Source organism: Neobacillus sp. SM06, from assembly GCF_050496765.1.
In the GTDB taxonomy this organism is placed as follows: Bacteria; Bacillota; Bacilli; order Bacillales; family Cytobacillaceae; genus JAEVLT01.
On record NZ_JBNWEO010000016.1, the window covers coordinates 1 to 49081 of the forward strand.

Genomic DNA, 49081 nt, shown 5'->3' on the forward strand with positions numbered 1-49081 from the left:
CATATATCTTTTGCATAAAATTCTTTCACCATCATTTTATAAGCATCTGTTAATTTGTTTTCTTTAGAGGTTAAATAATATTTTTCAAGAGCAACACGAAACAGTCTCTTTGTTTTTTCATCTACATTGACACCTGTCGTCGCAAATTTTGGGGGTCTACCTCTCTTTTTTGCTCCAGCAGCTCTTTCCTTTCCTCTAGCGCCTGAGTTTTGATAATCTGGCAGGAGGGCATTGATTGTTTTTCCTCTTTGCCAGTACTTACATAAATATTTTCTTATAGTAGGATAAGATACTCCATAAGCTTCCTTAGCTTTTTTTATATAAACGGTTCTTATATGTTTTTCATAAATATCAGGCTCGTCCAGAACCATTTCTTTTATGATTTGCCATGCTTGATCACGAGAATCAATATGTTTCTGCGTGTATTTCTCAATGGTATTAACGATAAAGGGGTCATCTTTTAATTTAATAAGATTCCCCATAACGATCTCTTCTCTCATTTCTGAAATCATCTGTTTAATAGGAAGGGCCTTCTCATTATTTAATTCAATGATAAAAGCTATTGTATTATCATCATCTATCCACAAGATACGGAACAACTTATTTTGTATAACATCCTGCAGAATTTCATTTATAAAAAAATTCAAGTAGCCCACCTCTTTTCTTCAAGGTTCAACGGTAATACCTCAATAGTTGATAGCTCAGCAGTTAATTCAAACTTTTTTGTCATTTCTAATTTGACTAACTTGTTCGCAATAACATGCCGATAAAGAGATAAAGCTGTTCCTTTTTCAAGATGATATTGTTCATCAAACTCTTTTAAATTATTTAAAATCGTGCCAGTTCTTGTGCTTAGTTTTTCTAACAAAATAGATACAAAGTTACTATCTGTAGTATCGGGGAGTTTATAAGAAGACCGCAGCCACTTTAAATTTTCAATTATTGTTTTAGGAAGATCTTTTTCTGTTACAATTGCCCAATCAACACCTTGATCTTCCCAATAAACCCGTTCAATTTCAAATTTTTCAATAACTCTAGTATCATTAAGCTCTTTTTCAGGTTTAATAGTTCTAGCAATATAATTAATTTTTGAATCATACCGTAGTGTAATAAGAAAGTCTGTAGTCATTACGATTGGGGTCTGTGTTGAAGAGTCTAGGGGATGCGTAATGTTCATATCTTCAGCTATTTTTGTGGTGATTTCCCTATTAATGGGAAACTGCTCTCGAATGTCAATTACACTATCCGACCAGTCAAGTAAACAAAAATAATTGTATTCAAGGTCAGATAAAAGGTGATGCTCACGCTTTGTTTTCCAGCCAATGTCGCGATGTGCACGACCATTGGACGGCACATCTTGGATCGTTAGCCAAGGCTTATAATTTCCTAATTCTCCTTGGCCACGACCTTCTTTATAATACCGGGCAATTTTCTTTTCGGTCCAACCAGTTTGGCGTTTAGACATTTTATCAACCTCCTTCTACATTAATAAAAGTGTAATAATATACCCAACTACTCCTGAAAGTACGGCTCCTAACAGAAATACTAAAAGATTATATCCCCAATTTCCCTTCATTAATTCATACAATCCTTGTGGGGTAAAACCGTATATTTCTCTTAAAGTAGTGTCGGTTTTCAGGTTATTTTCAATGATTCTTTCAACAATACTGTGGAGTATGTCTACTTTTCTTAACGTTGATTGATGAAGTTTTACAAACTCTTTATTTTCAAATGCCTCTGCCTCTGCAGCGCCACTGAGAAAATCTCTCTTGGTTATGTTATTTTTATCTATTAATTTTTCAAATCTTGGATGTTCCTTAATATAGTTTCCATATATATCAACCATTTTTCTAGCCAAGTCATACTTATTATTGTCATGAATAATAACTGGCGTCCCACCAAGAACACTATATCGGTGGTTAATAGCCTCAAATCCAAAATTTATATCTCTCATGTCAGTGAATCCATTTGTAGTTGATATGAGTTGAAACAAATTGATAAAATTCATCTAACATGGACTTTTCTAATTCATTATAGTGATCCTCTATGCTATTCAATTTACCCTGTTTCTCTGCCACCTTATGAATTGAAAAAGAAATTGTTTGTCCGGTATTGAAATACCTTACTGCAATAGAAGTAATTCGGGGCGTTCTTCCATCCTTAATATTATAAAAACTTTCGCAAGAGTAATGGATAATCAATAGATTAGAATTTCTTTCTACTAACTCGTTTAATTCCTTTAAAGCATCTTTTCTCTTTTTGATCCTGTATTTAGCATTGGCCACGCATTTATCACCTCCTTAAGCTTCATCACAACAAAAAACACACGTTCGATTACTTTAATTGTAATCGATAACGTGTGCTTTTTAAACAACTTTATTGTAAATTAAACGACTTTATTTGTAATTAAACAACTTTATGGTCACTCAACATCTCATACAAAAGAGTAGCACAGTTTTAAAGAATATACAGAAAAGCTATGAGGCAAAAAAGGTACTTCATTTTATAAAGAGGGGCTCAATTGCTCAAAATTATTATAAGCAATTGAGCCTTTACTCATTTACTACGGCCTTTAACTGAATAATGGGTCAGACACTTAGTGAGGTAAACTTAATTCATAATGATAAAATTGGAAATCCCAAATAATCAACTTTGCTGAATTTCTTGCATGTTCATTTTTAGAATTTACACTTGTTTAAAATAGAAAACTTCCGATTGAAAATCCCCGCCGCGTTTCGCATTGTTGCCATTGACACCATTAAACTCAGTTGGAAGCGGAAGACCTACTTGCATTAACTCATCACCATAGAACATTTGTTTAAGTCCGTTAACTTGATATACCTTTTCTTGGTCTAAGCCAACCAGCTTTAACGTTTGGTGCTTAGGAGAATTCGGTGTCGCCAACACCTTATACCAGCCAACGATTGCTTCAGATCGGTCATCACGAACCACCATCCAGGCAGCCTCGTTACCGGTAAATGGACTTACCAACCGGTAAAACTGGCCATCCCGGATCAGTTTTCGGTATTTCTTATAAAAAGCAACCTGTTCTTTTATCTCTTGCCGCTCTTCATCTGACAGTTTGAGCGGGTCTAACTCATAACCAAATGTGCCAAAGTATGCTGTATTGGCACGAGTGGCAAGGGGTGTCTTCCGTAATGTTTGATGGTTCGGAACCGCGGAAACATGCGAACCCATACTGTATAATGGATAGGCGAACGATGTCCCGTATTGAATTTTTAACCTTTCAACCGCATCGGTATCATCACTTGCCCACGCTTGCGGAGCATAGTACAGCATTCCCGGGTCAAAGCGTCCCCCGCCGCCTGCACACGATTCAAATAATACATCTGGGAATTCATTGGTCAATCGTTCATATAAGTGATAGACGCCTAAAATATAACGATGGAAAAATTCCCCTTGCTGGCATGCAGGTAGTTTGGCTGAAAAGGCTTCTGTTATATTCCGGTTCATATCCCATTTAATATAAGAGAGGCCTGTCTGCTTAATGATCGAAGACATTTTGCCATAAAGATATTCGACAATCTCCGGTCTTGAAAAATCCAGTACCAATTGATTGCGCCCTAATGTACTCGGCTGGTTTAACATCCCTACTGCCCAATCTGGATGCTCGCGAAATAAATCGCTATTTGGGCTAATCATTTCTGGTTCAAACCATAAACCAAATTTCATCCCGGTTGCCCTTACCTTTTCTGCTAAACTTTCTAAACCATTTGGCAGTTTACGTTGATCCACATGCCAATCACCAAGAGAAGATGTATCATCATTTCTTTTTCCAAACCATCCGTCATCAAGGACAAATAACTCAATTCCTAACTCACTTGCTGATTTAGCAATGTTTACGAGCTTTTCTTCATTAAAGTCAAAGTAAGTGGCTTCCCAATTGTTAATCAAAATGGGGCGTTCCACCTGCTTCCACCGCTCTGCAATTAAGTTTTCCCGGTACAATTGATGGAAAGCCTGACTCATTCCGTTCAGTCCTTGATCCGAATAAACCATCACAACTTCCGGTGTTTGAAACGATTCCTTCGGCGCTAAATTCCACTTAAATCCAAACGGATGAATCCCAATGGTAAGTCGTGCCATATCATAATGGTCCACTTCTACTTGCATGATAAAATTGCTGCTATACACGAAGTTGAAGCCATATACCTCGCCAGTATGCTCTGTCGCGGTTGGACGTTTTAACGCTAAAAAGGGATTATGATGATGGGAACTTGCTCCACGTATACTGGAAATGGATTGGATACCCATTTCCAGTACTCTTTCTTTTACATGCCGTTCTCTTGCCCAAGTGCCTGCCAGATGCGTAAAAATAAATTCCTTATCCGGTAGATCAAGGGATGCTGCCATCATTCTTTCAATGATCAAATTCTCTTCGCCATTATTTTTTACCTTTGCACTTCTTGTGATAACTGGCTTGTTTTTAAACAAAGTATAACTCAACTCTAGCTCGGCATTCAGAAAGTCATCCTTTAATACAACTCGAAGCGTTTTGGCTTCGTCTGGATCATTGGCATAAGTCGCCGGTAATCCCTCTAAAACCGGCTTACCTTCCAGCACACAACAGGAGTAGTATTGAAAAGCAGGAATATGGCTTTTATTCGGGTTTGATACACTTATGGCAGGTTCGCGAAAATCCGAACTTCCATATACCGGATATTCCTGTCGAACGGTTTCCAAACTAAATGCAGGATCATCCCGATATGGGTGACAGCTCGCTGCTGTTGGCACATCATATCGCTGAAAATGGGAGAAATCATCCCGGTGCTTTAGTGCCTTACCATAATAGAGATGGCCAAGTTGGCCATTTTTCATGACATGAAAAATATAACTGATTTGACCATTCGTTAAATGAAATTGTTTCTTTTCTTCATTAATATGGATCTGCATTCTCTTCACCTAACCTATCATTAACGTAAAAGGAAAGAGCCTGGGGCAATCAGACTCTTTCTTGGCTAATCAGAATTTATATCCATAAATTCTGAACGCACGACGGACAGGAAGTCCTAGTCAGGCGAGTGCCACAGGATGTGGCGTCAACGAGCGGGATAAATTCAACTACGCCTCTGTCTTCGTCCTTAGGGACTCGCCAGTCGGCGAGTTTTCATTTAAAAAACCTTTCTCTTATACTCTCTGAATCCGAAACGCAAATTCCATATTCTGATCCGCATGCAAAAGATGTTCATCGTGAACCGGCGCACCCCAACTGTCATCGCCGCCAACCCCCATCTGCCGGCCAGCAACGGTCACGACTGTATAATGAATCGGCGGAAGTTCAAAATGATGGGAAGCATGTTCCAGTTCAAACGCTGTATAAGGAGAAATCGTGCATTCCACCGGTTTCTCGCCTGAAGAAATTTTGATTCCTTGTCCTTTTTGGTTTGTTATCCTGACCGTACGGACGCCCGTATGGTTCCCCGATTCCTGCGGCATGACATAGCCTGCTACTTGATCGGCAACTGTATTTTTAAAGATTCCAAGCCGGGCACCGCAAGCACGATCCGAGTAGTTTTCCTCCGGCCCCAAAGCATACCATTCCAATTGGTCATAATCAGCCGAAAGCTTAAAGGATAGGGCAAAGATGGGCATCTGCGGCAAGTTTTCCGCTCCGTGATAGCCGGATCGAACTTGAATGCTACCATCAGGATAAACCGTATAGCTTACTTTGACCTCCATTTCCCGATGAATCGAAAAATGGTAAGTAAATAGGACCGTAAGATCGTTCTTGCCTTCATTTACCTCAACCCCAACGCATTTACGTGCAAGGCTGGCTGCGTACCATAAACCGGAGTGAAAGTTCTGGCCAAAACCGCGGTCATTATCGGTCGTTGCCCGCCAAAACAACGGTACCGGCGGCAGGGCAATCATTTCCCTTCCGGCATAGTTGACCGAAACCAAACTGCCCACTTGTTTTGAAAAAAGGATTGAAAAATCTCGGCCGTGAACACCAATATTGACATCTCCCTGTACCACTCGCAATTTTCCACTATAAGACGGCAGCTCCACCTTTTGGCCCTCCGCAAAGACAAATTGCCCAAAGGCAACCTCATGGCCGGCCTCTGCCCAACTAGACCTTTTCTTTACCTTAAAAGCAGTTTGAATGCAGTATTCACCTGGTTGGTTAAATACGCCTACTGGCCAAGTGAATTCTAGTCTATGCTCACTTTGTGGTTCAACCCTGATCTCAAGTTGATGGCGATAAAGCTCCTTGCCTTCAAGAAACAAAGCATACTCAAAGTTGCAGCCAGCCGTATTGCTGAAAAGATTTTCATTTACAATCGTTACGCCGTCTTTATCTGGTACAAGTTTGATAGTTTGGTATAAGAATTTTACTTCCTGCATTTTTGGTGAAAGCTTGCGGTCGGCGTAAACAATTCCATTTGTACAAAAGCCGTAATCTGTCGGACGGTCGCCAAAGTCCCCGCCGTAGGCCAAAAATTCTTTTCCGTAGCGGTCCTTTTTGATCATCGCTTGATCGATAAAATCCCAAATAAAGCCGCCTTGGTACATAGGGTATTTCTTTTCCAGATCCGTATATTTGTACATACCGCCAAGGGAATTCCCCATTGCATGCATATACTCGCAGCTGATATACGGCTTTTTCGGATCATCTGCTAAATAGTTTTCAATATCATGCGGTTTTGCATACATGCGGCTTTCCATATCACTTGTTTCTTTGTATTCAGGTGTGTGGAAAACGCCCTCATAGTGTACCAGTCTGCTTGGATCAACCGATTTGAAATAACGGGATACATTTAAGATTACTTCGCCGCCGTATGACTCATTGCCGCACGACCAAATTAAGATGGACGGATGATTTTTGTCCCGTTCAAACATTGAAATGGCTCTGTCCATAACAATATGCTGCCATTCATGTTTGTTTCCCGGAATAGTCCATGAAGGTTCAATAGCGCCCATTTTTTGCCATGATCCATGCGTTTCAAGGTTCATCTCGTCGATCACATAAATACCGTATTCATCACATAGCTCATACCAGTAGCTTTGATTTGGATAATGAGACGTGCGAACGGCGTTAATATTATGGCGTTTCATTGTCTGAATATCCCAAAGCATGTCTTCTTTGGTGATCGCACGGCCCTTTCGGCAGTTGAACTCATGCCGGTTTACTCCTTTAAAAACAATGCGCTTGCCGTTTAGGTGCATGATTTTATCCATCATCTCAAACCGTCGAAAACCGATCTTCTGGGGAACCACCTCTGCCAATTGATCATGCTCATCGTATACGTGGATATAAAGGCGATACAAATATGGCTTTTCAGCACTCCAGAGCTTTGGCTGATCCACATCCATCGAGAGCGTCCAATTGCCGCTGCTATCCCTTTCAGCCTGTTTTACTGCGATAAGATCACTAGTTGGATCCTCAAGCTCCACAACGATTTTGGATGCAGTGTTTGCCGCGAACAATAGCTGAAAATCTCCTTGAATGGTTCCCTTTGTAAAAGTGGAATCAAGCTCAGCTCGAATATGCAAATCATAAATATGTGCTTTCGGGACGGTGTAGAGGTATACATCTCGGAAAATTCCGGAGAAGCGCCAGAAGTCCTGATCCTCAAGCCAGCTGCCAGTACTTCGCTGGTATACCTCAACAGCCAGCTTATTTTCCCCCTTGGTAATAAATGGGGTCAATTCAAATTCAGCAGGGGTAAAGGAATCCTCGCTATAGCCGACAAATTCTCCATTCAACCATACATAAAATGCAGATTCGACTCCTTGAAAGGAGATATAGACCGGTTGATTTTCCATCTGCTCAGGCAATACAAAGTGTTTCACATAGCTTCCAACCGGATTATCATCCAGTGGAATTTCCGGCGGACGAATCTCATGGTGTCCATCCCAAGGATATTGGGTATTCACATACTGCGGCTGCCCATAACCTTGGAGCTGAATATGTCCAGGTACGGTGATGTTTCCCCAATAAGAGCAATCAAAATCACTTTGATAAAATTCCTCCGGACGATTGGCAGGGTTTACAGCATAATGGAATTTCCAATTTCCATTCAACTCATATCGCATTGCCATTGAACCAGCCTTCTTCGCCTCCGCCAACGTCTCATAATACGTATGATCTGAATGAGCCGGAAGCCGGTTAACCGCAAACACCTTTACATCCGATAACCAGCTAAGATCAGGATTTTTTGTCATGATCGTGCACAATCCTTTCTATATTCATTCACAACTATTTTACAGACCCCATCATTCCAGCAACAAAATGTTTCTGCATAATGAAAAAGATAAGGGCTGCTGGCAATGTTGCTACCACGCCTCTCTTTTTCATCACTGAAGGGCTCTATGAACACTTCTTATTGACCTCTCCCTCTCTTTTTCATCACTGAAGGGCTCTATGAACACTTCTTATTGACCTCTCCCTCTCTTTTTCATCACTGAAGGGCTCTATGAACACTTCTTTTTGACCTCTCCCTCTCTTTTTCATCACTGAAGGGCTCTATGAACGCTTCTTATTGACCTCTCCCTCTCTTTTTCATCACTGAAGGGCTCTATGAACACTTCTTTTTGACCTCTCCCTCTCTTTTTCATCACTGAAGGGCTCTATGAACACTTCTTATTGACCTCTCCCTCTCTTTTTCAACACTGAAGGGCTCTATGAACACTTCTTTTTGACCTCTCCCTCTCTTTTTCATCACTGAAGGGCTCTATGAACCTTTCTTATTGACCTCTCCGATTGCCGTCATAATAATTCCAAAATCAGTCTAATAACTAGATCCCAGATTTGAAATCAAAAGGGGAATCGTTTGATTTTCCGGGGATTGCAAAATAACGAGCGTCCATAGATAGTTAGCTACCGTTCCACGAAAATGCATTCGCATTTCCCTCTTGTTAAATTTTTCATGTCGTTTATTTCTATTTTACACAATTTTTTTGCAGTCTCATACCTTTTCCTAACTTCAACCCCAATTCCGATTTCAAATTTCGCTTATTTTTCTGTCCGCATTTTTCTGTTTGATATTTCTCCGTTTTATCGTATCCACCACGAGATAAAGGATTGGAATGAATTCGACAAAGTAGGCGAATGTTGCCCACGATATTTCAAAAAAGTCATTCAGTTCTGCTGTATTCTCGGACATTTGCAAAGACATTGTAATCATCACCATCGCCAACGAAAAGGTTAACGGACGGTAGTCTTTTAATTTAAACAACTGCGAAAAGATTATAACAGCCACATATAGTGCAATACTTACTTTCAAAAAAACGGTCGTTGACCAAATCGCAACCATTAATGGATCGAAGTTTTCAATAAAATCAGCGATATGAATATAGCGAATCATCTCAAGTGTCGGATAGGTCAAATGGCTTGCCAGATCAGGACCAAACAGAAAAAGGATGGAGACCACATTTACAACAAGCATCGTCGTCGAAATAGCCGAGGCCCACATAATTGATTTCAATGTTTTCTTATTTTCAGAAATCAATGGAAAGAAAAAGATCAGGAGAACGACTTCTCCAAACCATGGGGCAATCGAATAGACCCCTTTAAAGAAACCTGGAAGCTGGTGGTTTGTAACAAATGCCATCCACCGATCCCACTCAAACTCATTCCCGATAAAAAAGTTCTGCAGAAAAACGGCAACCAAAATGATAAAAAACAGGCCCTGCGCTGTTCGAAACAGAGTCTCGATTCCCAACCTGACCGTAATAGCAATCACAAACCCAAAAATGATTCCCACCGCAACACCAGGTGTTGTTGGCAGGTAGGTTTGCACCATAAAATCTTCGTATTCCCTTAAAATATACGCACCTAAATGCAAATAGAAAAAGAAGAGAACCATCATAAATGGGACATGTATCCAAATCGGTAAAATTTCTTTTCCATAATGAACCAAATATTCATACGGCCTTCGCTTTGCCAGTTTTAACGTAAAAAAGGCAAAAAGAACCCCACACAAAGCACCTATGTATAGAACGATCCACGCGTCATATCCGGTTTGCTTGACAAGCGGCCCGAAAGAAAACCCGACGGCAGTGGAAAAAAAGTAAAGGGTAAAAAACAACAAAAGTTGGTTTTGGGTAATCCTCTCTTGGTTCAACCTCTTCACCTACCCTAAAATTTTCTTCTGCAATGGCTGAAATAAGAATTGAATCAAGTCATTCGGGCTTGGAATATATCTAAACAGCAAAATCGAAAACAAACAGTAAAGCAACGACATTCCCATTATGGCAAAAACAATGACATATGTTCGTTTCTTGCGATTTTTTCTTTTTAACTCATTCCATTCGAAAAAAGCAATTATGAAAAAGGAGATCATTACTGTAACCATCACTTATTTTCCCTTTAGCCAAAAAGGATTTTTCTCACTTCCTGGTCTTTTAATATGTAGATGAACATGAATATTCAACCTTACTTTTTCCTTATAAATGGAGGCCCAATTCTTTTTGGCAACTTTCCATACTTTTGGTTGATACCATGATAAATAAGAACCCAGCTGAAACACATCTGCCTTTTTTCGTTGTGATACTCTAAAAGCTTCTGTTATTCTCCCCTTTATTTCCTTTTCCGCCTTTTTCTCCAGCAACCGAATCAGTCGAGGATCTGTTAAATTCATGTCGGAGTCAGATTCTAAAACATCATCTTCCGCATCAACTAAAATATCAAAGGAATACAGTTGGTTTTTGGATGGGCGGATTTTTGTGTTGGATTTTAATACCATTAAACTTATTGGTTTTTGATCAGTAGGTGAAGGCAAGGTGACTCCGGCATTTTCCATGCGATTTCTCAGCCAGAGAGCGCCGCGACCTTTCCTTTGATTCAGACGTCCTACCATTTTGAAACCTTTAAATAAGGCCATTCCCCCAGTTCCGACCCAAATCCCTTTTTTTCCTTTTTCACTAACCATTTTTTCCTTTCCGATCGTTAATAAACCTACGATCATATCGCCATTTTCTGTTTCAACGAAGTCCTTTACCGTGGTATTTAAAGTATTGTTCTTCTGTGTAAATTCACGAACCACCTCCGAAGGGAATCGTTCAAATACCGGGGTCAAATGGGCAATATTTTTTGCTTTCCCAGGAGCAACCAATATTGAAGTACGAATATTAAAGGTAGGATCACGGACGGTAAATTCAAGGATCGGCTCAATTCCCTGCTTGGCCATTTCTTTGCCAACTACGACTACCTTTGTATGCCCCCAACTAATTCTTCGGGGTAAATCGACCTGTATCCTACGATAAATCTCTGCCAAATTGTTCCCTGACTTTGTTACGGTTGTATATGGATTCCCAGATGGGCTCGATCCTCCTAAATTCATGGAGGTCAGGCGGTTTGGCAGTGGGAATGATAAGGTCAACTCCAATTTTCCGTCATCCGTTTTATCGACAAAAAAACCGGACACAAATAATCGGTCATTTATTTCCACCCGCGACCAACATCCTGATAAAAAAAAGGTATTTAGGATAACCAACCAGATTAAACTCTTTTTCAATCTTCATCATCCTCGCCGGCATTTCGATGACTTGTACTTTGATTTAACGTCCACCAAGGCGCCCGGATAAAAACATCTTTTAAATTTTGCACCCGTAGTGGCGCAGTTGGAGCCAGATAGGGCATCCCAAACGAACGCAAACTGACCATATGAATATAAATGAGCAGCATGCCGACCATCAGACCAAAGATCCCGAAAGATGCTGCCAGAAACATGACTGGAAAACGCAGGAAGCGAATCGTAAAAGCTAGATCATAATGCGGAATGATAAAATTGGCAATTCCGGTCAGGGAAACGATAATCACCATTGGGGCAGACACAATCCCTGCCTGAACAGCCGCCTGACCAATCACCAAAGCACCAAGAATGCTGATCGCCTGACCAATCGCTTTTGGCGTGCGAATTCCTGCCTCCCGCAATCCTTCAAACGCTATCTCCATCATAAATGCCTCGACAAAGGCCGGGAATGGTACATTATCCCGAGCCGCTGCTACGCTAATCAGCAAGCTCGTCGGGATCATTTCCGGATGAAAAGTCGTTACTGCAATATATACGGAGGGAAAAAGCAGCGATGTTAATAAAAAGGCCATACGAATCCAGCGGATCCAGCTTGCTGAAAAATAGCGCTGATAATAATCCTCCGCCGATTGCAGAAACATATAAAAATTAACTGGCATGATGATGGGGATTGGTGTTCCATCGACAAAAATAACAACTCTTCCTTGTAAAAGCGCTGCGGCGGCAACATCCGGCCGCTCTGTTTTTTCCGTTTGCGGAAAAGGAGAGAAGCGATGATCCTCAATACACTCTTCCAAATAACTGCTCCCTAAGATTCCATCCATCTGGATATGGCTTAATCGTTGTTTCACTTCATCAACTAGTTTCTGTTTACAAACTCCCTCGATATAACTTATGACTACTTTTGTTTGCGTGAATTTCCCAACCAGCAGCTGTTCCATTTTTAACGAAGGAGTTTTAATTCTCCTTCGTATTAATGTCAAGTTTGTTGAAATATCTTCAACAAACGAATCTCTCGGTCCCCTAATCACATTTTCATTCGCTGGTTCACTAACTGCCCGTTTTTCAAAACGTGTCAATGGAAACGAGAGCATTCTGCTTTCATCCTCGATAACGATCAGGACATTTCCGTCCAACACACTTTGAACAGCCTTGTTCATGTCGGTATGAACCGTGCTTGACATCGTACTCACTTGTTTCAAGTCAAGCAATTTATAGAAGAACTCCGCTTTTGACGAAGCAAATCCATCTGCCAAGATGGGTTTTAAAATCGTTTCATCAAATAAAGATTGATCGATCATTCCCTGAAGATATACAACCCCTAACCGAGCTCCATTTGCAGTGAGATGATGAAAATGCACATCAGAACATTGCTTCAACGAATTTCGCAGCCAACCCATTTGCTCTTGAAACTGAGCCCCTAAGCAAACGGGTTCAGTTGGACTCTTTCCCTCTGCTGGCTGTTGCCTTTTAAACCAGGAAAAAAGTGACATATGCATTCGCTCCAAAGGATTTTCCTTATTTTCCCCACTAGACATAATTCAATACAACTAAAAAAATCGGGCAAAAGCCGCCCGCCCCTTTTTAGTTTGGCGGATAAACGGAGGCTGTTGATTTCCGCTCCAGGCACTCGCTTTCCGAGGGGCGTTCGGTGAACCAGTAATGACCGGTTTGCCCTAAAAAATTGGTGAATTGGGCATTAGGGAAGCTAGTAATGACCGGTTTGCCCTAAAAAATTGGAGAATCGGGCATTAGGGAAGCTAGTAATGACCGGTTTGACCTGAAAAATTGGTGAATTGGGCATTAGGGAAGCCAGTAATGACCGGTTCACCCTAAAAAATTGGAGAATTGGGCATTAGGGAAGCTAGTAATGACCGGTGAACACTGAAATACAGGAGAAGCAGGCATTAGGGAAGCCAGTAATGACCGTTCACCCTAAAAAATTGGAGAATCGGGCATTAGGAAAGCTAGTAATGACCGGTTTACCCTAAAAAATTGGAGAATTGGGCATTAGAGAAGCTAGTAATGACCGGTTTGCCCTAAAAAATTGGTGAATTGGGCATTAGGGAAGCCAGTAATGACCTGTTTACCCTAAAAAATTGGTGAATTGGGCATTAGGGAAGCCAGTAATGACCTGTTTACCCTAAAAAATTGGAGAATTGGGCATTAGGGAAGCCAGTAATGACCTGTTTACCCTAAAAAATTGGAGAATTGGGCATTAGGAAAGCTAGTAATGACCGGTTTACCCTGAAAATATTCCTCATTTTTATTTGTATCTTTACGGCGATAAACGTCTCTATCAACCCGTTTTTCCCTTTTACTGGTCTGGATGATAAGTTAAGATATAAAGTAAAGTCTGGTATTATAAAGAAATCTTGCCGCTTGGCGAAGACAGAGGCATAGTTGCCCTTATGCGTTCAGAATTTATGGATATAAATTAGCTAAAAAAGCAGACGCCTCCTTTACTTTCTGGAGTTATCTGCTTTTTAGAGATGGTGATTAACCGGATGATCTTACTATTCTTCACTCTTCATAAGGCCGTGGATTTTTCCCGTTTTTATCATACAACGTGCCCTTATACATTAGGCCATTGCGAAACAAACCGTCAAATTCAACTTTGCCTGTTTTGCTATCGTACAGTTTGCCTTTCTCCCGCTGTCCATTTTGATCCAATGTACCTTCAAAAATTAATTTTCCATTCTGATATTGCTTGACTTCCTTTTGTTGGCAGCCTGTTAATAGAATCATCACGACCATTGCAATTGCGATCACTATTCTCATCACTCATCACAGCCTTTCTAAACGTTCAAACATCTGCTTTTATTCAGGTTGGTTTTTGGAGTCTTTATGGTACATTTCAGTCCATCTACTCGCTTCAGCTACTACTATTTTTCTATTTCAACTACCCAGTTTATAACAAATTCATTTTTTATTCCAGAATGAGCAACTTTAGATTTAAGATGATTTCTACTTTTTATCGGATCTATTTCGTTGCACGCTGGGGAGATCAGCAGAGGTATGTACTGAGGAAATATTGGACATTTTCAATCCAGTGTCCATAATGGTTTTGCTGCAAACCTATTAAGTCTATTAAGTGGGGTACAGCTGCTGGTAAATTCACGAAAACGGGTGCAGCCAGTCCATATATGAAGTTGATGAGAGCGCTGCGAAATCTTTCCGTATGTTCTGGTTCCGCCAGGATCTTCATATTCTAAAAAAGATCTCGCCGCCAATAATCGCTAAAATGATCAGAATATCAATGATGATAACGACTTTTACCCAAGTTTTCATACTAAAAACTCTCCTTAGTTTTCCGGCTTGCCACATGCGATTGTTACTATAAATTTATCATTCTCATTATAATCCATCAACCGTGACATGGGTATAGAAATTCGTTCTTGTAATGAAATACCATTTAAAAGCAAACTATCCGGATTTCTCATAAAATTTTAAAAGGCGTCGGGGAATTTACCCAACACCTTTTATCCTACGGCTTTTCACTTGAGTTTTGTTGCGTTCTTGTTTTGCCTTAAATGGAAACCTCCAGCTCAGAGACAAGCTCCAATATGGCCTTTTCTATCGCTTCCCCCGATAGATCGGAAACACGATTCACAACCTCACCATTTCGAATAGCAATGATCGCCGGCCCGCCCGAATGGCCTAACCTTCTTGCTAAGGTTGCTCCCTTGTATAAGTCAATATAGTCGACCTTTAATTTACCACTATACTTATTTTTCATTTCATCGACAATCGCCATCCAATTCCGACATTCCGGGATGGTTGGATCCCAACAATACACAATCCCAGGAAGCTCCTTCTGAAGCAACTCGTTTTCCACATATTCACTTTCTGCAATATAGCGTTCAGCGGCAAAGCCAGCAATGGCTCCATCACCAACGGACGTAGCAACTTGGCGCAACCATTTTTCACGCACATCGCCTGCAGCAAATATCCCTGGTACAGACGTTTCCATTCTTTCATTTGTTTGAATATATCCTTGTTGATTCAAAGCCAGAATTCCATTAAAAATATCCGTATTTGGAATATAGCCAATAAAGAGAAAGCAGCCATCGACTGAAACAGGTATCCTTTCCCCCGTTTTTATATTTTTTAGGATAACGGTTTGCAGAAAGTCTTCACCAACAAACTCATCCACAACCGTGTTCCAAATAAACTGCATTTTCGGATTGTTCATTGCCTGCTCTTGGGCAATTTTATTCGCATCCATTACCCCTTCATCATGGATCACGGACACCGTTACTTTTTTGGCAAATTTCGTTAGAAACATACCTTCTTCGATTGCGGCATCGCCGCTGCCCACAACGACAACTTCTTTATCGGCAAACCGGGCAGCATCACATGTCGCACAGAAAGAAATTCCTTTATCAAAGAGAAAATCCTGTTCACCCTTTGCGCCTGTGAGCCGAGGTTTGCCTCCTGTTGCGACAATGACAGCTTTCGCTTCATAATCAACCCTGAATGTCTGCACAATTTTACGATCTTCTTTGATCACAAGACCTTGGACATCAGTCAACTTAATTTTGACATTAAATTTTTTTGCCTGGAGTTCAAACTGCTTCATTAAATCCAAACCGGTGCTTCCTTCTGGAAAACCCGGATAATTTTCAATTTCATTTGTATAGGTTGCAAGGCCGCCAGTTAAAGACTTCTCAATCATAAGAGTCTTCAGCCTTGCCCGCCCGCAGTAAATTGCCGCTGTCATCCCTGCAGCACCGCCGCCAATGATGACGACATCATATTGTTCTCTTTTTTTCTCCATACCCAATCCCTCCCTATCGATTACATGATCCACTTCACTAAAATTTTGCTGCCAATCCAAGCCCCTATGAATATAAAGATGATGAAGACCCATCCATGCAAAGATAACGAAGCTGTCCCGCTAAACAGAGCGCCAATATTGCAGCCGAACGAAAGGCGAGCGCCATATCCCATTAACAGGCCGCCGGCAATGGCTGCCACTACCTGTTTCATGGATTTGATTTTCTTAATTTTAAATTGGGATGCTGCCAAAGCAGCGAAAAACGCCCCCACAATAATGCCAAGATCTGTTATCGATTCTGCATGAGAGAAAATAGTTTCATGCAAAAGGGCATCCATTTTGTTTCCCTGAAAAAATGCCCACGTTTCCGGATGGCCGCCAAATCCTTGAAATATCCATGCTCCCCAATACGCAAACGCGGTCGTAACGCCCCACGCTTTTCCTGTTGCCGAAAACATTAACATATTGATCAGGCCGAGCAATAGCCCCCCAAGCCAATAAGGCCAGGCATTTTTAAACAGCTTTTTATAAATTGGATGGCTTTGAATTTTCACGCTAACTCCTCCTTACGGAATAAGAGGTAAAATTAGTGAAGTATTTCACATAAATAGTTTCATTTTAGGTATTTAGCAATCAATGCAATACATAATTCGTGAAATACTTCACATTCATTCTCAAAAATTACTCAACTTTTTCAATATAAACTTCCCATTCACCATCATCGACTTCTTCTAGATCAACATTATGACCTTGCTTCCTGGCCCATTCCGGGACATTTTTCATCGCGCAGCTATGGTCGATTTCCACAATCAGCACATCTCCTGCAGCAAGTTCCTTGATTTTCTTTTCCGCTTTCAAAAGAGGTACTGGACAAGCTTCTCCCATACAATCTAAACGATATTCTGCCATTGTAAACTCCTCCTAAATCGTTTTATAAAGCTTTATTTTTTCGTCTATCATACCAATCGGCCAGCCAATAAAGAAATCCCAGTAATGCAAGTTGACCGAAGACTGCGGCCGGCCAGCCAATCACATTTGGAAGCCACACTGTTGGAGCGTTATGGATCATCGCCTTTTCCCACCAACCGAAATCATGTGCTGCCCAAACTGAGCCTCCAATAAAGGCGACAATCACGATCCACTGCTGCATAAAGCCTTCACCCATGCGCATTAATGTTCCGGATGCACAGCCGCCTGCAATGACCATTCCAATCCCAAACATCGCAGCCCCAATCGCTGTATGAAGTCCTACTGGGTTAATATTGCCGGGAATGACGGCCGGGTTTTTCAAAAAAGCGCTATATTGAACTGCTGCAAAACCCGCTGTGGCCACCGCTAAACCGATCAGAACCGCTCTTGTTAAAGAAGTGCTGCCGGTTAATACAGGATCGCGCAAGGATGCGGTAAAACAAAAGCGTGATTTCTGCAGGACAAAACCAAGAGCCGATCCAAATACCCACATTAACCCCAACTTTGGATTCTGCGCTCCTAAAACAATACCAGCAATGACAATGACAACAAGCACACTTGCTGCGTACGGAATCTGATTCTTTTTTATTTTAACAGGCCTTGTTCTGGCTTTCGGACTTACTGCAACCTCAGCCATAAAAATCCCCTCCAAAAATTGTGATAACTTTCACATATATACGCCCCCGGGTTTGCTACAATCTAATTATACAAAACAATACTCCTTTATAGTTATAAAACAAAAGCATGACCTTATAAAGTTTGTTTATACCCTGATTGGAGGTGGCTAATATGAATACGGAATCCTTGAAGGCATTTTATTTAACGGTGGCCAATAAAAGTATTTCTCAGACAGCAAAAGACCTTCATATGACGCAGCCGGCACTAAGCAAACAGATTCAGACACTCGAAAGTTCAATTGGCACAAAGCTGCTCCACCGCAGCAATAATGGCGTTTCCGCAACAGCTCATGGCCAGGTTGTCTATGAATATGCTAAAAATATTTTACAGCTCATCAATCAAATGGAGGAGAGCTTGCAGGAGATCAACGAAAATGCCTACTATCATCTCGTTGTTGGCGCTTGTCCTTCTATCGCTGAATACAGTCTCCCATGCAGCATTTATATGTTCAAAGAAAAATTCCCAAAAGCCCGCATTGAGCAAAAAGTGCTTAGCTCAAAAGAAATCTTAGAGGAAATTGCCAACCATACCGTCCATATCGGCTTTATCCAAGGAACGTACAAACACCCGGAAGTGATCATTCAAAATCTTTTTAATAGCAAACTTCACCTAGTTATGTCCGCCAACCATCGTTATGTTGGAACGAGCATGATCACTTGGGAAGAGTTGAAGCAATTGCCGCTTGTACTGCCGCAAAAAGAAACTTGTGCCCGAAATATGCTTGATCATCTATTGGAAAATCATCAAATTGGCACGGAAGATTTACAGGTTTCGATGGAATTAAATTCATTGGAGGCAATAAAGACACTTGTCTTATCGGGAAGAGGGATGGCCTTTCTTCCATACATGGTGATTAAAAAAGAATTGTATATGGGCAACTTGGTGTCCATTGAGGTAGAAACAGCAGACTTGCAATGGAATTTTTCTGTTGCTTTTTCAAAGGAAATGAGTGGACATTCAATTCGAGAGGATTTTTTGCATTTTATCACATCAACGAAAAGCGGTTTTTGCTAAGCTTCTTTACGAATATCAATTTCCCAAATACCATTCATTACTTCATTGGAGGATACTTTATACCCTTTTCGTCTAAATGTTTCCTTTAAATTCGTTTCTACACAGCTGTGATCGGTTACAACTGTTAAAATAGCCGGAGCAGACATTTTCTCCAAAGCCTTTTGTGCTTTTAAAATCGGAATTGGACACATTTCTCCCAGAAGATCCAATCGTTGACTACCCATTCGTAACACCCCTACAATTAAATTGACTTACATCCGATTCCCTTGCTATTTAAAATAAGGGGCACGGCAGCCCCTTTTTCTATTCGAATTTCCCCAGTTACTTACTTGTTTTTACGCTGTCTCTTTCGATTAATTGATAATCGACAAAAACATTTTTCTTACAAGCTTTGCCTTCCATCAAATTTTGAAGCAATAGTGCGGCCTGCCTGCCCATTTCAAAGAAGTTTTGCTGAATTGTTGTAATCGTAGGATGGGTGTACTCGGTTAGTAAAATTCCGTCAAAACCCGTGACCGAGACATCCTCCGGAATCGTTAGACCCGCTTCTTTGACCGCGTTCATGACACCGATTGCCATTAGATCACTAAAACATATGAAAGCAGCCGGTTTTTTTGTTTTAAGCAATTCTTTTGTTTGCTCATATGCTTCACTTTCCGAAAAATTGGCATGTAGGATTTGCACATCCGATAGCTCAATGCCGGATTCCTCCAAAGCCAGCTTTACTCCAGCAAGCCGCTCCGTATTCACCCATGTCTCCTTTTTGCCTGCAACAATGACAAGATCTTGATGGTTTCGTTTTAACAAATACTCGGTGATCTCTTTGCTTGCTGCAATATTGTCAGTTGAAACCACCCCGATCATGCCACTATCATTTTCCGGTTTCGCATCCAAAACCACACAAGGAATATTGGCATCGATCAATTCTTTAAAGTAGAGATCATCCATCCGGATCCCTACTAAAACAACGCCTCCAATATTGCGTTCCTTGCAAAATTGCGTATAACTTTTTTCCTTTTGTTTCATTGAATCTATTAAATAAATCGCCAATTCATATTGATTTTGCTCGACAGCCGCATAAACACCTTTAAACACTTGGAACGAGTTGTTATTATCTTTAATCCCGCTGTCAAAATAGCCAGAAGCAATCAAAGCGACTGTCTTTTGCTTTTTGGAAGACAAGTTTTTCGCAACGAGATTTGGTGAATAATCCAGTTCCTTTGCGACTTCAAATACCCGTTTTTTCGTTTTCTCGCTAATATCCGGATAGCCATTAAATGCCTTTGACACAACCCCGATAGAAACCCCGGCTTTTTTCGCCACATCTTTAATTGTAGCCAATTTGAACCCCTGCTTCCTAATTGAAACGTCCCGCAAAACCATTAATTTTGCTTGGTTGAAAACTCTTCCAATAATAGTGATAACACAAGCTGGTTTGTGTTTTCAAGAACTAAATCCGCCCCAGCCTGTTTCATTTTTTCAACTGTCCCAACACCAACTGCAAACATGCCTGCATCTTTGATGGCAGAAATGCCTGCAGTCGAATCTTCAATACCTATGCACTCACTCGGCCTTACCGCCAGCTTTTCCGCTGCTTTTAAAAAGATATCCGGGGCAGGCTTTCCATTTGCAACTTCTTCCGGATCGACCACTGTTTGAAAGTAAGATGTAATCTTCAGCGACTCCAAAATAGCCGGGGCATTCTTGCTTGCAGAAGCCAATCCAATGAGAATATCATTCTTTTTTAACTCTTCCAGAAATTCTTTTACCCCTGGAAAAATATCCTCTGGTTTCATTTGTGTTAGCAGCTGAACATATTTTTCATTTTTTGTGTTGGCCAGCGCCAGCTTTTCCGTTTCACTATATTGATCTGCAACTCCGCCATGCTCAAGAATTTTCTCCAAGCTTTCCATCCGGCTAATGCCCTTTAGCTCTTCATTAAATTCCCGATTGAAATCAATGCCAATACTGTTGGCTAAGTCCTTCCATGCCAAGTAGTGCCATTCTGCAGTATCTGTAATCACGCCATCCAAGTCAAAAATAACTGCTTTCATCCTGTTTAACCTCCCCGGCTCTTAAAAACTTATCTAACTTCGTTTTGTTCTCGATACTGAATGTGTGTTTCTTTGGCAAATGTATATTTTTTGCCAAAAACTTCGACTTCCACATCGTCTTGGCTTTCGGACGTGATTGATAACGTATGTGGATCCATTTGAACATGTAACGGGTCCCCTTGCCAATGAATCGTAAAGGTCAGCTCATTCCAATGTTTCGGCAAGCGCGGATTGATTCTTAGTTTTCCATCTACCATTCGAACGCCGCCAAATCCGAGAACAACAGATTGCCAGATTCCCCCGATGGATGCAGCATGTACACCGTGATCAGAAGAATGCATGGCAGGACCAAGGTCAATTTCTGCTGCTCTTCTGAAAAGGGAATAGGCCATATCTTCAATCCCTAAGTCATTTGCTAAAATTGCATGTGTCGACAAGCTTAAGGATGAATCATGCAAGGTTTTTGGCTCATAATAATGGAAGTTTGCCACTTTCACTTCGGGACGGAATTTGTTCTCCAACAGTAAGAATAAAATCATGATATCCGCTTGTTTCGAAACCTGAATTTCATTTACTTGCTCTAAATTATAATCAAGGAACATGGATCCCACTTTTGTTTGCTTCTTGTATTTTTCAAGGTCGATAATCTTTTTGCTTAAATACGTGTCATCTTGCGGAATGATCTGATCCGCTTCTCTTGGCTGTGGCAAATAAATCTGATTGATTTTCTTCGTCCATGCAGAATAGGAATTTTCCAGATCCAGCTTTGTTTCCAAATTTGCCAGCAATTCAGGGTGTTTTTCCTTTAATTCTTGGTAATATTGAATTGCCAGTTCGATATTGAAATGTGCCATATGGTTCGTAAAGGCATTATTGTTAACATGCTCTTTATACTCATCCGGTCCAACCACATCGTTAATATGATATTCTTGTTTTTCCTCATTCCACTCTAATCGGCTTGCCCAAAATCTTGCCGTATCAAAAATCATTTCATAACCGTATTGATCCATAAATTCCTGGTCATTTGTAATTTTGTAATACTGCCATACGGCATACGCAATATCGGAAGTAATATGCTGCTCAATAAAGCCGGACCAAATTTTTGTCTGCTCACCTGTGACAATATCCACTGCCCCCCAAACCGGTGTCACTTCACCGTCTGACGGCCAAGCCGCTTCCCAAGGATACATGGCTCCTTCATAACCGTTTTCTTTTGCTTTTTTGCGCGCCCCGACCAACCCATGATAACGGTATTCCAAGAGAGATTTGGCGATTTCTGGATTTGAATACGTAAAGAATGGCAGGATGAAAACTTCAGTATCCCAGAAAGAGTGTCCTTTGTATCCTTCACCGCTCAGTGCTTTTGCGCCAATTCCCATTCTGTTATCATGTGCCGGTGTCATAATCGTTAAATGGTAAAGGGAAAATCGTAGTGCAAGCATGTCGAAAGGATCTTCACTTTTAATCGTAAAATTGTATTGATCCCAAACTTTTGTTTGCCATGCTGCTTTGCTTTCTGCAAATGCCGCTTCGTAGCCTTTTTCAAATTCATGACGCAGATTGTCAAGAGAACGTTCGCGCAAGTTCGCCAACGTATAGTGATCGTTGTCCACTTCCTTGTCCCTGCTTGTATTGATTGTCGTTAGCTTTTCCATTGTTAACGTGTCATTCGGCTGAAGTTCTGCTTCGAATTGGAGCCATACTTTCCGCCGATCCATCACCATTAGTGGCTCTTTCTCCAATTCCTTCCCGTTCACCATTACTTTATGGACAGTGTTTAACACAATATCGATTTTGGATTCGGTTGTCGTTTGAATCAGCTGAATAAAGCGTTTGTCAAAGATTCTCCGCTCGCCTTCATGGAAATGCTGGGCACCTGAATTGGACATCTGGGCATTGATGCCAGAGTCAAACGAAATCACAACAGGGTGGGTTAAGGATTCCACTTCCATTTTCATCCCAATTAAATGAAGGTTTTCCAATGAAACAAATCGTCTAAAATGAAACCGCAATTCTTTTCCTTGAGGCGAGACCCAATCAAACGTCCGCGTTAATTCAGCGGTCTTTACATTCAATTGCTTTACATAATTTTTCGTTTCGCCGAATTCCAAACTGAACCGCTCCCCATCAATGCGAATGTTTAAGCGCGTTACATCGGCAATGTTTGGCAGTTCGCTTACTTCATCCTCGTCAAATTTATTGAACGTTCCTGCGACAAAGCAGTTCCTTACTTCTTGAAGATAAGGTTCCTCATTTACGGAGCGCAAACCCATATACCCATTTCCAAGGTACATAACGGCTTCGCTTTTTCCTAAAGTGTCAACTGAAAAACTGTCATCAGAAACAACCCAATTCTGATAATCACCTTTTCCTAATCGATAATTCATCATTGTCCATTGCTCCTTTAAAAATAAATAAGATCGAAAACGTTTTAGAGATTAAACACAAAATCAGCAAGGATTCGTCTGCTGATTTCACTTTTATTTTCTAGACGGATGAAACAATTACTTAATTCCGCTTGTCGAAATCCCTTTAACAAATTGCTTTTGGAAAATAAGAAAGATAATAATCATCGGCAATGTCAACATAATAACGCCGGCTAAGACACTGTTCCAATAGGCGTTGTACTGGCCATAGAAGGAATTCAACCCTACAGGCAGTGTATACATATCTGCACTGGTCGTTAATAAAACAGGCCATAGGAATGAGTTCCAGTTCCCTTGGAACGTAAAGATGATTTGGGTGGCAAGTAATGGTTTTGAAAGAGGCAGGAATATTTTAAAGAAAACACCCCATTTTCCCAATCCATCCATCTCCGCTGCTTCTTCTAGTTCCTTTGGAAGTCCCAGGAAAAATTGTCTTGCTAAGAAGATCATAAACGGGCTCATTAAAAACGGGATCGTTAATCCTTGATACGTATTGATCCATCCAAGTTTCGCCAGTAACATATAAATTGGAACGAGCAGGACTTGACCTGGGATCATCATAATTGCCAGAAAGACATAGAACAACACTCCACGCAACGGAAACTTAAACCGCGCGAAGGCATAGCCCGCTAGTGTATTAACAAAAAGATTGCCAATTGTCACAATCACAGCTACTAGTAAACTGTTGACTAACCAGCTGCCAAAAGGAAAGTTCGTCAGGATGTTTGTATAGCTTTGAAAGCTCAACTTATTCAGCGGTGTCCAAAAGTTAAAAACTTCATCTGTTGGCTTTAGTGATGTATAAATGGACCATATAAATGGAATCAACGTTAATAGTGAATAGAAGATTGCTACCACGTAGAGGGCAATACGATTCTTTTTCATTTTTCTTCCCCCTTACTTTTCTTCTCTGCCTAAGAAGTAGTTCTGAATCAGAGTTAAGATCAGGATAATACCGAACAGTACGAATGCCATGGCTGATGCATATCCCATTTGCATTGTCTTAAACCCTTTGTTAAAGATATCCAATACAACCGATAGTGTGGAGTTTAATGGTCCGCCATTACCACCGGAGATAACATATACTTGGTCAAACACCTGAAACGTCCCAATCATCGACATCACGACATTCAAGAAGGTCGTCCTGCGCAATAACGGAATCGTGACATACCAAAGCAATTTCCATCCGCGGGCACCATCCAGCTCAGCCGCTTCATATACTTCTTCCGAAATATCCTGCAAGCCAGCCAAATAGATAATCATAAACTGGCCGACACTCGACCATATGGCCATCAACATAATCGCCGGCAATGCAAACGACGGGCTATTGAAGTAGTTTGGGCCATGAATGCCGAAGTTCGCCAAGAATTTATTCAAAAGTCCGTCCGGCTGAAAAATAAACATAAAAATCACACTGACAGCTACTGTTGAAGTAACGGTTGGCAGATAATAGGCTACGCGGAAAAACGTTTTCCCCCGAATGTTATTCACAATCAAGGCCAAGAATAAGGCAATGGCTGTTTGAATCGGCACAACACCAAGTGTATAAAGGGAAGTATTCCATAGCGCCCGTAAAAATTCTTGATCCTTAAACAAATTTATATAGTTTGCTAAGCCAACGAATTTGGCATTTTGCGGATCTAAAAAGGAAAACTTGAAAAAGCTGATATAAAAAGCGTAGAAAATCGGACCGATCAAAAAGACCATTAAAGCGACAAGAGCCGGCAAAAGGAAAAGGTATCCGGTCATTGCTTGGTCAAACTTACTCCGTAAGAGACTTTGTTTTTTTCGTTTCATCCTCCGCTGTCCCTTCTGTACAAAATCAGGAACCAAATGCAAACTTTAAAGAGTTTGCATTTGGTATATTTCATCCCATTTTACTTATTTTGATTGCTCTTCAACGGTTTTTTGGGCTTGCGACAATACTTTTGATGGCTCAAGGCCTTGCAGTACGCCTTGTTCAGTTGCCTTATTAATAGCGTCTACGAAGTTTTGCCCATAGGTTCCAAATTGGTAAGGAACAGCTTCTTTTACACCGTTTACAAATGCTTTGTATTCTGGATTGCTGTTTAAAAACGCTTCTTGCTGGCTGATTCTCGCAGGAATTGCAAGACCGGATTCTGCTGTCATTTTCTGTGCTTCTTTACCAGTCAAGAAGAATAATAGTTTTGCAGCTGCATCAGGATTTTTCGTTGATTTTGCCATTGAGTAGCTGACTGTATAAGTCATGTTAACACTGTTACCATTTGCTGTCGGAAAATCAGCAATACCATAATTTAGATTCGGTGCAGATTCTTTCAAAAATGGAAGAACCCATGCCCCTTCTAGTGCCATGGCCACTTTTCCTTGTGAGAATGGAACGCCAGCCCAATCTCCTCCTAAATCTTTCGGAGGAACTAAATTTTTCGCTTTCATATTATCAATGAAGAATTTTAAACCGGCTTCATTTGCTTTATCATCCAACGTTACTTTATTTGCTTTAGCATCGTAATAGCTGCCGCCAAAGTCTTTCACAAGCGGATAGTAACGAGCAACGTCAATCGGCATGGATAGCGGTGCAATGCCTTTTGCTTTTAATAATTCTGCGTCCTTAATGAGCTCATCCCATGTTTTTGGCGGAGCCGTAATTCCAGCTTTGGCAAATAAGTCTTTATTGTATTCAAGTGCCATTGTATTGTAATCTTTTGGTAAACCGTATAACTTGCCTTTCCATTTGAAAGCGTCTATAGCAGCTGGAGCGAAGTCAGCTGTATCCACTTTTTCTTTTTTAATATAATCATCAAGCGGTGCTAATACACCCGAGTCTTCAAGTGCAGGCGCATACGCGGCATCTACGTAGAAGATATCGGGAGCCGTTTTAGATGCCAACATTGGCTGAAGCGCTTGCAAATAGCTGCCTGTAATGACTTGTTCTGTTACTTTAATATTTGGGTTTGCTTTTTCAAATGCTGCAATTTGATTATCGACTAATTTCTTTTCAGCAGGACTTGATGCCCACATACCCACTTTCAATGTCACTTTTCCGCCGCCGCTGCTTCCAGCATTATTGCCGCCGTTCGAGCTGCATCCGGCCAGTAGACCAGCACCCAAAACAACAGCGGAAGCGATTCCCAACCACTTTCTTTTCATATTCTTTCCTCTCCCTTTAAAATATATATTTTCCAAAACTGAAACGTTTTCGAAAAAACGTTTTCGTAAATCGCTTACATCAATAAATATATACCTCGATACTTGTATAGTCAACCAATATTTTTTGGACAAAATATGTCTTTTTTATGCTAGAAGACAGGAAAAAAGCGCCAATTACTAGAATCGACGCCCTCCAGCCTTTTTTGTGATCGTATGAAAAGGTCTATTTTAGAAAAAGATAGGCAAGTGCGATACCAACCCCAATAATCATAAACCACATATGCGCTCCTCCGTGCGAATGACCGGATCCATGATGGTTTGAATGACCGTGACAGCCATTCGAATGCTGGTTCGGGTGACTGTCTGAATGGTCATGATGATCTTTTTTCTTATGTCCCCCGTGATGGTCTCCATGACAACCCATATAGCTTCCTCCTTTTAATGATGGTGTCCGAAATGGGATTCTTCCTCGCTCACCGGCTGACTCGAAAATTTCTTTTTGGCATAAGGGATAAAAATCGGCATTGTGACGATTAAGCCAAGTAACAGGATCCACAATGCTCCGCCTATCCTGGCAACATTGTCATACTTGCTGCTTAATGTTAGAAGGATAAACAACACAGCAGCTCCGACTGATATTCCTCCATAGTAGAGGGCAGCGATTTTTGCCACTTTTGATTCCATTTGTCCGAACCTCCTTTTATTTTTCTACACCGCTTTTACAGGCACCTGTTCGTGCTCATGCTGCATTGGGTTTTTTGGTGTACCTTTTTGTTTCATCGAAGGGTTGAAACGTTTGAGCAACAGTGTATTTAATGTTACTGAAACAGAACTTACAGCCATGAACAATGCCGCTAATTCTGGGCTCACGACAAGTCCTGTAAATGGATACAAGAGACCTGCTGCAAGTGGAATCCCGATCGTATTGTAAATAAAGGCCCAGAATAGGTTTTCTTTTACCTTTCTCATTGTCCGTTTGCTGATTTCAATTGCGCCCACGACATCACGAATATCATCTTTAATTAGAATAATGTCACCCGTCTCTTTGGCAACGTCTGTACCACTGCCAATCGCAATCCCAACTTCTGCTTGTGCAAGTGCCGGAGCATCGTTTACGCCATCACCGACCATGGCTACCTTTAATCCTTGCGATTGCAGTTTGATGACTTCATTTGCTTTGTCTTGCGGAAGGACTTCTGCTAAAACAATGTCAATGCCGACTTGTTTGGCAATGGCATCGGCTGTCCGTCTGTTATCACCCGTAATCATCGCAACCCGGATGCCCATTTTTCTTAATTTGCTTACCGCTTCAATTGAATTTTCCTTTAGCGTATCGGCAACGGCAATGATACCGGCTGGCTTGCCATCAATCGCAATGAACATCGCGGTCTTTCCATCACCTTCCAACTTTTCTGCTTTCGGTAACAATCTTTCAAAAGCAACCGCTTCTTGCTTCATTAACCTTCTATTCCCTGCTAAAATTCGATGGCCTTCAAAATACGCAACGACACCATGCCCCGGGATCGAGTCAAAGGAATCGGCATCTTTAACGACCATCCCTTTCTCTTTAGCTCCATTCACAATGGCCTCACCAAGTGGATGTTCTGAGTTTTTCTCGGTGACTGCAGTAAAGAGTAATACTTGTTCTTCAGTAAATGGATGTAATGCGACCACATCGGTTAACGATGGTTTCCCTTTTGTTAAAGTACCCGTTTTATCAAAAACAATGGCTTGTAGTTTTGAGGAAGCTTCAATGGCTCCGGCTCCCTTAAAGAGAATTCCGTTTTCAGCACCTTTACCCGTTCCGGCCATCATCGCGCTTGGTGTGGCCAGCCCAACTGCACAAGGACAGGAAATAACGAGCACCGTTAAACTTAGAAGTAGCGAGAATCCAAAGACGCCGATACTTGTTAACGAATATGGCGATAGGATAAACCGTGAATCAGCTTGGAAAAAGGCGTCAAACCCGATAAAGAACCAGAAAATAAAGGCAAGAACAGCTAATAAGTGAACACCGAGAATAAAGTGCCCGGCCACCCAGTCCGCCATTTTTTGAATCGGTGCCTTCGATGCCTGTGCATCTTCCACAAGCTTGATAATTTGGGCTAAAGCTGAATCTTTTCCAACCTTTGTTGCTTCAAAGCGGAATGAACCTGTTTTGTTAATGGTTCCGCCAATAACAGCGTCGCCTGTACGTTTTTCGACCGGAATACTTTCACCTGTAATCATCGATTCATCAACAGCTGAATAACCGTCCTTAACCGTTCCATCAACAGGAACACTTTCACCCGGGCGAACAATAACGATATCACCAGGGATGACTTCATCAGCGGCAATTTCCATTTCCTTTCCGCCGCGAATAACACGTGCGACTTTTGCCTGTAAACTCATCAGCTTGCGGATCGCTTCAGATGTTTTCCCGCGCGTGAGTGCCTCTAGGTACCGTCCTAAAACGATAAAGGCAGTTAAAAGGGCTGCGGACTCGAAAAAGGTCGCTTCCGAACCACCAAATCCTGCATTCGGCGCGACAGTATTAATGACGGCAATTAAATAAGATGCACCGATTCCTGTTGCATACAACAGGTTCATATCTGTAACACCGCGTTTTAAGCCGCGGAAACTATTGGAGAAAAATTGCCAGCCTGGGCCAAGTACAACTGGTGTTGTTAATATCCATAAAAGATAGTTATTACCTAAAAATTCAGGTACAAATTTAGGAAGGATCCAATAATCTCGAAACTGGCCAAGCATAATAATGATTGCCAGCGGCCACGTCCAAAGCATAAATCTTCCCTGGCGCTTAATTTCGTGTTCCCTTGCTGCTTTCTCCTTGTCTAATTGATCTTTGCCTGTTAGTTTTTCGGAGGCTGTATAGCCTAACTGGCCGATCTCTTGCTTGATATCCTGTTTGGTCACACTTCCAGGATAAAATTCCACCTTAACAGACTCTGAAGCCAAGTTGACGACGACATTGGTCACTCCTGTCAATTGGCCAACGGCTTTTTCCACTTTTGACACACAAGATGCACATGTCATACCATGAACCGATAAATGGATCTCTTCCATCCCAACATTGTAGCCAACATCTTGAATCGCCTTAACCATATCAGGTACGGCTACTTTTCCTTCGTCAAATTCAACTTGTGCTTTCTCGGCAGCTAAATTGACCTTTGCGCCTTTCACCCCTTGCAGGTTAGACAGTGCTTTTTCAATGGTGCTGACGCAGGACGCACATGTCATACCTTCAACTGGGAGAACAATTAGTTTCATTCCCATATTGTGAACCTCCTTATTTTTTCCTCCTTAACAAAATGAAGTAGGTGGCTTATTTGAATTTCTATTTTTATCGTACTCAGGAAAGGTGAAACGAAAATGAGTTACATGTAAGAAATTCCTAAGAAATTCCAATATCGGTCTGTTTTTAATGAACAAAAGGCTCATTTCCTAGAGAAAAATAAAAATCCCTTCTGAGACAGTTGCCAGGATTTTCTCCTAAAAACTATCCAAAAGGGATGTTTGTTTTCTTTCTTTTCAGCTATTATTTTCGTTTATTCGAACGCCAAATGGAGAACAAAACAGATCCTCCAAAAAGAATGGAAATTACAAAGCCTCCAGTAAACAACCAGCTGAGATTATTGACTGTTCCGGTTGATCCAGGATGATAAATGAGCATTACCAAAGCCAAACTGATGATGATTGCACTTGTTAAAATGCTCAACGCGAGGCGATTAAACATTTTATTCAATTCACTGATGAGGGATTCCGGTTTTTTTACATTCATTTGCACTTCCAGCTGATCTTGCTTTGCTTTTCGCAGTATGTTCAGAACAAGACCTGGCGCTTCAGTCGATAATGCAAACAAATCAAGCGCTGCTTGCTTGACTTTCTTCTTCTGCTCTGTCCGAAAGTTTTGAAAGTAGAGACGCGGAGCATTGTTTGCCATAAATTCAAACAAGTTAAATTCCGGATCCAATCGTCGTCCAATCCCTTCACTCATCACGATTGTCTTGGCTAGCAAAGAGAAGTGGCCAGGAACACGAATTTTGTTTTTATAGATGATTTCCAGCAGTTTTCCCACTGCTTTAGCTAAATCGATTTCTGCAAGTGTATCATGAAGGTAACGGTCAATAAAGATTTTTAGATCCTTCTTCAGTAGATCAACATGTGCATGCTGATTTTCCGGATCAAGACTGAGAAGGACATCCGCAATCTTACTTTCATTTTTCTGCGCCAACCCTAAAAATAAGGAAACCATTTGCGAACGGCTCTCTTCGGTTAGTTCACCGACGAGGCCAAAGTCAATGAGCGCGAGGCTTCCATCCCTTTTAATAAAAAGATTGCCTGGATGCAAATCACCATGAAAAAAACCATCCTCAAAAATCATCTTCAACAAAATCTCTGCACAATTTCTTGCCAATTTCTTTACATCAATCGTTGTTTCCTTTATCGAAACGAGCTCATCCACACTATAGCCTTTCACTTCTTCCATTGTGATGATTCTTTTGGTCGTTAAATCCCAATAGACTTTTGGAATACAAAGTTTCTGATTCCCATGAAAATTACTGTCAAACCGCTCAATGTTTTTTCCTTCCTGTACGTAATCCAATTCTTTCATTAAGGCGGCCCCGAACTCTTGAACGAGGTCGGTAAAATTTACGATTTCTCCTAACCGAAGGCGGTTTTGTGCCAATTGTGCAAGATGTTGAATGATTTGCAAGTCCTCTATTACCGTGTCCTCGATCTCGGGCCGTTGGACTTTTACGATAACTTGTTCTCCATTGGTTAGAACGGCTCGATACACTTGACCAATGGATGCGGAAGCCAGTGGCGTTTCATCAAAACGCGAAAACAGCGAACGCCAATTCTCACCTAGTTCTTCTTTTATGCACTCTCTGATTTCATCAAATTCAAGAGGTGGGACAGATGCTTGCAATTTAGACAAATCTTCAATATACGATTGCGGCAATAAATCTGAACGCGTACTTAATATTTGTCCCATTTTTATAAATGTCGTCCCCAATTCCTCAAAGGCAGCCCGCAAATGCTGTGGTTCGGTATAGGGTGCTTCTTGAACACGATGGCCAAAGGAACCTTGATGAAATGGGAAAAGGCGATCCAACCCCAATTTAACAAGCAGAAAGCCAAAACCGTGTTTGATTAATATTTTCACAATCTCTCGATACCTTTTGGAGTAGAAATGCACTTTCCTCATGTTACAATCCTCCCATTTCAAGATTCCTTTACTACTTCCATTTTAATAAAAAAAGCCGTTGGGTGCAGCAAATCACCCAGCAGCTCATCGTTTTTCAGAACTTGCATTGCATTATTTATTCGATAGTTTGCAGATAGGGCGAAGCTTTACACCAATGATACTGCCGAACATAGCAGCAATCATCCATACCCAGCCGTGAAGGCTAAACGAAGCGACACCGCTGAAATACGCTCCAATGTTGCAGCCAAAGGCAATTCGTGCACCATACCCCATTAGAATGCCGCCAACAAGAAGGCTGACAACTGTTCTTACCGGGATCTTGCGCCAAAAGCGGTTTGGCTTCCCGCTAAGTCCGAGCGCCAACAAAGCCCCAAAAACAATTCCAATATCCAATACAGAAGTCACATCTTGGAAGATGCTATTGTTTAATGCTGCAGCATTCGCAGGCGTTTGCCAGTAACCCCAATCGGTTACTTGAATCCCAAGCGGCTGTGCAAATTTCGCTCCCCAAAGTGCGAATGCGGATGTGATTCCCCACGGTTTTCCGGTAATCAATAGAAGAAGCGCATTCCCAACAGCAAGCACAACACTGCCAAGAATCAATGGCCAAGGCCCTTTATAAATTGCCTTCCAACCCGCCGACCAATCAGGGCGAAGGGATTCGATATTGCCGTTGCGGCGTTTTTCAATATAAAGTGTCGCAATAAAGACAATGATCATAATCAATAAATTAAACAGGAATCCCCCCGTAACACCGAACGTTTGAATGAATGAGACAGGACCGATAGTAGGCGTCGCCATCCACCATGTGAAATGGGCACTTCCAATGACGGAACCGGCCACAAAACCGATTAGGGTCAGAAGGCCGCGAGAGTCACCGCCACCTAAGTGATAAAGTGTACCTGACGCGCAGCCATCTCCTAATTGCATGCCAATTCCAAATACAAAAGCGCCAAACAGAACGGACATGCCTACAGGAAATACATACCCAGTTGCTTGGTTCCCGAAACCACCCAACAGAATCGGAAGAAACAAAATGTTGGCCATTAAGAACAAAATCATCTGCGCCCGGATGCCCACACCACGCCCACCTGTCAAGAATACGCGAAAAGCACTTGTAAAACCATAGTGGGCATGGTACAAAGCCAACCCCAATACCCCGGCAATTAAATATAACGATGCTTGTTTATATGAAACGGTGCTGCCAAGAAAGAGAAATCCACTCGCAAAAACAGCCAGTGTGAAAACAGTAATCGGCCTGTTTACATTTCCTAAGCTTGGCTTGCGAATGGACGGTTTAAACTCTACTGCTGCATTTTGACTGCTCATTACAATCCTCCACCTTTTTCTATTTTTCTAGCTTTTTAAAAAGCATTATTTATATAACAGTATTCTAATCGGATTTCTTATGAATCTATATTAGCATCCCACTACAATGGAGGCAACTCTTTTTACTTCTTTTGAATGGGTATTTTTGGATATCATTTTGAATGAACGAGGGATTCGACGTACTTTGGATGGGATTCAACGCTTTTTGAGTAGAATTCGACGTACTTTGGATGGAATTCGACGCTTTTTGAGTAGGATTCGACGCACTTTGGATGGAATTCGACGCTTTTGGAGTAGAATTCGACGTCTTTGTCGAATTCCAATGCCGATACTCAACCTCCGCCACCATTCTTGTAGCGCAATCGATTTAGCGATAGTTGCAGACTGATGAATCGATCCTACGATTCATACATAAACAAACAAAATCTTTGACATACTGAAAAAAATAAGGTAAATTATCAAATTGGCGAACGTTTTTATTTTTTTGTTTTTAAATATTCGTATTTAGGGGTGTTTGGTTTGGAAAATGTATTTGATTATGAAGATATACAACTGATCCCTGCAAAATCAATCGTAAAAAGTCGTTCTGAATGTGATACATCTGTAACGTTTGGCGGACATACATTTAAATTGCCTGTTGTCCCGGCAAATATGCAGACCATTATTGACGAAAAAATCGCCGTATTTTTAGCGGAAAATGGATATTTTTACATCATGCACCGTTTTCAGCCGGAAAAGCGGCTAGCCTTTGTGAAAGAGATGAAAGCCCGCGGGTTAATCGCATCCATCAGCGTTGGGGTTAAAGAGGAAGAATATCGCTTCATTGAACAATTAGCGGAGGAACAGCTTTCACCTGAATATGTCACAATTGACATTGCACACGGCCACTCCAATGCCGTCATTGAGATGATTCAACACATTAAAAAGCATTTACCGCAAAGCTTTGTGATTGCCGGAAATGTCGGAACTCCAGAAGCTGTAAGGGAACTGGAAAACGCTGGTGCAGATGCGACAAAAGTAGGCATCGGCCCGGGAAAAGTATGTATTACGAAGATAAAGACCGGTTTTGGAACAGGCGGCTGGCAGCTGGCAGCACTGCGTTGGTGTGCCAAAGCTGCAAGCAAGCCGATCATTGCAGATGGAGGAATTCGTACCCACGGTGATATCGCGAAGTCAATTCGATTCGGAGCCTCGATGGTAATGATCGGATCCTTATTTGCCGGACATGAGGAATCACCAGGCGAAACAATCGAAAAAGACGGAAAGCTTTATAAGGAATATTTCGGATCAGCTTCAGAATTCCAAAAAGGGGAACGAAAAAATGTCGAAGGTAAAAAAATGTATGTGGAATACAAAGGTCCATTAATTGATACATTAATCGAAATGGAACAAGACCTTCAATCCTCGATATCGTATGCAGGAGGAAACAAACTGGCTGCAATCCGCAACGTCGACTATGTCATTGTGAAAAACTCCATTTTCAACGGCGATCGAATTTATTAAAAAAATGCAATCCTGCGAAAGAGAGCGGCAACCTGAATGGTGCCGCTCATTTTTGCTTACTTATGAATCGTGATTCTCGCGAACGAAAGTAAGCAAAAAACGTTAAAAAGAACCGGGCATTAGGAAAGCTACTAGTGACCGCTTTACCCTAAAAAATACGAGAGTCGGGCATTAGAAAAGCTACTAATGACCTTTCCACCCTTAAAAACACGAGAGTCGGGCATTAGAGAAGCTACTAATGACCGTTCCACCCTTAAAAACACGAGAACCGGGCATTAGAGAAGCTACTAATGACCTTTCCACCCTTAAAAACACGAGAACCGGGCATTAGAGAAGCTACTAATGACCGTTCCACCCTTAAAAACACGAGAATCGGGCATTAGAAAAGCTACTAATGACCGTTCCCCCCTTAAAAATACGAGAAGCGGGCATTTGGGAAGCCACTAGTGACCGCTTTACCCCGAAAAATAAGAGAAGCGGGCATGCATAGAGTCGTAAGAGGGAAAACAAAAAAGAGAAAAAGCAATGCCGGAATTTTTTAGCTAATCACCAAAATTTATATCCGTAAATTCTGACCGCATAAGGGCAACTACGCCTCTGTCTTAGCAAGAATGCCTTTTAGTAAAAAGGGGTTACTTTCATACTTGCTACCAAACATGCGATTCTTTGGTATAGTTAGATTAACGAAAAATTATCACGATGCTATTTAGAAAGAAAAGGGGTTATTGTATGCTGCAATGCCGTGAAGAAGTGCTGGATCTAACGAAACAACTTGTTACCATTGAAAGTATCGTTAATACAACTGGAGAAAAATGGATTGCCCAGTCTGTCTATAAGCTTATCTCCTCCTTCCGTTATTTTTCCCAAAACCCTGGCTGTCTAGCTTTGGAACAGACCGTAGATGATCCCAAGGAACGGTATAACGTACTTGCATTCGTAAAAGGAAAGAAAGGAAAAAGCAACCGAACGGTGATCTTAATGGGTCATCTGGACACCGTTGGGATCGATGACTTCAATCATTTAAAAGAGCTGGCCTGCTTACCGGAAGAACTAATGGAAGCGTTTAAGAAAGAAGAAGAGCTTCCCCCTTCGGTCAAAGAACACTTACATTCCGGGGACTGGTTATTTGGCCGTGGCGTCCTTGATATGAAAAGCGGGGTTGCCAGCCATCTTTATCTTTTAAAATACTACTCAGAACATCGTGAAGAATTGGATGGCAACCTTGTGTTCCTCGCTGAATGTGATGAGGAGGACAGCTCGCACGGTGTTCTTTCAGCATTAAAAACGTTAAAACGTTGGAAAAACGAGCATGGTTTTGACTATATAGCGGCCATCAATGCCGATTTTGTATCGCCTAGATTTGAAGGCGATGAAAATCGCTATCTTTATAAGGGTACTGTCGGAAAACTGCTGCCTTCCTTCTTTATTACTGGGGCAGAAACACATGTCGGCTCAGCCTTTGAAGGACTGGATCCGAACTTTCTTGCCGCCGAGCTGACAAGGCAAATTGACTACAATCCTGAACTTTGCAATGAAGCGTTTGGAGAAACGACCGTGCCGCCCGTTTCCTTAAAACAAACCGATTTAAAACCGTCGTATACAGTTCAAACTGCCCTTTCTGCTTATGTTTACTATAATTTCTTTATCCATTCATGGTCACCGAAGGACGTACTTGAAAAGTTAAAAGAACAAGCAATCCTCGCCTTCTCTAACGCGCTTGTTTCTTTTGAAGAAAGGTATCGACAATATTGCAAAATAAGCGGCCAACCTTATGTACAGCCTTCATGGAAACCAAGAGTGCTGACTTACGAAGAAATGGAACAAGCATTGCTTAAAGAAAATGGCGAAACGTTCACCATCCATTTGAATGAATTCAAAAAAAATCTGTTGAAAAATAACGAACTGGATACCCGCATGTTTGCCGCAAGAGTCGTGGAGGAAGCTTGGAAGTGGATGAAGGATAAAAGTCCGGCGATTATCCTTTTTTACTCATCCCTCTATTCGCCAAGAATCGAGTTAACAGGCAAAACAAGGGATGAACGCAATTTAATCAATGCGTTGGAAAAAGCGGTGGAAGAAATACAGCCAAATTATCCATATCCGATCGTAACCCGGAACTTTTTCCCATACATTTCCGATACGAGCTTTCTTGCTCTTAGTGATGATGAAGACGGCATTCATGCTGTTTCAAGCAATAACCCTGGATGGGGAACAAAACATTATGTCAACTATCAAGATATTCGCGACATCAATGTCCCTGTGATCAATATCGGACCTTATGGTAATGATGCCCATAAGAAATTTGAAAGAGTAGAAAAAACTTATTCACTGGAAATGGTGCCAAATCTTACAAACCTGGTGATCTCTAATTTGTTAAAAACCACGTGAACATGACTGCAATCTGCTTTTTTGCAGTCTCTTGCGATATGCTATAAAATTGACGTTGATCCTTTTATTGACTGATGCTATAGATTGGATACTCCGCAGATTAGGGAAGATGCGGAAAGTGAGTTTCTAGAGCGGAAGTCTATTGGAAAATTTTCGAAATTTAAAAAGGAGGAATGATATCGATGATTTCACTAAAAGGTAAAACAGCTCTCATCACCGGGGCAGGCCGAGGAATTGGACGTTCAACTGCCCTTGCCTTAGCAAAAGAAGGTGTTAACCTCGGATTGATTGGCCGGACAATGTCCAATCTTGAAAGGGTAAGTGCCGAACTTGAGCAATATGATATAAAAGTTTCAGCAGCAGTAGCCGACGTAGCCGATCTAGAAGCCGTTCAGCATGCAGTTGAACATCTAAAAGGCGATCTAGGCCCGATTGATATTTTAATCAACAATGCGGGAATTGCGAAATTTGGAGGCTTTCTCGATTTATCTCCTGAAGAGTGGGAAACCATTATTCGCGTAAATTTAATGGGTGTGTACAATGTAACAAGGGCAGTGTTGCCTGAAATGATTGAAAGAAAATCAGGAGATATTGTCAATATTTCTTCAACAGCCGGACAAAAAGGTGCACCAGTGACAAGTGCTTACAGCGCATCGAAGTTTGCCGTATTGGGGCTGACGGAATCGCTTGCGCTTGAAGTGAGAAAGCATAATATTCGCGTCACAGCCTTAACACCGAGCACGGTTGCCACTGACCTCGCTATCGAAACAAACTTGATCACCGGCAATCCTGAAAATGTAATGCATCCGGAAGATCTGGCTGAGCTTCTTGTTGCTGGCCTAAAACTTCATCCGCGCGTTTTTGTAAAAGCCGCAGGATTATGGTCAACCAATCCGTAATATGTAAAAGTAGAAGCAGGACACCACTGTCCTGCTTTTTATATTTTTAAAGAAAAGAAAACATTCTTTTTCTCCTCGCTTAAAAAAGAAAAAGGGCTTTCACAAAGAAGGTGAAGCCCTTTTTCGATAGATTAATAAAACACATATCCTACGAAATTATGATTTGCATGATTTTTAATTGGTTACAAGAATTCGCTCCTCTGTCTGCAATGGCACGTTTGCGTTTAGGCCAAGCGTCTTCGCTGTTGAAACATGGATTTCGGCAAAAAGATCTGGGTTTTCCACTAATGACATACCATATGAAGGAATGATTTCTTTTATTTTCGGTTCCCACTCATCCAGTTGCTGCGGGAAGCATTTTTTCATCACTTCAAGCATGACGGAAACGGCAGTAGAAGCACCAGGTGAAGCACCGAGCAATGCAGCAATCGAGCCATCAGCGGCACTAATAACTTCTGTTCCAAACTGAAGCGTTCCTTTGCCGCCAGCCTCAGTATCTTTAATCACTTGGACACGCTGGCCCGCTACTACGATATCCCAATCTTCGCTTTTGGCGTTCGGAATAAATTCCCGCAGTTCTTCGATCCGTTGTTCTTTTGATAGCATTACTTGCTGGATCAAGTATTTTGTCAACGGAATGTTTTTTGCTCCTGCCGCCAACATCGTGATCACATTATTTAGTTTTACTGAACGCAATAAATCCAGATTTGAACCTGTTTTTAAGAATTTTGGCGAGAAACCTGCAAATGGTCCGAAGAGCAGGGATTTTTTGTTTTCGATATAGCGAGTATCCAGATGCGGAACGGACATTGGAGGCGCTCCAACTTTCGCTTTTCCGTACACTTTTGCATGATGCCGCTTTACAACATCCGGATTATTGCACACCAAGAACAAACCGCTTACCGGGAAACCGCCAATATGCTTGCTTTCAGGAATACCGGTTTTTTGCAGCAATGGCAAGGATCCTCCACCGGCACCGATAAAGACGAATTTTGCTGTATGGCGCTCAACTTCACCGCTCGCGTTGCGCACTTTCAATTCCCATCGGCCGTCACTCGTACGTTTCAGATCCTCAACCTGATGTTTGTATTGGATCTCAACGTTTTGATACTTTAAATAGTCAAACAATACGCGCGTTAAAGCTCCAAAATTCACATCTGTTCCAGAATCGATTTTTGTTGCGGCAATCGGCTCATCCGAAGTACGGCCTTCCATAATAAGCGGAATCCATTCTTTCAGTTTTTCATGATCATCGGAAAATTCCATCCCTTTAAAGAGTGGACATTTCGAAAGCGCTTCAAATCGCTTTTTCAAAAAGGCTACATTTTTTTCCCCTTGCACCAAGCTTATATGAGGCAATGGCATGATAAAATCCCTTGGGTTATCGATCAGTTTCTTGCTTACAAGGTAGGACCAAAATTGCCTTGAAACCTGAAACTGCTCATTAATTTTTATTGCTTTGCTACTATCCAGCGATCCATCCGGTTTTTCGACGGTGTAGTTAAGCTCGCATAGCGCAGAATGCCCCGTTCCTGCATTATTCCATTCGTTTGAGCTTTCCTCTCCGGCATTTTCAAGCTTCTCAAACACGGTAATTGTCCAGTCTGGCACTAATTCTTTCAAGAGTGTTGCCAAAGTCGCACTCATGATTCCAGCGCCGATTAAGATTACGTCTGATTTCGTTTGTCTGTTACTCATTTTTCCCATCCTTATACCCCTTAGATTTGCAGAAAGGATGTTAGCGCTCCTTTAAAGCACCATTGTAAGCAAGAGCGCAACGAACCATACACCTTTTCTGAACCTGTTATAGCTAATTCTAGTGTACCACTATTATTTGATATATTGAAATATTTAATATTATTATAGTTATTATGCTATTAAAGCAGAAAAAATGATACTTGAAAGACAATTCTTTGTCAGAAGGCCCTTCAGCAAGCACCTCACATCAAAAAAATTAACCTTGAGTGCCGAAATTGGTATTAAAATCCTTTGACACACAGATAAAAATAATGTAGATTACCACATATACGAACATTCCTTATAAATTATAACATAATATTCGTATTTTAGTTCTTCGTATAAATTTGGTAATATGGTCCAAAAGTTTCTACCAAACTACCGTAAATAGTTTGACTATGGAGAATAACAAGAAACGAATAGGAATGAACCCGGAGTATTCCGTGTTTTTCCTGATGCCCTCGTTTTTGTTTTTTCTGTATGTCAAACTCTAGTGAAAAACTAGAGTTTTCTTTTTTTCACTTCAGCTTATACGAGTTCAATTTTCACATAACAGGGGAGGAAAAAGGAATGGAAAAAACAAATCAAACAAAATCCGTTTGGGGGGAAATAAAAGAGAACTACCGGTTATATTTATCTGCACTGCTGATTGTTCTCATTGCAGAGCTAATTGGAACGAAAAAGATTCAGGCAGGCTCTGCTTTAATTGTGATCTATCCAATGCTTTTTGCCATTATAATAAGTGTTTTGCTCGGACGTGATTTACTGGGATTTTTTAAGGAAAAAGAAACAAAAAAAGCCTCGTCTCTTGTGCTAGTGGCGATTGCACCTTTTATGGCAAAAATTGGCGTGCTTGCCGGTTCAAATCTTCCAAAGTTAGTTGATGTAGGGCCTGCTCTCGCTTTCCAGGAGCTTGGTCACGTGGGAACCATCATCTTTGCCCTTCCTATTGCATTATTGCTCGGTATTAAAAAGGAAGCAATTGGCGCAACTAGTTCCACCTGCAGGGATAAAGATTACGGACTTATTTGTCATCTATATGGGGCTGATTCCGCCGAAGCCAGGGGCGCCCTTTCCATTTATATCATCGGTTTCTTAATCGGTACGATCTACATCGGGTTTTTAGCAAGCATTGTGGCAGCTACCCACCTTTTCCATCCTTTAGCCCTTGCAATGGCTAGCGGCGTTGGAAGCGGCGTAATGATGGCTGCAGCCTCCAGTACTTTGGCAACCATCTATCCTCACTATGCGGATCAGATTGTCATGCTGGCAGGTGCTAGTGATATGCTTTCTGCGATCATCGGAATTTATTTCACACTATTTATCTCTCTTCCGCTTACAAAGAAACTGTATTTCTGGCTAGAGCCTAGAATTAGTCCAAAACGCACACGTGCGACTACTACCGTAAATGTTCGAAAGGCAGGTTGATTCATATGACGATGAGCATGAAGAATTGGGCAGTATCTCTATTACTTACATCCGCTATTACAACCATAATTGCGAATCTTATCGGGAACCATATGTCGGTTACAGACTCGATTCCGGGTGTACTCATTTTATCGGCTATTGCCTTTATTGGAATATTTATTGGAAAACTAGTTCCCTTAAAAATCCCTCCTATTGTTTATGTTGTTTTAATTGGATTAGCTGTAGCAAGCCCTATATCGCCAATTGCCAAACCCATTATTGACTATACAGCGAAAATCTCTTTTATGGCTCCGATTACCATTGTCGGTACAATGGCTGGAATTGGACTGAATGTTAAATCCTTCCTCGGCCAAAGCTGGAAAATGCTTATCGTAGCCATTTTAGTCTTTACAGGAACATTCCTCATCCAGGCTATTTTTGCTCAAGTATTTTTGAATGTAACACACGCGTTAAACTAATACTTACGATAAAGTGAAACTTCCATCAGTGGGAGTTTTCCTGCCCGCAAACGCGAGATAAATGGGGATGGGAGGACAGCTTGTTCTCCTTTCTCTCTTTTTACCGGAGGATAAAAATGGAAAACAAAGGGTTTAATGCTGATTTAATCATCCGAAACTGTTCTGTCTTGACACCTGAATTTGAGATAAAAAGCAGCCAATGCCTTGTAATAAAAGACGAAACCATTTTGGATATTGGCGATGAAACGCTCCTGTCAAATATCTACAAAGCCAAAGAAACGTTAAACGGAAATGGCAAATTGGTCATGCCAGGTCTGATTGATGCCCATACCCATACATGCCAACATCTTTTAAGAGGAAGAATTAGCGATGAATATCCGATGATTTGGACACGTATCATGGTTCCATTTGAAAGCAATCTTCAAGAAAAGGATGTTTACACGAGTGCTCAGTTAAGCTGTCTTGAAATGATTAAATCGGGAACAACTGCGTTTATTGACGCAGGCGGAAGACATATGCATAGAGTAGCTGAGGCTGTTGTGGAGTCAGGTTTGCGCGGCGTGATTACATGCTCTACAATGGATAGCGGCAACAATATCCCTGACACGATGAAGTCGAGTACGGAAGAAAACCTTCGTAAAAACCGACAACTTTTTCACGATTATCACGGTGCTGGCGATGGCAGATTGGATGTATGGTTTTCCCTTCGCTCCATCATTACCTGTACACCTATATTAGTGGAGAAAGTATTTGAAATGGCGAAAGACTGCTCAACAGGCGTACAAGCCCATATGAACGAATATCCAAATGAAGTGAGTTATTGTTTGGAAAACTTTCAAATGCGGCCTTATGAGTTTCTGGAGTCCCTTGGGGTTCTCGATCAAAACTTTTTAGGCGCACACAGCATTCTGTTATCGGAAAATGAAATGGACATTATTAATACGTACAATAACAAAATTGCCCACTGTCCAATAAGCAACTCAGGAAAGGGATTTACGAAAACACCAGCCTTGCTGCAAAAAGGCATAGGGATTGGACTAGGGACAGATGGTGCCGCCCATTCCGGCTTAAGTTTGTTTGATCAGATGAAAGTATTTAAATCATTAATGCGGGCGTTTTGGGGTGTACCGATTTTTGATCCGGTTGCAATGCCTTCAAGAACTATTTTAGAAATGGCTACATTAGGTGGAGCAAAATCGATGCTACGTGAAAATCAGCTGGGAACGTTGGAAATCGGCAAAAAAGCAGATATGATCTTAATCAACATCGACCAGCCTCATATTCAACCCACACACAACCTAATCAACACGCTAATCGAGTCAATCAACAGTCATGATGTTACCGATACAATCGTGAATGGGAAAATTTTAATGAAGGATAGACACGTTCTTACATTGGATGAAGAAAAAATAAAATATGAAAGCAAACAGACATTAAAAGAACTAGCAATTAGAGCCAACATATAGCCAGATGTTTATCTGGTGTGTGAAGAAATTGAGGTCAGATCATGTTCAACTATTTACTTCTTTTTAGTATCGTTTTTAGTTCAAATTTGATTATTGGAGTATTATTGGGAATGTCCGGAATTTCCGGCTTTCTCCTTCCATTAATTTATGTAGGTTTATTAACGATACCGGTGCATGATTCCCTTGCACTTAGTTTCTTATCCTTTGCCGTTTCAGGCATAATCGGTTCCTACTCCTATTGGAAATCCAAAAACATGGATTTAAAACTTGCACTTTATTTAAGTATTGGCAGTTTGCCCGGTGCGTTTCTAGGCGTCCAAATCAATGTGTTCATTTCAGATTTCCTGGCAAAACTTCTCCTCTACATTTTCGTCTTGCTGGCTGGGCTTTCCATTTTAGTTAAGAAAACTAACCAAAGCACGGAGCCGCTAAAAAAACAATCCACTCTATTGGATAAACCTTTAATGGTCATTCTGCTTGGGTTCATTACAGCAGGTATTTGTTCATTAACAGGGGCAGGTGGTCCCATTTTAGTTGTTCCATTGCTTGCAAGCCTTGGAGTCCCAATCAGAACAGCAGTCGGAGTCGGCCTTTTAAACTCTATTGTCATTGCCATTCCATCCATCTTCGGATACTTTGCTTATTCAACCATGGGAAATATCAAAATGTTGGTGATCTCCAGTCTGCTCGGTACAGTTATAGGAATTGTAACAGGAGCACGACTAGCAAACAAAGTATCGATTCACCATTTAAAAATCATTATCGCAATCATCACCATCTTCTCGTCGGTTTATATGCTCATTATGCTAAAAGTGGGAGCCTGACTCCCACTTTTTCACATTCTGTCTATCATCAATATTCAACTTTTACATGTTCCGAAACAGATTTGTTGGATATTCCTTTTGACTGAATGAATCGCTCGATTCGTTTGAGTGCTTCTTGCAGTTGCATCATCGATGTGGCATAAGAGCATCTCACATACCCTTCACCGCTTTGGCCAAAGACATTACCGGGTACCACTGCGACTTTTTCCTGCATGAGCAATTCTTCAGTAAACTGTTCCGAAGTTAATCCGGTTGCTTTTATTGAAGGAAACACATAAAACGCGCCCCCGGGATTATGACAATCCAAACCGATCATATTTAAGGTTTGAACCATGAAGTTTCTTCTCCTTCGATAGCTTCGCTTCATTTTTTCAACTTCATGAAAAGAATTACGGAGCGCTTCAATGGCACCATGCTGAAGCATCGTTGGAGCACACATCGTGGTATATTGGAATAGTTTCAGCATGACCTCGACAAACGGCTGTGGTGCTGCCAGAAAACCCAATCTCCAGCCAGTCATCGCGAACCCTTTGGAAAATCCATTAATTAAAATGGTCCTTTCATACATCCCTTCAATCGCCGCAAAGCTTGTATGCGTGTCATCATAGCTCAATTCAGCATAAATTTCATCGGAAACGACAAGTAAATCATGCATTTTAATAATCTGAGCAATCTCCTCAAGTTCCTTTTTGTTTAAAGAAGTACCAGTTGGATTGTTTGGAAAGCATAACAATATCGCCTTTGTCTTTTCCGTTATCGCATTTTCCAACTGCTCGGGTGTCAACTTAAACCCATTTTCGGGCGATGTTGAAATGGCGACAGGTTTTCCACCGGCAACGGAAACTAATGGGGCGTAAGAGACAAATGCCGGCTCGACAATCAGCACTTCGTCTCCTTGATTTAAAATGGTCCGAAAGGCTAAGTCTATGCCTTGACTAGCACCGATTGTCACAATAATTTGACTTTTCGGCTCATAGTTCACACCAAACCGTGTTCCTAAGTAGTTCGCTATCTCCTGTCTTAACTCGATTAGACCCGGATTTGCTGTGTAGGCGGTATATCCTTGTTCAAGTGACAAAATCGCTGCTTCTCTGATATTCCATGGAGTAATGAAATCCGGTTCCCCCACTCCAAGAGAAATGACATCCTTCATGCCGGCAGCCAGGTCAAAAAATTTTCGAATTCCAGACGGCTTTAATTCTCTTGCTGTTTCTGAAATATAGGAGGAATAATCATTCTTCATGGTGAAACCACCATTCTGCGGTCTTTATCATCACCACTGCCAAAAACTACGCCATCATGTTTGTATTTTTTTAACATAAAATGTGTTGTAGTTGAAATGACGCTTTCAATCGTTGATAATTTTTCCGATACAAAGGTGGCAATTTGATTCATCGTTTTTCCTTCAACCGTTATCGACAAATCATAGGCTCCTGACATGAGATATAGAGAGGATACTTCCGGAAATCGATAAATTCTTTCGGCTACTTCATCGAATCCGACTCCGCGTTTAGGCGTTACTTTTACGTCAATCATGGCAATCACATGCTCTTGCCCCTCAACTTTACTCCAGTCGATTAACGCAGGATAACTGACAATGACATTTTCTTCTTCTAATTTTTTGATTGTATTTCTGACCAATTCTTCACTGCAATTCGCCATTAACGCGATAGTTTCCACAGGCACCTTATGGTTCTCTTCAATAATTTTCAAAATTTCAATTTCCTCACTACTCAGTTTCATACCCGGCCTCCTCCATTTTTAAAAAAACGATCCCATAAAATTCATTTTAATAAAATATCACCTAATTGTCATCCGGATGTGTCTCAGCTATGTAGATTGCCATACTGACTTACAGACGCCATTCCCAACCTTTTTCTAAAAATTTTTTACTCCTATCCTTTAAAAAAGTGAAAATTTTCATAAACATTTAATGAATTTTTCATACATCGTTTGCTGTTTTGTTAGATTACAACCCTATTCTTAATAAAGTGAAAACATGTTAAAAAGGAGCAGAACATGGATCGTATTCAACATCGATTTACTTATTTTTTAACCTTTTCGATTATCCTTTCACTAGCTGCGATGAATGTTTTTTATCATTTAGGCAAATTCCCAATTTATAGCTGGGACGAAGCACGGCATGGCGTTAGTGCCTATGAAATGATGAAAAACGGCAACTTTTTTGTCAATACCTATCGGGGTCATCCCGATTATTGGAATTTAAAACCGCCGCTCAGCTTTTTGTCGATTTTGGTCGGTTATAAAATTGCCGGCTTCAATGCCTTTGGACTGCGGATCTCATCCGCCGTTTTTTCCTTGTTAACAATTATCATTGTTACTGTCTTTGTCTTAAAAAAGTTTGGTAAACTGGCTTCTATTTTTTCCATGCTGGCATTGTCCACTAACACTCAATTTTTAATTAATCATAGTTCCAGAACGGGTGATGCCGATGCCCTCTATGTTTTCTTTTTTACGGTTGCAATTTTGTCGCTCTTTCAATCAATTGAAAAAATACAATGGCTGTACGTTTCAGGGCTGGTCTTTTCGCTGGCGTTTTTAACAAAAAGCTGGCATGCCGGAACAATTGTTGTCATCATGGGATTGTTCCTTTTTTTTACTGGAACATACAAAAAGTTAAACTATCGGAAATGGATCTTCTTATTTTTGAGTATGCTGCTTCCTATTTTATTTTGGGCATTTATCCGCTTTCAATATGATGGTCTTCGGTTTTTTAAGGGAATGCTTTTCTATGATCTGCTGCAACGATCAAGCAGTTCGATTGAAGGTCATGTTGGCGGAGTTTTTTATTATGTCCAAATTTTAAACCGTTTCTCTTTGTTCTGGATTCTTATCGTTTTATTTACTGGGCTCCTGTTTCTTTTTCAAATAAAAAAAACAAAGGAATTTCCTAAAAATGAATACGTTATTGGAATCCTCATCGCTATTTTAGTACCTTTTCTCTTATTTACACTTGCGAAAACAAAAATTAGGTGGTATATATTGCCAATCTATCCGCCGTTATCCATGCTGATTGGCATCCTAACGAGTAAGTATATTATCCAGGGAAAACGGTTTTTAAAAGTAGTGCTGCTTCTCGCGTTTCTTTCTGTTTCCACTTATTATGAGGTGGGAATTTTAACATATTTACAAAATCCGGCGCCTAATTTTAAACAAAGTTTAATTGAGAAGGTAAAGAATCAGACTGCTTTAAGGGGGGATCACTTATACCTATACGCTCCAACCAGCAAAGTAAAATGGCTTCAGAGCGAAGTTCTAACTGCTGAATTAGCCAACGATCTGCATGTAGCAAATGGTAATTTTCAAGAGTTTCTCTCGAAGAAACATGCTTTGCTGTTAGTGCCAACTCAATGGTATAGCAAAGAGTGGGCTCAGTCATATCAATTAAAGGCCATTGCCTCGAATCAGTGGGGCTATTTGGTCAAACATGAACTGTAAATTCGAAGATCAGATTTTGCAAACATTGCCCCCATGGAATGTCGGTAAATTTAAAGAAGAAAGGAAAAAGAAATAGACAATGGCTTGTCTCAAAAGTACATTTTCGATTGAAAAATAGCTGTTTTATAAGGAATTTCCATCCCGCATTTGTAAAAATTACCTAAAAACAAACACCAAGTTTGTCCTTACCGTCATACAATGTGGTAACTCCTTTAATGAACCAGGGAGAGTCATCATCACGATCGGCGGAACCAACGGTATAGAAATGTTTTTAAGGATGTGAAAGAAATGAGTGCGGATTAACCCCCGAATTTTGGACAATATCTCTCTTATTCTCTCATTTCCATTGTTTTTTAAAATTGGATTGTCTTTCGTTATTCTTCAAAAAGGCCATGCTGCTTGACAAGGAGCCTCTGCGGGCATGACTTCCCAGCCGAGCAGCCAGATGTCACAACATCGGCATCGCCAAACAAGGCTATCATGCCCGCCACTCCTAATCAAGCTGGTGCTTTGGCTGAAGTTTGGCACTGTTACACTCGAACTTCCTTAATTACTAATGAACCCTGATTCTCATAGAATTCTTTTGGTGATAGATCTAGAATGCTTGAATGCATTCGTCTTTCGTTATAAAATACCATAAACTCTGTGACGACTTCATATGCTTGTGCATATGTTTCAAATTGCCATCTAGATAGGCAATCGTCCTCAAAAATCCGATGAAATGATTCGATATGGGCATTCATATTTGGCGTTTTGGGCGGTATTCTTTCATGCTCTATTTTATAATTTTCACAAAACTCCTCGAAAGTATGAGAAATAAACTGTGGTCCATTATCTGTTCGGATAACAGGTTTTTCCAAAGCATTAAGTAGTTGGCGTTTCAGTAGTGCTCGTTGCATTGCTTGATTGACATCGCTGCCTGTACAACTCAAGCCCATATGATAATCGACAATCCCCCTGTCATAAACGTCAATAATTGACATGACAAAGAAAAAGCGGTCTTCACCTTCAACAAATCCGTATTTTATATCGGCTTCCCACATTTGATTTGAGCTAGTAATGATGCGATTTCGTGCTAGTTTTCTAGGATGCGAGACTTTTTTCTTACGCTGTGGACGTAAGATCCCTAATTCTTTACATAATCGGTACACTTTTTTCTTGTTAATGACGAGGTTATGGTTCCGATAAAGAAACTTTGTGAGCTTGCGATAGCCATAGTTATAGGCATCGCCGGCAATCCCCTCTAATAAAAACTCCTTGATCTGTTCATCTGATACTTTTTGGCCGTCCTCTTTGAAAGAATAGCCTGGTGCTGGACGTCCCTCACTTACTTTTTTCTCTTCCACACGGTAGTTTTTTTGATAATAGTAGGTGGAACGAGGAATACCAATGATTTTTAGCACCACTGAAATGGAGTAGCCTTTTTGAATCCACTTTTCAGCTACTTCAAGTTTTTCAGCAAGTGAGGGTTTTTCTTTTTTATAAGATCACGTAAAATCGCGATTTCAAGATCTTTTTCACCTAGTAGTATTTTTAGTTTTTCGTTTTCTTTTGACATCTCTTTTGGATCAAGATCAGGCATAACTGTGACATCTACATCCCCGTATTGCCCGTTTTTATATTCGGTACACCAACGGCCTACCATATTAGCATTAAGATTATAGCGACGAGCCACTATTGCTTTATTGCCAGTCTCCAAAGCCTCTTTTATCACTTGTAGTTTAAATTCTTTTGAATGTTTTGTTCGTGCCATGATGACAACCTCCTTGGTACATTAAGTAGTATAAAATAGATCACTCTTATTGTCCAAGTTCATTTTGGGGCTAATGA

39 protein-coding genes, 2 pseudogenes and 1 riboswitch are annotated in these 49081 nt (G+C 41.0%); of the genes and pseudogenes, 9 read left to right on the forward strand and 32 right to left on the reverse strand.

Annotated elements, in window-relative coordinates; genetic code table 11:
• The 16 genes and pseudogenes from ACQYAD_RS13050 to ACQYAD_RS13125 all read right to left on the reverse strand — a co-directional run.
• Positions 1 to 647 (reverse strand): annotated as a pseudogene (locus tag ACQYAD_RS13050) (DNA-binding protein); the annotation flags it as partial.
• On the reverse strand, positions 644 to 1465 hold the full coding sequence (locus tag ACQYAD_RS13055; protein WP_430238821.1) for a TnsA endonuclease N-terminal domain-containing protein: 822 nt from the start codon (positions 1463 to 1465) through the stop codon (positions 644 to 646). The gene ACQYAD_RS13055 and the pseudogene ACQYAD_RS13050, both read right to left, overlap by 4 nt.
• A gap of 15 nt (positions 1466 to 1480) precedes the next feature.
• Positions 1481 to 1954 (reverse strand): hypothetical protein, encoded by a 474-nt coding sequence (locus ACQYAD_RS13060; RefSeq protein WP_430238823.1) that lies wholly within the window; start codon positions 1952 to 1954, stop codon positions 1481 to 1483.
• 1 nt (position 1955) lies between these two features.
• A complete protein-coding gene (locus ACQYAD_RS13065; RefSeq protein WP_430238825.1) occupies positions 1956 to 2285 on the reverse strand; it encodes a hypothetical protein in 330 nt (109 codons plus the stop codon).
• Positions 2286 to 2685: 400 nt separating this feature from the next.
• Positions 2686 to 4914: an alpha-galactosidase gene (locus ACQYAD_RS13070; protein ID WP_430238826.1), complete on the reverse strand. Its 2229-nt coding sequence runs from the start codon at positions 4912 to 4914 to the stop codon at positions 2686 to 2688.
• A 234-nt stretch (positions 4915 to 5148) separates the two neighbouring features.
• Positions 5149 to 8187 carry a glycoside hydrolase family 2 TIM barrel-domain containing protein gene (locus tag ACQYAD_RS13075; RefSeq protein WP_430238828.1) on the reverse strand — a complete coding sequence of 1013 codons (3039 nt, stop codon included), beginning with the start codon at positions 8185 to 8187 and terminating at the stop codon, positions 5149 to 5151.
• Positions 8188 to 8756: 569 nt separating this feature from the next.
• A pseudogene (locus tag ACQYAD_RS13080) lies at positions 8757 to 8843 on the reverse strand (carbohydrate ABC transporter permease); the annotation flags it as partial.
• Positions 8844 to 8966: 123 nt separating this feature from the next.
• A complete protein-coding gene (locus ACQYAD_RS13085; RefSeq protein WP_430238830.1) occupies positions 8967 to 10088 on the reverse strand; it encodes a GerAB/ArcD/ProY family transporter in 1122 nt (373 codons plus the stop codon).
• A gap of 9 nt (positions 10089 to 10097) precedes the next feature.
• Positions 10098 to 10319, reverse strand: a complete 222-nt coding sequence (locus tag ACQYAD_RS13090; RefSeq protein ID WP_430238832.1) for a hypothetical protein — start codon at positions 10317 to 10319, stop codon at positions 10098 to 10100.
• Positions 10320 to 10322: 3 nt separating this feature from the next.
• On the reverse strand, positions 10323 to 11480 hold the full coding sequence (locus ACQYAD_RS13095; protein WP_430238834.1) for a Ger(x)C family spore germination protein: 1158 nt from the start codon (positions 11478 to 11480) through the stop codon (positions 10323 to 10325).
• On the reverse strand, positions 11477 to 12991 hold the full coding sequence (locus tag ACQYAD_RS13100; protein WP_430238835.1) for a spore germination protein: 1515 nt from the start codon (positions 12989 to 12991) through the stop codon (positions 11477 to 11479). The genes ACQYAD_RS13095 and ACQYAD_RS13100 overlap by 4 nt, the downstream gene beginning before the upstream one ends.
• A 1030-nt stretch (positions 12992 to 14021) precedes the next feature.
• A complete protein-coding gene (locus ACQYAD_RS13105) occupies positions 14022 to 14279 on the reverse strand; it encodes a hypothetical protein (RefSeq protein WP_430238837.1) in 258 nt (85 codons plus the stop codon).
• A gap of 748 nt (positions 14280 to 15027) precedes the next feature.
• Complete coding sequence (locus ACQYAD_RS13110) at positions 15028 to 16278, reverse strand: FAD-dependent oxidoreductase (RefSeq protein WP_430238838.1); 1251 nt, start codon at positions 16276 to 16278, stop codon at positions 15028 to 15030.
• Positions 16279 to 16298: 20 nt separating this feature from the next.
• Positions 16299 to 16832 (reverse strand): YeeE/YedE thiosulfate transporter family protein, encoded by a 534-nt coding sequence (locus tag ACQYAD_RS13115; RefSeq protein WP_430238840.1) that lies wholly within the window; start codon positions 16830 to 16832, stop codon positions 16299 to 16301.
• 127 nt (positions 16833 to 16959) lie between these two features.
• Positions 16960 to 17187: a sulfurtransferase TusA family protein gene (locus ACQYAD_RS13120; protein ID WP_430238841.1), complete on the reverse strand. Its 228-nt coding sequence runs from the start codon at positions 17185 to 17187 to the stop codon at positions 16960 to 16962.
• A 22-nt stretch (positions 17188 to 17209) separates the two neighbouring features.
• Entirely contained in the window at positions 17210 to 17884 is a 675-nt protein-coding gene (locus ACQYAD_RS13125) for a YeeE/YedE thiosulfate transporter family protein (RefSeq protein ID WP_430238843.1), read from the reverse strand.
• A 152-nt stretch (positions 17885 to 18036) separates the two neighbouring features.
• Here ACQYAD_RS13125 and ACQYAD_RS13130 point away from each other — a divergent pair, with 152 nt between their 5' ends.
• Positions 18037 to 18939: a LysR family transcriptional regulator gene (locus tag ACQYAD_RS13130; protein ID WP_430238845.1), complete on the forward strand. Its 903-nt coding sequence runs from the start codon at positions 18037 to 18039 to the stop codon at positions 18937 to 18939.
• On the opposite strand, the gene ACQYAD_RS13135 is transcribed toward ACQYAD_RS13130, so the two are convergent.
• The 12 genes from ACQYAD_RS13135 to ACQYAD_RS13190 form a co-directional block, all read right to left on the reverse strand.
• Entirely contained in the window at positions 18936 to 19163 is a 228-nt protein-coding gene (locus tag ACQYAD_RS13135; protein WP_430238846.1) for a sulfurtransferase TusA family protein, read from the reverse strand. The two genes, ACQYAD_RS13130 and ACQYAD_RS13135, sit on opposite strands and share 4 nt — an antisense overlap.
• A 97-nt stretch (positions 19164 to 19260) precedes the next feature.
• Positions 19261 to 20280: a LacI family DNA-binding transcriptional regulator gene (locus tag ACQYAD_RS13140; RefSeq protein WP_430238848.1), complete on the reverse strand. Its 1020-nt coding sequence runs from the start codon at positions 20278 to 20280 to the stop codon at positions 19261 to 19263.
• Between the two features lie 41 nt (positions 20281 to 20321).
• Entirely contained in the window at positions 20322 to 20993 is a 672-nt protein-coding gene (pgmB, locus tag ACQYAD_RS13145; RefSeq protein WP_430238850.1) for a beta-phosphoglucomutase, read from the reverse strand.
• Positions 20994 to 21022: 29 nt separating this feature from the next.
• A complete protein-coding gene (locus ACQYAD_RS13150; protein ID WP_430238852.1) occupies positions 21023 to 23383 on the reverse strand; it encodes a glycoside hydrolase family 65 protein in 2361 nt (786 codons plus the stop codon).
• A gap of 114 nt (positions 23384 to 23497) precedes the next feature.
• A complete protein-coding gene (locus tag ACQYAD_RS13155; RefSeq protein ID WP_430238853.1) occupies positions 23498 to 24304 on the reverse strand; it encodes a carbohydrate ABC transporter permease in 807 nt (268 codons plus the stop codon).
• Between the two features lie 12 nt (positions 24305 to 24316).
• Positions 24317 to 25216: a carbohydrate ABC transporter permease gene (locus tag ACQYAD_RS13160; protein ID WP_430238856.1), complete on the reverse strand. Its 900-nt coding sequence runs from the start codon at positions 25214 to 25216 to the stop codon at positions 24317 to 24319.
• An 84-nt stretch (positions 25217 to 25300) separates the two neighbouring features.
• Complete coding sequence (locus ACQYAD_RS13165; RefSeq protein ID WP_430238858.1) at positions 25301 to 26548, reverse strand: ABC transporter substrate-binding protein; 1248 nt, start codon at positions 26546 to 26548, stop codon at positions 25301 to 25303.
• A 223-nt stretch (positions 26549 to 26771) separates the two neighbouring features.
• Positions 26772 to 26972 (reverse strand): hypothetical protein, encoded by a 201-nt coding sequence (locus tag ACQYAD_RS13170; protein ID WP_430238860.1) that lies wholly within the window; start codon positions 26970 to 26972, stop codon positions 26772 to 26774.
• Between the two features lie 14 nt (positions 26973 to 26986).
• Positions 26987 to 27232 (reverse strand): hypothetical protein, encoded by a 246-nt coding sequence (locus ACQYAD_RS13175; protein WP_430238861.1) that lies wholly within the window; start codon positions 27230 to 27232, stop codon positions 26987 to 26989.
• Positions 27233 to 27256: 24 nt separating this feature from the next.
• Entirely contained in the window at positions 27257 to 29824 is a 2568-nt protein-coding gene (locus ACQYAD_RS13180) for a heavy metal translocating P-type ATPase (protein ID WP_430238863.1), read from the reverse strand.
• 262 nt (positions 29825 to 30086) lie between these two features.
• Positions 30087 to 31760, reverse strand: a complete 1674-nt coding sequence (locus ACQYAD_RS13185; protein ID WP_430238865.1) for an ABC1 kinase family protein — start codon at positions 31758 to 31760, stop codon at positions 30087 to 30089.
• Between the two features lie 111 nt (positions 31761 to 31871).
• Positions 31872 to 33089 carry a YeeE/YedE family protein gene (locus ACQYAD_RS13190; protein ID WP_430238867.1) on the reverse strand — a complete coding sequence of 406 codons (1218 nt, stop codon included), beginning with the start codon at positions 33087 to 33089 and terminating at the stop codon, positions 31872 to 31874.
• Positions 33090 to 33608: 519 nt separating this feature from the next.
• On the opposite strand from ACQYAD_RS13190, the gene guaC reads away from it, so the two are divergent.
• The 3 genes from guaC (at position 33609) to ACQYAD_RS13205 (ending at position 37879) form a co-directional block, all read left to right on the forward strand.
• On the forward strand, positions 33609 to 34592 hold the full coding sequence (gene guaC, locus ACQYAD_RS13195; protein WP_430238868.1) for a GMP reductase: 984 nt from the start codon (positions 33609 to 33611) through the stop codon (positions 34590 to 34592).
• Between the two features lie 729 nt (positions 34593 to 35321).
• Positions 35322 to 36980 (forward strand): M20/M25/M40 family metallo-hydrolase, encoded by a 1659-nt coding sequence (locus ACQYAD_RS13200; RefSeq protein WP_430238870.1) that lies wholly within the window; start codon positions 35322 to 35324, stop codon positions 36978 to 36980.
• 182 nt (positions 36981 to 37162) lie between these two features.
• On the forward strand, positions 37163 to 37879 hold the full coding sequence (locus ACQYAD_RS13205) for a 3-ketoacyl-ACP reductase (protein ID WP_430238871.1): 717 nt from the start codon (positions 37163 to 37165) through the stop codon (positions 37877 to 37879).
• Between the two features lie 174 nt (positions 37880 to 38053).
• Here the strand turns inward: ACQYAD_RS13205 and ACQYAD_RS13210 are convergent, their stop codons facing one another.
• On the reverse strand, positions 38054 to 39577 hold the full coding sequence (locus ACQYAD_RS13210) for a malate:quinone oxidoreductase (RefSeq protein ID WP_430238872.1): 1524 nt from the start codon (positions 39575 to 39577) through the stop codon (positions 38054 to 38056).
• A gap of 356 nt (positions 39578 to 39933) precedes the next feature.
• Positions 39934 to 40035: riboswitch (purine riboswitch) on the forward strand.
• Positions 40036 to 40186: 151 nt separating this feature from the next.
• Here ACQYAD_RS13210 and ACQYAD_RS13215 point away from each other — a divergent pair.
• The 4 genes from ACQYAD_RS13215 to ACQYAD_RS13230 all read left to right on the forward strand — a co-directional run bounded on the left by ACQYAD_RS13215 (position 40187) and on the right by ACQYAD_RS13230 (position 43792).
• Positions 40187 to 41044: a DUF3100 domain-containing protein gene (locus ACQYAD_RS13215; protein ID WP_430238874.1), complete on the forward strand. Its 858-nt coding sequence runs from the start codon at positions 40187 to 40189 to the stop codon at positions 41042 to 41044.
• Positions 41045 to 41049: 5 nt separating this feature from the next.
• Entirely contained in the window at positions 41050 to 41502 is a 453-nt protein-coding gene (locus ACQYAD_RS13220; RefSeq protein ID WP_430238876.1) for a hypothetical protein, read from the forward strand.
• Positions 41503 to 41618: 116 nt separating this feature from the next.
• Positions 41619 to 42968: an amidohydrolase family protein gene (locus ACQYAD_RS13225; protein WP_430238878.1), complete on the forward strand. Its 1350-nt coding sequence runs from the start codon at positions 41619 to 41621 to the stop codon at positions 42966 to 42968.
• 41 nt (positions 42969 to 43009) lie between these two features.
• Positions 43010 to 43792 (forward strand): sulfite exporter TauE/SafE family protein, encoded by a 783-nt coding sequence (locus ACQYAD_RS13230; RefSeq protein ID WP_430238879.1) that lies wholly within the window; start codon positions 43010 to 43012, stop codon positions 43790 to 43792.
• Positions 43793 to 43820: 28 nt separating this feature from the next.
• Here ACQYAD_RS13230 and ACQYAD_RS13235 read toward each other — a convergent pair whose 3' ends face one another.
• Positions 43821 to 45035: an aminotransferase gene (locus ACQYAD_RS13235; protein WP_430238881.1), complete on the reverse strand. Its 1215-nt coding sequence runs from the start codon at positions 45033 to 45035 to the stop codon at positions 43821 to 43823.
• A complete protein-coding gene (locus ACQYAD_RS13240) occupies positions 45032 to 45535 on the reverse strand; it encodes an Lrp/AsnC family transcriptional regulator (protein WP_430238882.1) in 504 nt (167 codons plus the stop codon). The genes ACQYAD_RS13235 and ACQYAD_RS13240 overlap by 4 nt, the downstream gene beginning before the upstream one ends.
• Before the next feature lie 276 nt (positions 45536 to 45811).
• On the opposite strand from ACQYAD_RS13240, the gene ACQYAD_RS13245 reads away from it, so the two are divergent.
• Positions 45812 to 47251 (forward strand): ArnT family glycosyltransferase, encoded by a 1440-nt coding sequence (locus tag ACQYAD_RS13245; protein ID WP_430238883.1) that lies wholly within the window; start codon positions 45812 to 45814, stop codon positions 47249 to 47251.
• Between the two features lie 530 nt (positions 47252 to 47781).
• On the opposite strand, the gene ACQYAD_RS13250 is transcribed toward ACQYAD_RS13245, so the two are convergent.
• Positions 47782 to 49004, reverse strand: a protein-coding gene (locus tag ACQYAD_RS13250; RefSeq protein ID WP_430238885.1) for an IS3 family transposase whose coding sequence is annotated in 2 segments (ribosomal slippage) — positions 47782 to 48716 and positions 48716 to 49004 — 1224 coding nt in all. Because the reading frame shifts where the segments join, the coding sequence is not laid out codon by codon here.
• Positions 49005 to 49081: the final 77 nt, after the last annotated feature.

Coding starts and splice junctions, on each gene's coding strand:
- ACQYAD_RS13055 (WP_430238821.1), bottom strand. CDS start 1,465: ATGTCTAAACGCCAAACTGGTTGGACCGAAAAGAAAATTGCCCGGTAT.
- ACQYAD_RS13060 (WP_430238823.1), bottom strand. CDS start 1,954: ATGAGAGATATAAATTTTGGATTTGAGGCTATTAACCACCGATATAGT.
- ACQYAD_RS13070 (WP_430238826.1), bottom strand. CDS start 4,914: ATGCAGATCCATATTAATGAAGAAAAGAAACAATTTCATTTAACGAAT.
- ACQYAD_RS13075 (WP_430238828.1), bottom strand. CDS start 8,187: ATGACAAAAAATCCTGATCTTAGCTGGTTATCGGATGTAAAGGTGTTT.
- ACQYAD_RS13090 (WP_430238832.1), bottom strand. CDS start 10,319: ATGGTTACAGTAATGATCTCCTTTTTCATAATTGCTTTTTTCGAATGG.
- ACQYAD_RS13100 (WP_430238835.1), bottom strand. CDS start 12,991: ATGTCACTTTTTTCCTGGTTTAAAAGGCAACAGCCAGCAGAGGGAAAG.
- ACQYAD_RS13105 (WP_430238837.1), bottom strand. CDS start 14,279: ATGAGAATAGTGATCGCAATTGCAATGGTCGTGATGATTCTATTAACA.
- ACQYAD_RS13110 (WP_430238838.1), bottom strand. CDS start 16,278: ATGGAGAAAAAAAGAGAACAATATGATGTCGTCATCATTGGCGGCGGT.
- ACQYAD_RS13120 (WP_430238841.1), bottom strand. CDS start 17,187: ATGGCAGAATATCGTTTAGATTGTATGGGAGAAGCTTGTCCAGTACCT.
- ACQYAD_RS13125 (WP_430238843.1), bottom strand. CDS start 17,884: ATGGCTGAGGTTGCAGTAAGTCCGAAAGCCAGAACAAGGCCTGTTAAA.
- ACQYAD_RS13130 (WP_430238845.1), top strand. CDS start 18,037: ATGAATACGGAATCCTTGAAGGCATTTTATTTAACGGTGGCCAATAAA.
- ACQYAD_RS13135 (WP_430238846.1), bottom strand. CDS start 19,163: ATGGGTAGTCAACGATTGGATCTTCTGGGAGAAATGTGTCCAATTCCG.
- pgmB (WP_430238850.1), bottom strand. CDS start 20,993: ATGAAAGCAGTTATTTTTGACTTGGATGGCGTGATTACAGATACTGCA.
- ACQYAD_RS13150 (WP_430238852.1), bottom strand. CDS start 23,383: ATGATGAATTATCGATTAGGAAAAGGTGATTATCAGAATTGGGTTGTT.
- ACQYAD_RS13155 (WP_430238853.1), bottom strand. CDS start 24,304: ATGAAAAAGAATCGTATTGCCCTCTACGTGGTAGCAATCTTCTATTCA.
- ACQYAD_RS13160 (WP_430238856.1), bottom strand. CDS start 25,216: ATGAAACGAAAAAAACAAAGTCTCTTACGGAGTAAGTTTGACCAAGCA.
- ACQYAD_RS13165 (WP_430238858.1), bottom strand. CDS start 26,548: ATGAAAAGAAAGTGGTTGGGAATCGCTTCCGCTGTTGTTTTGGGTGCT.
- ACQYAD_RS13170 (WP_430238860.1), bottom strand. CDS start 26,972: ATGGGTTGTCATGGAGACCATCACGGGGGACATAAGAAAAAAGATCAT.
- ACQYAD_RS13175 (WP_430238861.1), bottom strand. CDS start 27,232: ATGGAATCAAAAGTGGCAAAAATCGCTGCCCTCTACTATGGAGGAATA.
- ACQYAD_RS13180 (WP_430238863.1), bottom strand. CDS start 29,824: ATGGGAATGAAACTAATTGTTCTCCCAGTTGAAGGTATGACATGTGCG.
- ACQYAD_RS13185 (WP_430238865.1), bottom strand. CDS start 31,760: ATGAGGAAAGTGCATTTCTACTCCAAAAGGTATCGAGAGATTGTGAAA.
- ACQYAD_RS13190 (WP_430238867.1), bottom strand. CDS start 33,089: ATGAGCAGTCAAAATGCAGCAGTAGAGTTTAAACCGTCCATTCGCAAG.
- ACQYAD_RS13200 (WP_430238870.1), top strand. CDS start 35,322: ATGCTGCAATGCCGTGAAGAAGTGCTGGATCTAACGAAACAACTTGTT.
- ACQYAD_RS13205 (WP_430238871.1), top strand. CDS start 37,163: ATGATTTCACTAAAAGGTAAAACAGCTCTCATCACCGGGGCAGGCCGA.
- ACQYAD_RS13210 (WP_430238872.1), bottom strand. CDS start 39,577: ATGAGTAACAGACAAACGAAATCAGACGTAATCTTAATCGGCGCTGGA.
- ACQYAD_RS13215 (WP_430238874.1), top strand. CDS start 40,187: ATGGAAAAAACAAATCAAACAAAATCCGTTTGGGGGGAAATAAAAGAG.
- ACQYAD_RS13220 (WP_430238876.1), top strand. CDS start 41,050: ATGACGATGAGCATGAAGAATTGGGCAGTATCTCTATTACTTACATCC.
- ACQYAD_RS13225 (WP_430238878.1), top strand. CDS start 41,619: ATGGAAAACAAAGGGTTTAATGCTGATTTAATCATCCGAAACTGTTCT.
- ACQYAD_RS13230 (WP_430238879.1), top strand. CDS start 43,010: ATGTTCAACTATTTACTTCTTTTTAGTATCGTTTTTAGTTCAAATTTG.
- ACQYAD_RS13235 (WP_430238881.1), bottom strand. CDS start 45,035: ATGAAGAATGATTATTCCTCCTATATTTCAGAAACAGCAAGAGAATTA.
- ACQYAD_RS13240 (WP_430238882.1), bottom strand. CDS start 45,535: ATGAAACTGAGTAGTGAGGAAATTGAAATTTTGAAAATTATTGAAGAG.
- ACQYAD_RS13245 (WP_430238883.1), top strand. CDS start 45,812: ATGGATCGTATTCAACATCGATTTACTTATTTTTTAACCTTTTCGATT.